This window comes from Paenibacillus sp. VCA1 (assembly GCF_031583795.1).
In the GTDB taxonomy this organism is placed as follows: domain Bacteria; phylum Bacillota; class Bacilli; order Paenibacillales; family Paenibacillaceae; genus Paenibacillus_AQ; species Paenibacillus_AQ albilobatus.
Genome location: NZ_JAVLSX010000001.1, coordinates 2,501 through 60,171, shown reverse-complemented (window position 1 = coordinate 60,171; position 57,671 = coordinate 2,501). Strand labels below are relative to the sequence as shown.

Sequence of the window (57,671 nt, the reverse complement as noted above, 5' to 3'; positions counted from 1 at the left end):
GAACTCCGCCGCGAGGCCAAAATGGCCCGACATGTCGGCATCGTATTTCGCCTGCTTCATCGACCGCAGCATCATCGTGCTGATGACGGTCTGCTCTTTCGTATCTTTAATTTCCTCCAAGAGCGTCTGCAGCGCACGCGGATGAACGGAATTGCCCCGGCCCTTCACGTGGTACCCGAGATTTTCGGCAAAAGCGAGGAAGTTTTGCATTTTTTCCGGATCCGGATTATCGTGCACCCGGTAAATGAACGGCACCTTCAGCCAGTGGAAATGCTCCGCCACGGTTTCGTTGGCCGCCAGCATAAACTCCTCGATGATTTGTTCGGCGATCGAGCGTTCCCGTTTCACGATATCGACCGGCTTGCCGTTTTCGTCCACGATCACCTTCGACTCCACAAAATCGAAATCGACCGCGCCGCGGTTCATCCGTCGTGAACGAAGCTTTAAGGCCAGCTCCTTCATCAACCGGAAATCGTCTACAAGATCCTTGTAGCGTTCCATCAGCTCGGGATCCTCTTCCTCGAGGATTTTGCGCACATTGTTGTAGGTCATCCGTTCTTTCGTCTTAATGACGCTGGTGAACACGTCATGTTTGACGACCTTCATATGCTCGTCGAATTCCATTTCGCAAGACAGGGTCAGACGGTCCACCTTCGGATTCAAGCTGCAAATCCCGTTCGAAAGGCGGTGCGGCAGCATCGGAATGACGCGGTCCACGAGATAAACGCTGCAGCCTCTGTTATAGGCTTCCTTGTCCAACTCGGACTTCTCCCGCACATAATAGCCGACATCCGCGATGTGGACGCCCAAGCGGTAATGTCCGTTTTCCAAACGCTCCACGTTGACGGCATCGTCAAGGTCTTTGGCGTCCTCGCCGTCGATGGTGACGATGTTTTTGCCGCGCAAATCGCGCCGCCCCTGCTTCAGAATCTCTTCTTCGGTGATCGAATCCGGGGCGTTTTCCGCTTCGGCCATGACCTCCTCCGGAAAAGCCTCCGGCAGCTGATGCTTGCGGATGATGGACAAAATGTCCACACCAGGATCGTCTTTATGCCCAAGCACCTCGACGACTTCCCCTTCGGCGGCAGTACGGCCCTCGGGGTAGCTTACGATGCTCACGACAACCTTGTCGCCGTCCACCGCGCCTTTCATCGCTTCCTTCGGGATGAAAATATCCCGGACGATCCGCTTATCATCCGGCAGCACGAAACCGTACGCTTCATGGCCCTGGAACACGCCCACGACCTGATTCACCGCGCGGTTGACGATTTTGACGACCTCGCCTTCGAGCTTGCCTCCGGCCGGTCCGCGGGTCGTGATGCGTACCAGTACCGTATCGCCGTTCATGCCGCTTGAAAGGTCATGCGCCCCGATGTAAACATCCGGATGTTCTTTATCCTCAGGAATCAGGAACGCAAAGCCTTTGGCGTGTACCTGAAGCCGTCCGCGCAGAAAATCCAGCCGTTCCGGCAGGCCGTAGCGCTCCGAACGCGTCATCATAATTCGGCCTTCCTGTTCCAGCTTGTTCAGCATCTTGAGGAATTCCCTGAATTCGGCGCTGTCCGTAATGCCAAAATGCTTTTCCAGCTCCTGATAGGTCATCGGTTTATAGTCAGGGTCCTGCATCAATTCCAATATCGTTTGTTCCGTTATCATCGATTATCTCCTCGGTTCGCCTGCAGGAAGGCGTTCCTTCCGCAAGCCTCTGTATGTAATCATTTCAAATCATTTTCCGTATTTATATACACATACCCTAGTATACACGGAATTAATCGTTTGCATCCCTGGGCGGCCATGATATATACGCGCGAATCAAGCCTTGGGAAACTTTCGTTCCGGAAAACATTCCCATGGTTCGGGGATATTAAAAAACCCCCGCTCTTCTTCTGAAAGAGCGAAGGGTTTCCAAAGTCCGGCTATATCATTTCGCGAATATCGCCACAAGAATGGCCAAGATCATGAAGCACGCCGCCACGACGACCGTCACGCGCTGCAGGATCAAGTCCATGCCGCGGGCTTTCGTTTTTCCGAAAAGATGTTCTGCGCCACCGGAGATGGCACCGGCCAGTCCTGCGCTTTTCCCTTTTTGCAAAAGAACGATTGCGATCAAAGCGATCGAGAAAATGACGAGCAGTACCTTCAACAAAGTTTCCATTCGATCCACCTCCCAGTGAGCTAAACATCATAAACATCATTCTATATAGGGTGCTGCAAATTTGCTTCTCAAACATTAATTATCGTTCATAAAACAGCATTTTTATTGTACCATAGCCCATTTCCTAAAACAAGGACTCGTATTAAATCAGCTATAATCTAACTTAAAGGGTAGTGGAATCAAAATATAACTGAGGGGATGTGTAGTGAAAATGTCATTACAAAGCCGTTAAGAATACATGCAAGCTATGCAGCAACGGTACCGCGAAGCGAAGAAACGCGAGGAAAAGTCAATGATGATTGTTGAGATTGTCAGCGTCAGCGTCACTTCGTTTAACCGCAAGTACGTGTTGCAGCAGCTCAATGGCATTGTACGGCCGCCGAAAGCGAAACTTGACAAGGGAGCCGCGGCACAAGTACCAAGAGGCCGCAGCCGCGATTCAGATTGTCTAGCGAGCGCTCGACACCCTCTGCTTACCGGCGGATTTTAATGACACTCATTCTAAATCATATCCCCTCTGATGGCTTTTTGATAGTTATGAAGAAGCCGGCTATCATCAATGGATCCATGGTGATGAACTTGCCTCCAACCGCCCTTGGAGTCGATATATTGAAAACAACGGGTAGTACGAATATTCAGCGGATATATATTTGTACCGATCCGGTAGGTCCCTCTTTCGCGACCGGCAAATACGGCATACTCGAAGGACGAATATAGAACGATGTCGTGAAACTCGACCTCCACAAACACATTGCCTTGGAAGACTTTTCTATACAACTCTTCTATATCTCCTGCCCCCCTCATTATACCGCCTAACGGATTATTAAGCTGAATCAAAGGATGGTCAAGCCACACTTGGGTAAACAAACTTAGATTACGAGTATTAAACGCATGGTAAAATGTCTCCAGTACCGCCTTAGCGCCTTCTATCGAAGGAATGTTTCCTTCATCTAGGCGATTTCGGCTTCCGGCAAACACGATAGAATCTAAAGACTCAATATGGAAAGCAGACATGGTTATAACCTCCGTTCCATGAACTCAATCATTGACAGTATTCCACTTGTGGCAATTTCCATCTGTTTAGGATCATTCAGTGCCCTGGAAAGAACGTATCCTCCTTGTACAGCAGCCGAAATCGCTGCTGCCAGTTGTGTTGCATCCGCCTCAAGCGGAAACACTCCTTCCTGCTGAGCACATTGCAGCAACAAGGCCAGTTCTTGTTGTAAACGGGCGAAGTATTCGGAGATAGGAGGCAACAAAGAATTCTGAGGTACCGATACCTCTTGCACGAGTTTACCAATACGGCAACCGCGAAGCGCTTCTCTCGGCTGCTTTAAATAATCCTTAACGCGTTCGAGCGGGGGCTTATCTGTCTCAAACACGGCACTCAGCGTATTTTGCATGTCGTCTGATATTTCGCGTACTGCTTGAGCTGCCAAGCTTTCTTTACTTTCAAAATGGTGATAAAAACTCCCTTGCCCAACGTCGGCTTTCTTCTGAATATCTTTCGGACTCGTCTTCTCATACCCATAGTCCCACAGCAAATCCTTGGCAGCCGATAACAGGCGTTCCTTTGCGGTCATGAATCATTCCTCCTTTTTTTGATTATACATACTAGTAGGTACAATTTCAAGCCCTCACTCTGGACACAAGCTTGGAATTCCTCTTTGCATAATCGTGATAATAATGTCTCTCCATCTTGGGTAATCCGGTTGATCCCCAACCTCCAAACAATCATTACTGAAACCGATCAATTGAATCGGAATCTCGTGATTGTTGGTTCGCGGAGCGAAAGGTACACTTTGGATGTAAGGGTTCAACACTTATTTATTATAGTAGGAGGCGTTTCAACCATGGCTAATTCGATTATTACAACCGGAAAAGTTTTGCATCAGATCGTGATCGGGCAGCTCCAGGGAATTTCGGAGGATCAATTCGATATTCAAGCGAATGGCTTTAATAACACGATTCGCTGGAATGTCGGTCATATCGTGTACTGGATGGATCGATACTCCACGTTATCTTTCGGACTCCCGACCGCAATTCCGCCTGTATACGAAACGTTGTTCGGCACCGGAACGAAACCGTCGGAATGGACGATTGCTCCGCCTTCAAAGGCAGAACTGACCGAACTGTTAATGGCGCAGCTTTCCCGTATTTCCGAGCTGACGCCCGAAATGTTGAACATGAATTTGCATTCGCCGTTTATCATGGGCCCGTTCGAATTCGTTACCTCCGGCGAGCTATTCAACTTCGCTTTGATGCACGAAGCCATACACCTTGGTATCTTTACGAGCCAGCATAAAACCATGCAATTATAGTGGAGAGGAGATCGATGCTATATGAAACCGGATCAAGTGCTGCTTCAATACTTTCACAGTTTAGGGGATATGGATAAGGCCCTCGGTTATATACACAGAGATGCCAAATTTATCGCGGCATTCGAGAAGGAGTCTGACAGACACCACTTTTACGGGACTTATTACGGAATAGAGGGCGTAAGGACGCTACTGACCAAGTTCCAGAAAGATCTCGAAACCCAAGAATTCGAGATCTTTAATATACTTGCTGATGAAACAAAAGCTTTCGCTTGGGGAAGATTTAAGCATCGGATTCGGCCTACCGGTAACATGTTCGAAAGCTACTGGGCGGTGGTTTGCGAAGTGGAAGACGGCAAGATTAAGTATTTCCGGGGCTTTGAAGATACAGGTGCCCTGGAGGCCGCTTTCAGGTGACCGCGGAGCCTACGACGAGGTGCTTCAGGAATAAAGTTTATGTGCATGTCTGGTGCGCTTCGGCAGTCCGTTTGCCCGGCTGAAGGGCAGATAACCCGAGCGGGAACTTGTTTAAGGACGGTTCTGCCCTTATGCTACCGCTTACTTTAGCCAAACGGGCCGGCCCCCAGACAATAATCAAGCAGAGTCCGACCAGTACCCATAACGATTCGCAGAAGGCCAGGGCGTCGTCATGGTTTAGGTGTTAAGTACGCACATTTCTGTAGTTCAGGATACATTTGTATAATATTGGGGGAAACCGATGGGCAAAAAGTACCCGGATCCTCATGTAATTCAACCGGACTATATCCGCGGCTGTTCCATCGAAGTAGCGCTTACGGTCATTGGGGGCAAGTGGAAAGGCATGATTCTGTACGCGCGAGTCATACCAAACGATTCGGATAGATGCGTAAAATTATTCCGAGCGTAACGCTAGCTACGTCTTTACATAATCAAATTTTTTCACCAGTTAACCCACCGCATCCACTAGACATATTTCCTTGTTATCCCAAGATACTGTCCCTCGAAGATTGGATTCGTTTTTAAGATGTTCGAATCGAACCAGATCGTTCCGTGTTTCCGAAAGTTCTTGTGAAATGATCTTAACCTAGCGGGCTGACTTTGTTATCATTTCGCCCTTTTCGATCTGCACGACAGCAACACGTTCTCTCCTCTTTAGCAAGTTCATTAATCCTAATCCTGACTAATTTAATTCGTTTCCCGTGAAAAATCGGACAAAAAGAAAGGGAATTCAGGGACTCAAATGGAAATTGTTATTGTCGAGATAACAACCCAAAATGAGGGGACTGAATTCCGTAGGTTATGAATTCGGCGTCGCCCCTCGAAATCATTTTGAGGTGAACTTGGATACGAAACGCTCGTGCAAAACGAGTTTAGCTGCGTGTCGCTGCCGGCTTCAAGACCGACGGTATTAGGTTAAGAATAAGAGCCCTATACGGAGAGTTCCATGCTGCCTGGAACCATTTCCGTCCAAGGAACGCATGGTTTGAAATGATCGCATCGAGGTGAGTTCTATGATAATTCGGGAGCAGTGTACCTGCCCATTAGAGGTTGTTCATGACATTATAAAAGGCAAATGGAAAACAATGATTATCTTTCAATTGAAAGATGGGAATACGTCCTTAGCTCAACTGGAGCGGGATATCGACCAGATCACCCAAAAGATGTTGCTACAGCATTTAAGAGAACTACAATCTTGCGGTATCGTGGATAAAGTCAAAACGGAAGGTTATCCGCTGCATGTAGAATACTTTCTTACTGAACGTGGGAGAAAGCTGCTAGACGCGGTACTGATCATGCAAGAGATAGGCATCGAATACATGGTGGAATGGGGTCAAACTGAACTTCTTGACCGAAAAGGCATCAGATACAAAATTTGAGTTCAATGCACCCATACCCACAAAAAAGTGGGTAATTCACGGCGCCATTACATCGAGACTACAATACTTTTAGAAACTCATTAACTGCATGTAAAAGGAGCCGTGTATCATGAATACAGCGTTACTATTGGTAGACATTCAAAAAGATTATTTCCAGGGAGGCAGAAATGAATTAGTCGATACCGAACAAGCGGCAATCCATGCTCAAGAAGCATTGGCACTGTTCCGGGATAAAAGGTTGCCTATCGTTCATATTCAGTGCATTCTTTTGGAAAAAAACGCAACGTTTTTTCTTCCCGATACGGAAGGGATTATAATTCATGAACGGGTAAAACCCCAATCTGACGAAAAAGTTATCGTTAAACATACTCCGGATAGCTTTTTTCAAACTGAATTGCATCAGCATTTTGAATCTATTAAAGTGTCGCGACTTGTCATTTGCGGGATGATGAGCCACATATGTATCGATTCGACTGTGCGAACTGCGCACCGCTTGGGCTATGAAGTCATATTGCTCGACGATGCGTGTACCACCAGGGATTTGGTATGGAACGATACGGTGATTTCTGCAAAAACCGTCCATGACACTTTTATGGCATCATTGCAAGGTACCTTTGCTCAAGTAACGAACGCCGGCAGCCTTCACAAGATGATTTAATTTTTTCATTGAAGTAACTCTGGCAGCAACTGATAAGAGGCTGCCTCGTATGAACGGGTACCCACAGTCTGAACACTTTAAAAGGTGCGGGCTATGGGTACCTTTTGTATACCGGGGAACGCAACGGAAGAATGCATAACTCAGCCGTATGATGAATGCTCGTCGACCGCCGCCCCCTCGGGGGCAGGGACATGTCTAAAAGGTTAGATTTTTTAATGAGTGTTCCATCCATCTTCGGTTAGATTTTTATTTGAGTTGACACGGGTTCCCTTGACCTTTGTATTAAAAAAACCGCCCCGGCAGGATGCCGGGACGGCTTTCGTGCAGCTGGAAAAGCTGCTTCTTATCTATTCAGGTTGTAGAAGGACTTCAGTCCGTTGTATTGAGCCATTTCGCTCAGTTCGTCCTCGATGCGGAGCAATTGGTTGTACTTCGCGATTCGGTCGGTACGGGAAGGTGCGCCCGTTTTGATCTGGCCGGCATTCGTTGCAACCGCGATATCCGCGATCGTGCTGTCTTCGGACTCGCCGGAACGGTGGGAAACAACCGCAGTATATCCTGCGCGTTTTGCCATTTCGATGGCGTCGAAGGTTTCAGTCAGCGTACCGATTTGGTTCACTTTGATCAGGATCGAGTTGCCGATGCCTTCTTTGATGCCTTTTTCAAGACGTTCGGTGTTGGTTACGAACAAGTCGTCGCCAACGAGCTGGATCTTGTCGCCGAGTTTCTCGGTAAGGAGTTTCCAACCTTCCCAGTCGTCTTCGGAGCAGCCGTCTTCGATCGTGATGATCGGATATTTGTCAACCCAAGAAGCGAGCAAATCAACGAATTCTGCGGATGTGAAGGATTTGCCTTCGCCTTCGAGATGGTATTTGCCGTCTTTAAAGAACTCCGTGGAAGCAACGTCCATGCCGAGGAATACGTCTACGCCCGGTTTGTAGCCGGCTTTTTCGATAGCTTCCATGATGGAGGACAATGCGTCTTCGTTGGAAGTGAAGTTAGGAGCAAAGCCGCCTTCGTCGCCTACTGCCGTATTCAGGCCTTTGCCTTTCAATACGGATTTCAGGCTGTGGAAGATTTCAGCGCCTGTGCGAAGGGCTTCCTTGAAGGAAGGAGCGCCTACAGGCAGGATCATGAACTCTTGCACGTCGACGTTGTTGTCGGCATGAGCGCCGCCGTTCACGATGTTCATCATCGGTACAGGCAGTTGTTTTGCGTTGAATCCGCCAAGGTATACATACAGAGGCAGGTCCAAAGCGTCGGCTGCTGCGCGTGCCGTAGCCATGGAAACGGCCAGAATGGCGTTTGCGCCCAGCTTGCCTTTGTTAGGCGTGCCGTCCAGTTTGATCATCAGCTTGTCGATGCCGAGCTGGTCGAGCGCGTCCATGCCGATCACTTCAGGAGCGATAATTTCGTTTACGTTTTTAACGGCGTTGAGAACGCCTTTGCCGAGGTAACGGTCTTTGTCGCCGTCGCGAAGCTCAACGGCTTCGTGAGCGCCGGTGGAAGCGCCGGATGGAACGATGGCGCGGCCCATAGCGCCGGATTCGAGGTAAACTTCAACTTCAACAGTCGGGTTGCCGCGGGAGTCGAGGACTTCGCGAGCGTACACGTCAGAAATAATAGTCATTGTACTTGTTCTCCTTTGCGGTGTATTTAATCCAGAATAGATACCATCTCTATCATTATACCGTTTATTTGCGGCTTGCAATCATCGATTCTCCGGTCATTTCAGCCGGCTTAGGCAGCTGCATCAGGTCGAGAATCGTTGGAGCCACATCGGCCAAAATGCCGCCGTCACGCAGCGTCACGTCTTCGGATGTCAAAATAAACGGAACCGGGTTCGTCGTATGCGCGGTAAATGGTCTTCCCTGCTCGTCAAACACCATGTCGGCGTTTCCGTGGTCGGCGATGATGATCGCTACCCCGCCTTTGGCAATGACGGCATCAACGACTTTGCCCATGCACTCATCCGTCACTTCAACCGCTTTGATCGTCGGCTCCAGCATGCCGGAGTGTCCGACCATGTCCGGGTTGGCGAAGTTGAGGATAATGGCATCGTGTTTTTCGGCTTCGATTTCTTTCACGCAAGCGTCCGCCACTTCGTAGGCGCTCATCTCAGGCTTCAGGTCATACGTGGCAACCTTCGGCGAGTTGATGAGAATCCGGGTTTCCCCTGGAAGCTCTACGTCGCGGCCGCCGCTGAAGAAAAACGTCACGTGCGGATACTTCTCGGTTTCGGCAATGCGGAGCTGCTTTTTCCCCTGCTGCACAAGCACTTCACCCAGCGTGTTGTCCAGGTTTTTCGGCTCGTAAGCCACATATCCTCCAACCGTTTCGCTGAAGAGCGTCAGGCAGACGAAATGAAGGTTCTCAGGGAACTTCGGCCCGCGGTCGAATCCGCGGAAGTCCTTGTTCGTGAATACCTGGGACAGCTGAATGGCGCGGTCCGGACGGAAGTTCAGGAACACGACGGAATCGCCGCTTTCCACGAGCGATACCGGCTGGCCGTTTTCGTCCACGATCACCGTAGGCTCGACGAACTCGTCGAATACCGATTTGTTGTAGGATTCCGTTACGGCTTCAAGCGGATCGGTGTATTTCGGTCCGTCCCCGTATACGATCGCGCGGTAGGATTTCTCTACGCGTTCCCAGCGCTTGTCGCGGTCCATCGCATAATAGCGGCCTTGAACGGTCGCGATTTTGCCGATGCCCACTTCTTTGATTTTTGCTTGCAGATCCTGAATGAACTTCTTGCCGGAGTCCGGAGCTACGTCGCGGCCGTCCAGGAAAGCATGGATATAAACTTCATGCATATCCTCTTTTTTGGCAAGGTCCAACATGGCGAACATATGCTCAATGTGGCTATGTACGCCCCCATCCGACAGCAAGCCGTATAAATGCAGCTTTTTGCCGTTATTTTTTGCCGCGCGAACCGCTTCGACCAACGTCGGGTTATCGAAAAATTCGCCTTCGCGGATCGATTTCGAAATGCGGGTCAAATCCTGGTACACGATGCGTCCTGCGCCGATGTTCAAATGGCCTACTTCGGAGTTGCCCATTTGTCCTTCCGGCAGACCTACCGCTTCGCCGGAAGCGGTCAGCGTCGTATGTGGGTATTTGGCCATCAGGCGGTCGTAGTTCGGTTTCTTGGCCTGAGCCACCGCGTTGCCTTCGTTCGTGCTGCGCAGACCGAATCCGTCCATAATAATCAATGCTACAGGTCTAGGTGCGGTCATCTTACTTCGCCCCCTGAACGAGCTGGATATAGGAAGCCGGCTGCAAGCTGGCGCCGCCGACAAGCGCGCCGTCAATGTCGCTTTGTCCCATGTACTCGGCCACGTTTTCAGGTTTAACGCTACCGCCGTATTGAATGCGGACTTTGCTCGCAACGTCTTCTCCGTACAAACCTTTGACCAGGTCGCGGATATAGGAGATAACTTCGTTTGCATCCTGCGCAGTCGAAGATTTTCCTGTTCCGATCGCCCAGATCGGTTCATATGCAATCACGGCTTGAGCCGCTTGATCGGCGGACAGTCCTTGGAATGCCGCTTCGGTTTGCACCTTGCAGACATCCTTCGTTTGGCCGGCTTCGCGCTCTTCGAGCTTCTCGCCCACGCAAACGATCGGCGTCAAGCCGTGGCGGAATGCCGCGTGCATTTTTTTGTTCACGGTCTCGTCGGTTTCCGCAAAATAAGCGCGGCGTTCGGAGTGGCCGATGATGACATAATCCACGCCAAGCTCCTTCAGCATTTCGCCGCTGATTTCGCCGGTAAATGCGCCGTTGTCTTCAAAATGCAGGTTTTGGGCGCCGATTTTGATGGACGTGCCTTTAGCGGCTTCAACCAATGCCGGAAGGTTGGTGAACGGAGCGCAGATGACGCTTTCCACGCCTTCCACTTCCGCTTTGCCCTTCACTTCTTCGATGAATGCTTTGGCTTCCGGAACGGTCTTGAACATTTTCCAGTTGCCCGCAATGATTGGTGTTCTCACTTGCTTCAACTCCTTCTTCGGAAATCCTTACGGCTGTACCCGCCCGGATTATTTATCGTTCAGAGCCACGACGCCTGGGAGCGCCTTGCCTTCCATGAATTCCAGCGAAGCGCCGCCGCCTGTGGAGATGTGGTCCATTTTGTCCGCCAGATGGAATTTCTCCGCCGCTGCCGCTGAATCGCCGCCGCCGATGATCGTGTAACCTTCGGTTTGGGCGCAAGCTTCGGCCACTTCACGCGTACCATTGGAGAATGGATCGATTTCGAATACGCCCATCGGTCCGTTCCATACGACAAGCTTGGAGTTTTTAATGATTTCGGCATACTTAGCGCGCGTTTTCGGTCCGATGTCCACGCCTTCCCATTTTTCAGGGATGTTGCCCACTTCCACGATATTCACGTTCGCGTTTGCGCTGAAATCGTCCGCGATGACGATATCGACCGGAAGCAGGAAGTTTTTGCCGAGATCCTTCGCTTTTTGGATAAATCCGAGCGCCACATCCAGTTTCTCATTATCGCACAAAGACATGCCGATTTCATACCCTTGCGCTTTCATGAAGGTATAGGACAGGCCCCCGCCGATCAGCACGTTGTCCGCGATGTTCAGCAGGTTGTTGATGACGTCGATTTTGTCTTTGACCTTCGATCCGCCGATGATGGCCGTGAAAGGACGCTCAGGGTTGGACAAAGCCTTGCCGAGAACGTTCAATTCTTTCTCCATAAGCAGGCCGGATACGGCCGGCAGGTAATGCGCGATGCCTTCTGTGGAAGCATGGGCCCGGTGAGCGGCGCCAAACGCGTCGTTGACGTACAGGTCCGCAAGCTCGGCGAATTGCTTCGCCAGTTCCGGATCGTTTTTCTCTTCCCCAGGGTAGAAACGCACATTTTCGAGCAGTAGCACGTCTCCGTCGTTCATTTTGGCGATTTTGGCTTTAACCGCTTCGCCCACGGCCTCGTCCGCTTTAGCGACCGGTTTGCCGAGAAGCTCAGACAAACGCTCTGCCGCCGGCGTCAAACGCAGGGAATCGACGAACTCTCCTTTCGGACGGCCCAGATGGCTCGCCAGGATGACCTTCGCGCCGCGCTCGATCAAATATTTGATCGTTGGCAGCGTTTCGCGGATCCGCGTGTCGTCCGTAATTTTTCCGTCTTCCAAAGGCACATTGAAGTCCACGCGCACGAATACGCGTTTGCCGGTTACTTCCACATCACGTACAGATTTTTTGTTCATGGTTCGTTCCTCCGTACCCATTTTTTGTTTGTATTCAGGAATTACAGGGGACAAGCTCGTTCGTTTCGGGATTTTTTCAATCCTCTTGTTTTTATCTATCCAAACTCTCCGTCGTCTCTATCCAAATCGTTTTACTTCGTTTATGGGCATGACGCGAAAATCCGAAAGTCGGCTTCCTTCCGGATTTGCCGCATGCAATTTACAAAGAGCGGAAACAAAGGTTCTGTTTCCGCTCCATATATTCCGCTTGACCGGCCGGTCTTACTTAGCCAGTTTTGCGAAGTATGCCAATGTGCGAACCAATTGAGCCGTGTAGGACATTTCGTTGTCGTACCAAGCAACGGTTTTCACCAGTTGTTGGTCGCCTACTGTCAGCACTTTGGTTTGAGTTGCGTCGAAGAGCGAACCGAACGTGATGCCTTTGATATCGGAAGATACGATTTCGTCTTCGGTGTAACCGAAAGTTTCTGGGTCGGACGCTTCTTTCATAGCTGCGTTGACTTCGTCAGCCGTTACTTTTTTGTTCAGAACGGTAACGAGCTCGGTCAGGGAACCTGTTGGTACAGGCACGCGTTGAGCGGCTCCGTCCAGTTTGCCTTGCAGTTCCGGAAGAACCAGACCGATTGCTTTTGCAGCGCCAGTGGAGTTTGGAATGATGTTCTCGGCAGCGGCGCGCGCACGGCGGAAGTCGCCTTTTGGATGCGGAGCGTCCAGGGTGTTTTGGTCGCCGGTGTAAGCATGGATCGTAGTCATCAGACCGGATGCGATGCCGAACTTGTCGTTGAGCGTTTTAGCCATTGGAGCCAGGCAGTTCGTTGTGCAGGAAGCGCCGGAGATGACGGTTTCGGATCCGTCCAGCGTTTCATGGTTGACGTTGTAAACGATCGTTTTCATGTCGCCTGTAGCAGGAGCGGAGATCACGACTTTTTTCGCTCCGCCTTTCAGGTGAAGCTCAGCTTTTTCTTTCGTCGTGAAGAAGCCTGTGCACTCCAGAACGATGTCAACGCCAAGCTCGCCCCAAGGAAGCTCTTCAGGGTTGCGGTTCGCGAGAACTTTAACTTCTTTGCCGTTTACTTTGAAGAAGCCGTCATGAACTTCGATGTCTCCGTCGAATTTGCCTTGCGTCGTGTCATATTTAAGCAAATGAGCCAACATTTTAGCATCAGTCAAGTCGTTGATTGCCACAACTTCGATGCCTTCCACATTTTGAATGCGGCGGAAAGCGAGTCGTCCGATACGTCCAAAACCGTTAATGCCTACTTTTACACTCATTGAATAGTCCTCCCAAAGTTCTTATTTTGTGAATGTTTGCAGGTCGGCCGCAGCCGTCCGAAACATTCATTATTTATTCAAAACAGGCGGGCTTGCGCCTGTGTTGATAACGAAACAATGCCGAGCTTACGATTGCTCATCGATCTGCCTGCAAATCTCGACGGCCGCCGCTTCGTCCGTCACGAGAATATCCTCATGCCCGAACTTCAGCACGGAATGAATGGCGGTCGCCTTGTCTTTCCCGCCGGCAATCCCGATCACGATCTCCGTCCGGATGATGTCCTCCAGCCGGAGGCCCAGCGTAATCATGCGGTGAACAACTTCGCCTTGCTCGTTAAAATAATAGCCGAAAGACTCCGCTACCGCGCCTTCGCGCTGAATCTCCTGCGCCGCGGCCGGATCCAGCCTCCTGCGCCGGGTCATCTCCATCGCGTCGCCGATGCCGTGCACAATGATGCGGCATCGCCGGATGACGTCCACGATTTCCTGAATATTGCGGTCCTGCACCAGCGATTGATATGCGTCATCGCTAAGCAGATCGGGGACATGCAGCAGCCGGTATTGGGCGCCTACGCGTTTGGCCATCGTAGAAGCGATCGTGTTCGCCTGGAATTCCAAGCTTTCGCCAAGTCCGCCCCTAGCCGGAACGAACCAGCTGTTCTTCATCGACGCGGAAGCATGCGGATTGAGCTCTTCCGCTACCGCGGCCAACGTGGAACCTCCCGTGACGGCAACCGTGTCCTCCTGATTCATGACGCCGAGCAGCGCCTTCGCCCCTTCGCGCCCGAGATCGCGCTTCGTCAGCGGCGATGCTTCGCAATCCCCCGGCACGACGACAACCTTTCTCAGGCCGTATGTACGGCGGATTTTCTCGCTCAGCTCATTCAGTCCGAACAGTTCCTCGGCCATCGGGCCCATCTCGTCCAGCAGCTTTCGCCCGGCTTCGCTGATCTTCATGCCGGAGCTTTCAATTTCGATAAGCCCTTGGGCTTTCAATAGATCCGTCTCCGCGCGCAGCACCCGCTCGGTCATATGCAGCGAGGCCGCCAGCGTTCGCCGGCCAATCAGCTCCGAGAGCATGATCTGATGGAGGATGGTGTACCTTGTCTTGAGCACGTCCATGAGATCAGGCAGAAGCTGCTTTTGTATCTCTAATATTCTCCGCATTTGCTCTCCACTCCCGCAACTTCAACTTCCTTCTCTCCTGCCCCTGGCCTTAAAACGTCCCACGGTAACGATTTAAGTCCCACTTATATTCTACTCAATTTCACCCCTTGTTGCAAGTAGTCCACCGTCTATCCTTCACATTATTCTTTCCTCTTATACGGCTTATACGGCGGCGGCAGGCGGCTATCCGACGTTTCAAAATGCCTCTTGCATTTCTGCGCGGCTTATCGTATAATAACACTTGCTGTACGGAATGTACGAGGGATAACCCGCCGCAGTCCGACTGAAGCATGTTTGACATATGCGCCCGTGGTCCAATGGATATGACGCAGGCCTCCGGAGCCTGAGATCGAGGTTCAATTCCTCGCGGGCGCGCCATATTATTAATGAAGCATCTACCATATGTTTAACCTTTAAGACCAAAGCCAATCAACGGCTATTTTTTTTACCCTCGAGTTTGACTTTCTTTGACTTTTTGTTTGAAATTGTTTATCATGGGGTTATTACGGTAACAGTAAGTATAGAATAGTTGCAATTAATCCATTAAATAGGGAGGTTTTCCACGTGAGTTATATACCTATGGTCGTTGAACAAAGCAACCGCGGCGAACGCGCCTACGACATTTATTCCAGACTGTTGAAAGACCGCATTATTTTTCTGGGATCCGATGTCAACGACGTCGTAGCCAATTCGATCATTGCCCAGCTGCTCTTCCTGGCTGCGGAAGATCCCGATAAGGACATCCACCTCTACATCAACAGCCCCGGCGGCTCCATTACGGCCGGCATGGCGATTTTTGATACGATGCAATACATTAAGCCGGATGTGTCCACCATCTGCGTGGGTCTCGCCGCTTCCATGGGCGCGTTCCTGCTGAACGCCGGCGCGAAAGGCAAACGCTACGCGCTGCCGAACAGCGAAATTATGATTCACCAGCCTCTCGGCGGTGCTCAAGGACAAGCAACGGATATCGAAATCCGCGCCCGCCGCATCCTGAAAATGCGCGACACGCTGAACCGCATTCTTGCCGAACGCACGGGACAGCCGCTGGAACGCATCGAACGGGATACCGACCGCGACTACTTCATGAGCGCGCAGGATGCAGCTGAATATGGCATTATCGATAAAGTGCTCGAGCATCCTCCGGTTCAAGGCGTCTAACCACCATATCTAGATATAGCAGCTTCAGGGGCTCCTAAAAGATCTTTTTTGGATCTTTCGGGAGCCCCTTTTTGCCGCGTCACGCCGCCGATTCTACGTACTCTAGCACAACCTTTCTCATAGGCAAATCCTCATTTGTCCATTGACGAACCCAAGATATTGATGTAAAATTCAATTTATCAACTACATATTGATCCAAAACATCATAAATAGCCTATTACGACTTGCATTCATTAAGGTTGCAGCGTCGTTTTTTTTGCAAAGAATCGGTAGGAGTGATAGAGTATGCTGGTTGTCTACGATTCCAAAACGGGGAACGTCAGACGTTTCATAAACAAGCTGAATATGCGGAGCGTTTCGATCGCGGAGAAGGAAGAGATCAACGAGCCTTACGTGCTCGTGACCTATACGACCGGGTTCGGCCAGGTTCCCGAGAAGGTGAAGTCCTTCCTGACCCGCAACAGCAACATGCTGCGCGGCGTATCGGCAAGCGGCAACCGCAACTGGGGTCCCCGTTTTGCCAAAAGCGCGGACACGATCTCCGAGATGTACGATGTTCCGGTCCTCACGAAATTCGAGCTGTCGGGAACAACGCAGGATATAGAAACTTTTGTTGAAAGGGTGCGGAGCATTGAAACATATTGAATTGAACAACGAATTGATGCAGCGGGGGGCTGACGGTTATTTTCAGCTTTCCAAAGACAAAGAAGCGGTCGCAGCCTTTATGGAGGAAGTCGAAAAGGACACGATGAAGTTCGGTTCCCTCCGGGAAAAGCTCGATTACCTGATCGACAACGACTACTACGAAAACGTGTTTGAAAAATACACCTACGAAGAAGTCGAGGCCGTATTTAACCTCACGGCAAGCAGCGACTTCCAGTTCCAGTCCTACATGGCGATTTCGAAGTTCTACAAGGACTACGCGATGAAGACGAACGACAAAACGAAATATCTCGAGCAGTATCCGGACCGGGTCGCCATCGTCGCCCTGCACCTTGGGGACGGGGACAGCGGGAAAGCGCTCCGGATCGCCGAAGCGATGATCGACCAGCGCCTGCAGCCGGCGACGCCGACTTTCCTGAACGCGGGCAAGAGCCGCCGCGGCGAGCTGGTATCCTGTTTCCTTCTGGAAATGGACGATTCCCTCAACTCGATCAACTACGTGCTCGGAACCTGCATGCAGCTGTCCAAAATCGGCGGCGGCGTGGCGGTGAACCTGTCGAAGCTTCGCGGACGCGGAGAGCCGATCAAAGGGGTAGCCGGAGCGGCTAAAGGCATCATGCCCGTGCTCAAACTCATGGAGGATGCCTTTTCTTATGCCGACCAAATGGGTCAGCGCAAAGGATCCGGCGCGGGATACTACAACATTTTCGGCTGGGACGTCATTGAATTCCTGGATTCGAAAAAAATCAACGCCGACGAAAAACTGAGAATCAAAACGTTGTCCATCGGACTCATCATTCCGAACAAATTTTACGAGCTTGCCGCTCAAAACAAGCCGCTTGTCGTATTCGGGCCTTATTCCGTTTACAAGGCCTACGGCAAACACCTGGACGACCTTGATATGGACACGATGTACGACGAGCTCCTCGCCAATGACCAGATCACTAAAAAGACGGTCATGAGCGCGCGCGACATGCTGACGAAGATCGCTTCCACCCAGCTTGAATCCGGTTATCCTTACATCGTGAACAAAACGAACGCCAACCGGGCGCATGCGCTGAAAGATATCGGCCAGATCAAAATGTCGAACCTGTGCACGGAAATCTTCCAGCTGCAGGAGACGTCGGAAATCAACGACTACGGCATCGAAGACGTCATCCGCCGCGACATCAGCTGCAACCTGGCTTCGCTGAACATCGTCAACGTCATGGAGCAGGGAAAAGTGAAGGATTCCGTCCATGTCGGCATCGAAGCGTTGACCGTGGTCAGCGACTTGTCCAAAATCGAAAACGCCCCGGGCGTACAACGCGCCAACCGCGAGCTGCACTCCGTCGGACTTGGGGCCATGAATTTGAACGGTTACTTGGCGAAAAACAAAATCGCCTACGAAAGCGCCGAAGCGAGAGAGTTCGCCAGCACGTTTTTCATGATGATGAACTTCTACTCCATCGAAAAAAGCATGGAAATCGCCCGCGACCGCGGCGAGACATTCAAAGATTTCGAAAAATCCGAATACGCGAAAGGCACTTATTTCGATAAGTACCTCGAGACGGACTTCCGTCCGACGTCTGAACGGGTTCAGCAGCTGTTTGAAGGCATCGAAATCCCGACGCCGGAGGATTGGGCCCGCCTGAAGGAGCAAGTGCAGAAATACGGCTTGTACCATGCCTACCGTTTGGCGATCGCGCCGACGCAAAGCATTTCGTACATCCAGAACGCAACCTCCAGCGTCATGCCGATCGTCGAGCACATCGAAACGCGTACATACGCAAACTCGACGACGTATTATCCGATGCCGTTCTTGAGCGCGGAAACGCAGTGGTATTACAAATCCGCCTATAACATCGACCAGTTCCGCCTGATCGACATGATCGCCGCGATTCAGCAGCACGTGGACCAAGGCATTTCCACCGTCCTGCATGTCAACAGCACCGTGTCGACCCGCGAACTGTCCCGTTTTTACGTATACGCCGCCCAAAAGGGCCTCAAATCGCTTTATTACACCCGGACGAAAAAGCTGTCCATCGAAGAGTGCACAAGCTGCGCTGTCTAAAAATTGATCATACGGCAAGGCAATCGCAGGGACCTCGGGTCCCTCGTTGCCTTCTTAATATAAAGGAGCTATCGCCTAATGAAAGCAGTAAACTGGAACCGGCCGGACGACGATTTTACGTTGATGTTCTGGCAGCAAAACATTATGCAGTTCTGGACCGACGACGAAATCCCGCTGTCCGACGACAAAATGGACTGGATCAAAATGACGGACGACGAGCGCACGGTCTACAAACATGTCCTCGGCGGCTTGACACTGCTTGACACGCTGCAGGGCGGCGTCGGCATGCCGAAGATCCTGGAGCATGTGGAAGGGCTGCAGCGCAAGGCTGTGCTCGGCTTCATGTCGATGATGGAGCAGATCCACGCCAAATCTTACAGCAGCATCTTCACGACGCTCGCTTCGACGGAGGAAATCGACGCGATTTTCCGCTGGGTTGAAGAAAACGAGCAGCTGCAGTTCAAAGCCAAACAAATCGAGTCTTGGTACAAAAACATCAACTCCGCTCAGGACCTGTACCGGGCGATGGCCGCCTCGGTATTCCTGGAGAGTTACCTGTTCTATAGCGGCTTCTTCTATCCGCTCTACCTCGCAGGCCAAGGCAAAATGACAAGCAGCGGCGAAATCATCGACCTCATTATCCGGGACGAGAGCATCCACGGCCTGTACGTCGGCTTGCTCGCTCAAGAGCTGTTCCAGACGTTCACCCCTGAAGAACAAGCTCAGCTGCAAAAAGAGCTGTATGAGCTGCTGGAGACGCTGTATCAGAACGAGGTGGTCTATACGGACGCCTTGTACGCTCCGATCGGATTGCAGGAAGAGGTCAAAACCTATGTCCGTTATAACGCCAATAAAGCGCTGATGAACCTCGGCTTCGAGCCTCATTTTCCGGAAGAGCCGATCAACCCGATCGTGTTCAACGGCATCAGCACGCATACGAAGCAGCACGACTTTTTCTCGAAAAAAGGCAACGGCTACGTTCGTGCGATCAACATCGAGCCGCTGTCGGATGAGGACTTCATTTTTAACGTATAATTCCTATAACAAAGCCCGCCATGCAATGCATGGCGGGCTGTTTTAATATATAAGAGTTAACTTTCACGACGATCACACGGATGCAAAAAAGCGGCAAGGAAGATCCCCTATACCGCCTTTCCCGAGACTTTAAGCCGTTATTTGAACGCCGCAAACGGGTCGGTTCCTTTTGGAAGCACCTCGCCGAAGCTGAAGGCATACGTCGGAATGCCCGCCGCGTAAGGCGCGATTTCGTACTGCTGGTAGAAGATCGCAAAACCGCCTTCTTTCAGATAGAAATCCGGCTTTTCGTTCAGCCCTGCCGTCACGTCGTTGAATTTGACTTCCTTCGTTTTTTGCTTCAGCATGCTGTCGAGCTTCTGCTTGTAATCCGGCGCCGCCTTCAGCACATCGCCGAGGCTGAGCTGCTTGCCGTCCTTCAGGGAGAAGGTCAGGCCTTCGCGCACCGTGCTGCCATGGGCTCCGCCCGTGTAGCCGTATTGGTCGATGACGACGCTCAGCACGCCATCGCGGTTAAACGTCACAACGAAACTTTGCACGAAATCGTACACGTTTTCGATTTTGCCGTCCCGATGGCTTGCCTTCTCTTCGCTGTCTTTCGCAAATTGCTCGGCTTTTTCCTTGAATACGGCATTGATCTTCTGCTGCACGTCCTCGGCAAGGCCGCTCACCTTCGGATAATGGATGACGATGCCGGCATTTTTATTCGTTTTCGTAATCGTTTCGCTTGAAATGCTAATATCGTTCATGGCCTGCTTGCCAAGCTCCAGCGACTTCAAGGAAGGGTTCCACACCCCTTTAATGCCCATATAGTCATTCAGCAGCTTGAACGGCACGTATAAATGTCCGTTCAGGTTTTTGGCTTCATACTGATCGCTGTTGATGCTATCGTAAACGTAATAGCCGTTCAGGTTCGAGATGACGCCGTAATCGGACAATTCCAGATTCAGCTTCATGATCCCGCTGCCGATGCTGTACGTTTTTGTTCCCGGATTATAACTGAGCGGCAGTCCCAATGCGTCGTGAAGAACGGTAATCGGTATCATCGTGTTCCCGTTGACGATTTTCCCCTGCTGCGTTAATGTCTTGCCGTTTGCTTTAAGCACAATCACGGGTTGTACGTCCTGCTTCGCCGCCGTTTTGGCTGCCGCCGCATGAACGCTCGTGCCTACTGTCACGCCAGCTCCTCCAAACAATACGCCGGCTGCAAGTACGGCCGCTCCCCACTTCATTCCTTTATTCATCCCTGAATCCCCTCTCTCCAAACATTGCTGCATATGCTAGTCATATGAAAGTTTACTGTATTTTACCCATGCGATTATTATATAAAACCCGGCATGCCAATAGATGACAAACACGGTTACAGTATTGTCGCATACCCGAGGAAAAGGGTTTAAATTTGTTCATTTCTGTTCCCTTTAGGGAGAGGAAGCCGGGCAATAAATGGAGCGGCATTAGCTCCCCTGGTTGTTATCTCGCCCGCGGACGTCTGTTGTAGCCTTTCTCATCGTAAGGTTGAAGCTTCTCCAGCCATTCTTTTTCCATCTTCTCGACCTTATCCTTGTACACCTTCTGCTGCTGCAGATCATTGGGAGCCTGCGGATCCGGGCGAAGCTCCTCCAATATTTCGAAGGCAAAAGCGCCTTCGCCGAGTTCTTTCCAATCCTTTTGCAGCTCGGGGCTGACATGGTAATCGGATGCAAGCTTCGCCTTTTGGCCGTTCATCGCTCCCGGCATATTCGTGCTGCTGGTCACGTAGATTTTGCCGTTCTGCTTGTTGCGGATTTGAAACACCCCCATCGGGCGCGGCGTGTTCATATACTGTTCGACCAATTCTTTTCTTCGCTGGTTTTTCATGTTTTGTGTCCCCTTTCCTTTCGTTTCCGGTTGTTTTGCCCAATACTCGCTCCCGTCCGGCACGCGGTCCAAAAAGCCGTATTCGACCAAATAACGCCGCAAGGTGACATAATCCCCATATCGTGCCTCCAGCAGCTCGTTTATTTCCTTCTCGTTATACGTGCGGCCCTCTTCAAAATCCCCTGCAATGTGGCGCAAAACGGCCACTCTGCGTTTCTCCTGCTTCGGCAATGAAGTCAGTCGGCCCCCCGGCCCCTCCGCAAAATATTTGCGTACAATCCGCTCATGTTCTTCTTCCGAAATGTTGAGCCGCTCGCCCAGCTTTCCCGGTAATGGAGGTTCGGCCTGCTTCGCTGCGGCTGCCGCGGAAGAGCGGCCTGCATGTTTCCCGCCTTCTTCCATCAGCTCCATGACGGTCAAAAACAACTTGGCCTGCTTCATCTTCTCGCGGAGCATAAAGCGGTGATTGCGGATCGTGGAAGTGCTTCCCCCGTCCAGCTCGGCAATGATGTCGTGATCGCTTAACCCCTGGTGGAAAAAACCGATCAGTTTGCGCTGCAAATCGGTAAGTCCGGTCACTTTTTTATCCAGGCTGAGCAAGTAATCGAGCATGGAATGATGTTCATGCTGAATATGCCTGCGCATCGATTTCTCCGCTTCATAAAACACGCCGCCCTCCTGATAGACAATTCCTTTTTCCGTTTGATGTCCACAGACAAGGCATCGATACGTATCAAGCAGCGCATCCTCCGTGTATCCACGTTTGAGATCATGAATATCGGCATTCAGCAATTCATCCGGAACGCTTTCCATTAACAAACAACCCCTCAAAATATTTATTTATATATTAGACATTTTATAATACCGTCTATATTTTTTCAAATCCTTCTTTTGTTCATGCACACAAAAACCCCCTTTCCATGATGGAAAGGGGGCACATTTTAAAGCCTCGCAAGTTGAAGCGTTACTCCCGCCCGCTTTTCAGTTCGGTCCAATAACGGTCGTACACTTGAAGGGTTGAGCCAACGTCGCCGAGCCACTCGGTACGTTTCAGCTCGTCTTCGGTCAGATTGATCATATGGTTGTTGCGGTATTTTTCACTGTGGTAAGGCATCGCCTTGGCGTTCGGATCGCTGTACCCGATCGACTCGTAGTTTTTGGCGCTGACCTGCGGATCAAGCATGTAGTTGATGAACTTTTCGGCCAGCTCCTTGTTTTTGGCGCCTTTCGGGATTGCGTAGTTGTCGGCGAAAATGGTTGCTCCTTCCTTCGGAACAACGTATTCGATATCCGGATTATCCTTCACGATAAAAGCCGCGTCGCCGGACCAAACCGTGCCGATCCAGCCTTCCTCCTGAATCATCTTTTGCTTGATCGTATCCGTATCGAACGCCAGCACGTTCGGCAGCAGCGTCTTCAGATCGTCCACCGCGGACTTGATCTCGCCTTCATCCGTCGAGCTATTGGAGTGGCCCTGTTTTTTCAGCGCCATGCCGATCACCTCGCGGTTGTCGTCCAGCAGCAGCACCTTGCCTTTGTAAGCAGGGTTCCACAGGTCTTCCCAGCTGTCGATTTTGTCCTTTACGTATTTCTTGTTGTAAGCAATGCCGGTTACGCCGGACATATAGACGATCGAATATTTGTTGCCCGGGTCAAACACCGGATTTTTCAGGGATTCCTGGATGTTGGCGAAGTTCGGGATGTTTTTCATGTCGAGCGGCTCAAGCAGCTGGTTTTTGATCATCGTGGCCACCATGTAATCGGATGGTTGGATCAGATCATAGCCGCCTCCGCCTGCTTTGATTTTGGCCAGCAGGTCCTCATTGTTTGCATACGTGTCGTACGTAATATCGACGTTGTACTTGTTTTCGAAATCCTTCAGCACATCCTCGTCGAAATTGTCCGCCCAGCTGTAAATATGAAGCGTCTCCTTGGAGGTGCAGCCCCCCAAAGGCGTTAGTGACAATGCAGCAATAGCCCCTGCCAGCAGCAAGCCGGCGATACCCTTTCTTTTCACAGTTACATATCTCCTCTCTTTCCGTTACTCCGTTTTTTGTTGAAATGACAAAGAAATTCTCCGATGACGAAGCATCCTTATCCCGTTGGTAATGTTTTCTGTTCGATGCGGTCTGTCTATTGAGAAAGTGCGCCGATGGGCGTTTTTCTTATCAATGCAATATACGTTTCCATAACGATGGCGGTCTCCGCCGTACCCGCTTAAATCGGCAGCATTTTGTGCTTTTTCTGCCCTTTGCCGCGGTTCAAAATAAACTGCGCGAGCAGGATCAGCACGACACTGACCAAAATCAGCAGCGTGCACAGCGCGTTGATCTCAGGCGAGATTCCCCGCTTGACTTGGCCGTAAATATAGATCGGCAGCGTCGTTGAACTCGGACCCGCCACGAAAAAGCTGACCATAAAATCGTCAAGCGACATCGTAAAGGCGATCAGTGCGCCCGATATGATGCCCGGCATCATTTGCGGCAGCGTCACGTAGCGGAAGGTCTTCCAGCCGGTCGCTCCAAGGTCGGCGGCAGCTTCCTCAAGCTGGCGGCCCATGCCTGCGAGCCGCGCGGTCACGACCACGTACACGTAAGACATGCTGAACGTAATATGGGCGATGATGACCGTCGCCTTGCCGAGCGGTATATGCATTTGGCTGAACAGCACCAGAAGCGACAAGCCCATGATAATGTCGGGAATGACGACGGGCAGGTACATCAGGCCGTTCATGCCGCCTTTCCAGCGTTTGCCCACGTTCCGGAGCGACAGAGCCGCCAGCGTCCCGAGCAGCGTCGCCGCGATCGTCGAAATGACGGCAACCGTCAAGCTGTTCGTGAGCGCCTCCATGACATGCCGGTTCTCCAGCAGCGAAGTATACCACTCAAAGGTAAATCCTTTCCAGTCCCCGCTCAATCTCGTATTGTTAAAGGAATACACGATAATGAGCAGAATCGGCACATAAATAAAAATCATCAGCAGCAGCGAATGAAGCCCCAAGAGGGGATGGCTTTTCTTTTTCATGCGCTCCCCTCCTTTGCGCGATCCGCCCTGGACTGCATGGCCCGGTTAAACAACAGGATCAAAATCAGCGACGTGATCACGAAAATAATGGACAAAGCCGAACCGAACGGCCAGTTCCGCGCCCCTAAATACTGCGACTGGATGATGTTGCTGATCATCATCGATTTGGCGCCGCCCAAAATGTCCGTTACGACGAACATCCCCGACGTAGAGACGAATACGAGCACGCAGCCCGTCATGATGCCCGATTTGCTTTGGGGCAGCGTAATATGGCGGAACGCCCTCCAGCGCGTCGCCCCGAGGTCGCTGGCGGCGTCCAGCAGCCGCTTGTCCATCTGCTCGAGCGCCACGTAAATCGGCAGCACCATAAACGGAATGAAGTTGTACACCATGCCGAGCAGCACCGCTCCTTTGGTATACAGCATCTGCAGCGGCTCGTGGATCCAGCCGAAATGCAGCAGCAGCGAATTGACGATGCCCTGCGTCCGCAACAGGAGCACCCATGCGTAGGTGCGGATCAGGAAATTGATCCAAAACGGTATCGTGATCAGGACAAGTCCCCACGTTTGAATTTTAGGCGCTGCATTCGCAATGTAATAAGCCAGCGGATAGCTGACCAGCAGGCAGATGACCGTCGTAACGACGGACAGGGCGAGCGTGTCCCAATAAATGCCGAGATACAGCGAGTCGAAAAAGGTTTTGTATCCCGTCAGGCTGAATTGAAAGACAACATTGCCCAGCGTGTCGCGGCTTAAAAACGAAACGACCACCACGATCAGCATCGGAACCAGCAAAAACAACGCTGCCCAAAGCAGTACGGGTATCATCAAAAATTTCGATTTGTTCATGCCCCGATGATCACCTCGTCCTTCGGACTCCAGTTCACCCCGATCCGATCGCCGATCTGCCACGGCCTTTCATCGGTAAAATCAAGCGCGATCGTCACCGTCATCGGCTCCTGGTCCAGATGAACCGTCAGCTTATGCACGTTGCCGAGGTACAGGACGTCCTGAATGACACCTGTCACGCGCGCGCCTTCCGTCTCCCGTACAGGGCGGAGCTTCTCGGGACGCACGGCAAAAAGCCCTTCACTCGAAGAAAAGATGTTATTTTCCCCTACAAAGGTTGCGGCAAACAACGTTTTTGGCGTTGCGTAAATTTCTCTTGGCGTTCCGACCTGCTCGACCCGTCCGCCGTTCATGATGACGATCCGGTCGGACAGCATCATCGCTTCCTCTTGGTCATGCGTCACATAAACAAACGTGATGCCCAGCGAACGCTGCAAATGTTTCAGCTCGGACTGCAGGTTTTTGCGAAGCTGCAGGTCAAGCGCACCAAGCGGCTCGTCCAGCAGCAGCACCTTCGGCTTGTTGGCGATGGCGCGCGCGATGGCGACCCGCTGCTGCTGTCCGCCCGAAAGCTGGTGCGGATAACGCGAAGTCAGCGCCGTCAGCTGCGTCATCGCCACCGCTTCCTGAATCCGTTTCTTCTGTTCGTCTTTCGGTATTTTTTTCATTTTCAGTCCGAAAGCAATATTCTCTTCAACCGTCATGTGCGGAAACAGCGCGTAGTGCTGGAATACAAGATTCAAATCCCGCTGGTTCGGCGGAAGATTGGTTACATTCTGGCCTGCCAAAACGACGTCGCCATGGGTCGGTTGCTCGAAACCCGCAATCATGCGAAGAATGGTCGTCTTGCCGCAGCCGCTGGGACCGAGCAGAGTCAGGAACTCTCCCTCCTCGATCTTCAGTGACAGCGGATGCACAACGATTTGTCCGTCAAAGTGCTTTTCTATCTGGACAAGGTCAATCAAAGTGCATTACCCCCTATCTTATGCTTCAGGATTCCTGGAATCCGGCTTTTTTGCAAAAATAACGAAAACAATACACACTAAGAAAAAAAAGCCATATCCATGGGTATGGCTTACCAGGCTTAAACGATTCATGTCATGGAGTTTGCCGGATCTTCCGGCAGTATCCCTGCGAAGTACAGAAATTCGCATATTCACTATACCGTTTTTTCCTCTTGGGTACAACACTTTTCTATAGGATTCGACAGGAAAAAGCTACATATGTGCATTTCACGCAAAAACCGCCCGATTCCGGGCGGGCCGTTCGGGCTCCTTCGGAATCGGGCGGCTGGTTTCTGGAAAGCCGCTTTTATTTCAGTTCGTATTGCACGCTGAGCTGCGTCGACACCTTCACTTCGCCTGGGGAGACGGATGTGGAGTTGCCTGCATCAGCTGTCGCAAGGGAATCCAATTTGGCATTCGTGAAGACGACCGGATTGCCTACATCCCCTTGGCTGACAACAAGCACCATGCCGAGCTGACGTTTGGCTGCTTTGGCAATGGCGCCGGCTTTCAGATCAGCATTGGCCATCGCTTTTTGAATGACCTGCTCTTCAAACTGGTCACGGTTTTCGACCGAGAAAGTGACATTATCGATGTTGTTCGCTCCGGCGTTCGAAGCATCGTCCAGCAGCTTGCCCACCTTGGACAGATCGCGGTAAGAAACTTGAAGCGTATGATGCGCCGTGTATCCTTTTACTTTCTGGCCATCCTTGTCGTTGTAAACGTAGTTCGGCTGCACGTAGAAAGACACGCTTTGGATGTCCTTGTCCGCGATTTTCCACGTGTTTTTCAGCAGGTCGGTAATTTTCTGGATTTTTTCGGCGTTCGCCTTTTGCGCGCTTTGGGCCGTTTCCGCCTGGGTGTCTACGCCAATCGATAAATACGCGATATCCGGCTTAACCGAAATTTCGCCTTTACCGACAACGTTGACGACGTTGCGCTGCACATCCTGATCCGCATAAGCGGTGGAAACTCCCGTGATGCCGGTCACGCCGGCCCCTCCTACGAGCAAAGCTCCTGCAATCAGCACCGAACCTACAGGTTTGATCCATTTTTTCATTTTCGTTGACCTCCTCGTCATAATCGAACAGTATTCCCAGGCGACGCCCGATGTTTCCGTTCACCTGATTTGACTTCTAGACGAGCGAAGGGGTGGAAAATGTTGCAGGTAGTCAATCACTTTTTTTTAGATTTTTGCGGATTTATAAAAACGCTTTTCCCAGCAAACTACCGCCCGCCAAATAAGGCCTTAAACAAGCTCCTTCAGGCTGCCCTGCGCTTTCTTGATGTTTTCCAGGCTGTTTTCATTGTTGCTGAGCAGCGATTGAAGCGTCGCCGTCAGTTCTTCCATAGCTGCGGAGGTCTGTTCGTTTACGGAGGCCAAATGCGTCGTGGACTCGTCGATCGAACCGGAAAATGCGGCAATTTCGCGGATGTTTCCGCGGTACCCGTTCGAAACCTTCAGGAGTCCCGCCACCGACTGCTCGATGGACCGGAAGGCTTCCAGCGTCTCTTCCGTCAGAACGCTGCTTTTTTGCATCCGCTCCGCGACTTGTCCCATGCGACCGATCGTTTCGGTCATCAGTACGGAGAAGCCGCCCATTTCCGACTGGATTTTCTCCGCCGAGCCCGATGCCACTTCGGCCAGCTTGCGGATCTCTTTAGCCACCACGGCAAAACCCGCCCCGTGCTCGCCCGCCCGGGCGGCTTCGATGCTGGCGTTCAAGGACAGCAGGTTCGTTTGATTTGCGATTTCCGAAATGGTATGGCTGAATTCCGATGTCCGGTGTACCCGTTCCGTCAAGCTTTGAATGTCGGCGGACATGGCGTCGATCTGCTGCTTGAAGTCCATGATCGCCTCATGAAGCAGCTCGACCTTGTCTTTGCCGAACTCCGACAGCCGGTTCGTTTCGTCCGTCTGCGCAAGCAGCGTTTCGGTGGAGTCTGTCATTTGCTTGACCATCATGTCCATCTGCTTCACCGATTCGTTGATGGCATAAGTCGAGTCGGCCTGTCCCGAAGCGCCGCTTGAAATTTCCTGGAATGCAACGTTCATCTCTTCGAAAGAAGCCATATTGTCTTCCACGCCATGCGTAATTTCGGCCATGTTGCCCGTAACCAGCGTCACATGCTCCATCAGCCGCTCCCTTTGTTCCTTCTGCTCGCCCAGCAATCGTTCGCTTTGCTCCCGCGCATCCCTTGTTTTTTTCACCAGCGTGTTATTCAGGCGCAGCAAAAGAAAGACCATAACCGATACGATGGCCATCATCATAATCGCGGATTGTCCGTCCCGGGTCGGCATTTCGATGCCGGTGTCGGCAGTTACCAAATAGATCGTAACGATAAGCGAAAATAGGATGGAAATTGAAGTGATGACGAGCCGAAGCGTGATGAGTGCGAGAATGATCAGGTAATACGCAGCGAAAAGGGTTGCGAGCGTAGGCAATACAAACGTCTGAATGGCGATGTTCACGGCCATGCCGAGTACGCTTAGATAGGCGATGTGGCGAATGTGTTTTTTTCGAAAATGAAAATAAGCAAAAGCGACGAGCGACAGGATGTTGATCAATAATCCCAGATTCGGCCAGCTGAATATGCGGCTTCCATCCATCGTCGTGAACGCAAAAAAAGCCGAAATCGCAGCCGCCACCAGCAAAACGCGGTTCCTGTCATGAATGTCTTTTTCTTCGAACGACTTGGCTTTGGTTAAGTCCGGGCCCTCTCCTGAAACGGTTAGCCCTTGTTGATTTCTCCATTTCCCCATACCTTCGGTGACTCCTTTATCTCGATATTTGCCAAAAGAGCGCGCTTCATCCTGAAAGTGCAGCTATAGTATGATATCGGCTGGGATGTCACTATTTGTAAGGGGAATTGGAAAATATGAATTTTTTCTGAAAATGCAAAACAGCCTTCTCTTCAAAACTGAAGAAAGGGCTGTGCTTTTAGGGAAACATCCGCAGACGGATCTCCCTAACCGTTATGAATCAATCGTTTTATTGGTTTTCGAGTTCTTCCTTGCCGACAAGGCTGACTAAAGCGTTTACAGCCTGATCTGCGTCCGCGCCTTCGGCACTGATGATAATTTCCGTACCCGAACTGATTGCAAGGCTCATAATTCCCATGATACTCTTGGCATTCACTTTTTTATCATCTTTTTCCACGAAAATTTCGGACGAGTATTTATTCGCTTCTTGGACGAACAATGCTGCCGGCCTTGCATGTAGACCCGTTTTCAGGCGGACGACTACCGGATGCTTTGTCATGGAAACCTTACCCCCTTTAGAAATCTGCATAGTTCTCATAACATATTTGGTAACATTATAACATTATAACATGAACGACACTAGAAGAAAAAAACTAGCCGTTCCGAATCTTCTCAGCCATCTCGTCGATCTTCCGCAGCCGGTGGTTGACCCCCGATTTGCTGACCGTTCCCTTCAGCAGCTCCCCGACTTCCTTCAGATTCATGTCCGGATGCGCGAGGCGGATTTCGGCCACCTCCCGCAGTTTATCGGGCAGGTTTTCAAGGCCCACTTCCTTCTGCAGAAGCTTAATGTTGTCGATTTGCCGGACGGCGGCCCCGATCGTTTTGTTCAAATTAGCCGTTTCGCAGTTGACGATCCGGTTGACCGAATTGCGCATGTCGCGCATGATCCGGACGTCCTCAAATTTGAACAGCGCTTGATGCGCCCCGATCAGGCTTAAAAATTCGATGATTTTTTCGCCTTCCTTAATGTACAGGACGAATCCCTTCTTGCGTTCGATGAAACGGGCATTCAGCTGAAATTCATTCGCCAGATCCACCAGCGCCCCGCAATGCTCTTCGTACATAGAGGAAATCTCCAGGTGGTAGGAGGAGCCCTCCGGATTATTCACCGAACCCCCGGCCATAAACGCTCCGCGCAGATACGCGCGCTTGCAGCAGTTTTTTTTGACCAGATCGGGGTCGATGTCCGTGCGGAACAAAAAACCCTCCGAAACAATCCTCAGCTCTTTCAGTATTTCCTGAACGCGGGCCGGAATACGGACAATGTACACATTATTTTTTTTCAAGCGCATTTTTTTGCGGACAAGCAGCTCGGTATGGGCCTGAAAATGCTTTTTGATCAGCGTGTAGATCCGTCTGGCAATCGCCGCATTTTCGGTCGAGATATCCAGAATGACCTTCTTGTTCGAAAGCTGAACAGCCCCGTTCATGCGGATTAATGCCGACAACTCGGCCTTTTCGCAGCAGGCGTCTGCTTCGATCATGGTCAATTCTTTTTTCGTCAGCGCCGCAAACGACACGGGTCTCACCTCTTTCGTAAAATCCAGTCCTGTACCAGTTGGAAAATATGCCGGCTCAGCTTGTCGGCGTCATGCCGAAGATACGTCCGGAACAGCACCAGCGTATCGGCAATGACCTTGTACCCGAGGCTTGTGACCTCGTCGTAGTCCAGTTCGACCGGCTTGGCGCCCTTTTCGGCGTATTTATCCTGAACCTGCGGAGGAATGTCTCCGCTATTAACAATAACATAATCGAATAAGTGCTTGCCAACATGGTCATAAATCGCCTGAAGATGGTCGCTGACGGTATAGCCGTCGGTTTCTCCGGGCTGGGTCATGACGTTGCACACGAAAATTTTGATGGCTTCCGACGCCATCACGGCCTCCGCCAGCTTGGGAACCAACAGGTTCGGCAGAATGCTGGTGTACAAGCTGCCCGGACCGATCAAAATGGCATCCGCCTCTTCGATCGCCGCTACCGCCTCCGGCAGCGGTTCGACCTCCGAAGGTTCAAGAAACACCCGCTTGATCCGTCCTCCCGCTTCGGGAATCTTCGATTCCCCGGTGACGATTATGCCGTCTTCCATTTCCGCCGACAGCACCACCGCTTCATCCGCTGCAGGCAGCACGCGCCCGCGCACGGCAAATACGCGGCTCAGTTCCCGCACTGCCGTGACAAAGTCTCCGCTGATGTCCGTCATCGCGGCCAGAATCAGGTTGCCGAGGCTGTGCCCGGCAAGTCCCGAGCCGCTGCTAAACCGGTATCTCATCATTTCCGACATGAGCGGCTCGACATCGGCCAACGCCGTCAATACGTTGCGGATATCTCCCGGCGGCGGCATCTGCAGCTCGCTGCGGAGAATGCCGGAACTGCCCCCGTCATCCGCCACGGTGACGATGGCCGTGATGTCCAGCGGCATTTCCTTCAAGCCTCGCAGCATTACGGACAAGCCGGTTCCCCCGCCCATGACGACGATCCGCGGACGCTCTCTTTTTTGTACAGCCACGCTCATCACTTCCACTCTCATTAATTCCGGTCACGTTCAGAATCCCGGTGGCTGACCGAAACCGACTCCGTTTCGCTGGTCCCCAGCATTTTGCCCAAATACTCGGCAATAGCTACCGAACGGTGTTTCCCGCCGGTGCATCCGATGCCGATAATCACCTGGCTTTTGCCTTCCTTCCGGTACTGCGGGATCAAAAAATGGAGCATATCCAAAAGCTTCGTCAGAAACGCCTGGGTCTCAGGCCATTTCATCACGTAATCATATACTTCGCTGTCCTGCCCGGTCCGCGGCCGCAAATTTTCCACGTAGTGGGGATTCGGGAGGAAGCGGACGTCGAACACCAAATCGGCGTCGATCGGAATGCCGTATTTGAAGCCGAACGAAGTGATGTTCACGGAAAGCGTGTTGCCCTCCAGATGGGAGAATCGCGAAATGATTTTTTCCTTCAGCTGGCCCGGCTTCATGGTGCTCGTATCAAGCACGACGGTGGCCGAGCTTTTCAGCTCCTCCAGCATCTTGCGTTCCAGACGGATGCCGTCGAGCGGCATGCCTTCCGGGGCAAGCGGATGCCGGCGCCGGCTTTCCTTATAGCGCTGCACAAGCACCGAGTCGGTCGCTTCGAGAAACAATATTTCGCAATGGATCGTAAAATGGTCCTTGATATAATTCAAGGATTCGGATAATGCCGTAAAAAATTCGCGCCCGCGCAGGTCGATGACCAGCGCCACCTTGGCGATTTTTCCTTTGGATTGTTCGATCAATTCGGCGAATTTCGGGATCAGCACGGGAGGCAGATTGTCGACGCAAAAAAATCCGAGATCCTCCATGCTGCGTACCGCCAGCGTCTTTCCGGCGCCCGACATGCCCGTGACAATGATCAGGGTGGCCATGCCAGTTGCGTTATTTTCACCCTCGAGCATCAGCTTTCCCTCCCTTGGTTTGGTACTTGCGGACAGCGGGAAACGGGCTGTCTCCACGCAGACCCTGCCTCGGGTTCAATACCCGCTTTCCTTACGCTTCCTTTCGAAATCGGTCCGTGATCCTACGAGCGGAGCAGTAGCCCGGCCGCACCTACGACGCCCGCATCATTGCCAAGCTGCGCAGGGATAATCGATACGCCCTTCTGCAGCGGTTCAGGCGTCAATTTGGCGAATACCTCGCGCACTTCGTTGAACAGAATATCTCCCGCTTTCGATACGCCGCCGCCTACGATGAACACTTCCGGATTGAGCGTAGCCGCAACGGCCGCCATCGCTTTGCCCAGATAGAAGGCTGCACGCTTCACGATGCGCAGCGCCACCTCGTCTCCGGCTTTGGCCGCATCGAATACTTCCTTCGCTGCGATTTTCGTCTCCAGCGCCAAGGACGTGCGGTCCCCGCGTTCGACGGCATCCTTGGCCATGCGGATAATGCCCGTCGCCGAAGATACGGTCTCCAGGCATCCCATCTTGCCGCAGCCGCATTGAATGGCTTCCAGGTCCGGAACGACGGAAATGTGACCCAGCTCGCCGGCCAGACCGGAAAAGCCCTGATAGATTTTACCGTTGATAATGATGCCGCCGCCTACGCCGGTACCGAGCGTATAGCACACGCAGTTGTCGACTCCCCGTCCCGCGCCGCTCCACGCTTCCCCGAGCGCGGCAACGTTGGCGTCGTTGTCTATTTTGATAGGCTTGCCGATTTTTTCTTCCAGAATAGCACGAATCGGCACATCGCGGAAACCTACGTTTGGTGCAAAGATGATGATCCCTTCACGGACATTGGTAAAGCCGGCAACCCCCGCGCCTACACCCGCAAGCTGGTCCCAGCTGTATGGGGACTGGTCAACAATATGACGCACATATTTCTCGATATTACCGATGACAACATCTACGCCTTTTTCCGTTTCTGTAGGTCCTTCATACGTTTGAATTAGCTGTCCTGATTGATTGCAGATGCCGACCTTAATGGCGGTTCCTCCTAAATCGACACCAACGTAGATTTGCTCAGACATGTTACAAGCCACCTTTTTTCCTTGAATAATAGTTTGCTCCTACTGTACCCACTATAATTGAAGCCTACCTATCGGTCAAGAGATGTGAGAACTGTCACAAACAGCCCGGAGTGCCCGTTTTTCGGGCAAAGTCGGCCATTCGAACCGTCCCTCTGCCCTATGTTGCCCCTCCTTCGACATGACATCTGTCACATGCTTTTGATGACAGCATACACTAACCGGCCCGGCCTTGTGACGATAGAATGGAAGCAAGAGGAAATTTGGTCCGAAAGGAACAAAGCAAAATGGAGGGTATGATGGAAAATATAGCCGAACTCAAACGCGTTACGAAAACATACGGCGGCAAAACCGCCGTCGACGACGTCTCTTTCGATATTCCACGCGGCTCGGTGACCGCGGTTCTCGGTCCCAACGGGGCCGGCAAAACGACGGTCCTTTCGATGATGCTCGGGCTGCGCGAGCCCAGCCGGGGCACTGTCGAGCTATTCGGCCGATCCCCCAAAGACGTGCAGGTCAAAAGGCGCATCGGCGCGATGCTGCAGGAGGTAAGCGTCATTGACGGGCTGAAGGTCCGGGAGGTTATGGCCATGATCCGAACCTACTACCCTGAACCTCTCTCGCTGTCGGAGATGGCCGACATTGCCGGATTTTCACCGGAAGAGATGAACCAGCGGGCCAGCAAGCTGTCCGGCGGGCAGAAGCGCAGGCTCGGATTTGCGCTCGCGATGGCCGGGAACCCGGACCTGCTGTTTTTCGATGAGCCGACGGTCGGCCTCGACTCCACGTCGCGGCGGGCATTTTGGCAGCAGACGCAGGCACTGGCCCGGAAAGGAAAAACGATATTGTTCTCCACGCATTATTTGCAGGAGGCCGAAGACGCAGCAGACCGGATTCTGCTGTTTAATAAAGGAAAAATCGCGGCGGACGGCACCCCTGGCGAGATTGTTTCCAGGCTGACCAGCCGCTCCGTTTCTTTTCTCGCGGATTTGGGAGGAAACGTCGCCGCTTCGGACATGGTTATTCAGCTTCTTTCCGTACCCGGCGTCAAGGAATGCAAAGAGCAGGACGGAAGATGGGTCGTCACGGCCGAAAATACGGACACGGTGCTCGCGGCTATATTCAGGTACGAAATCCCTGCGAGAGATATCCGTACCGGCCAGGGAAGGCTGGACGACGCTTTTGAACTGATGTTGTCCGAAGACGGAAGCGAGGAGGCGGTCTCATGATCAACATGTTATTCATGCAGTGCAAGGTTGAAATGCTGCGGATTGTCCGCAACCCTTATTACGTGTTCTGGTCGCTGCTGATGCCCATCGTGTTTTATTTTATTTTCACCAAGATCGTGAACACCGGCGTCGACAATGCCAAAGCCTGGCAGGCGCATTATTTGATGTCGATGACCACCTTCAGCGTGATGGGATCGGCGATCATGACCGTCGGCATCCGCATGGTTCAGGAGCAGACGCACGGATGGTCGGTGTATATGCGGATCACACCGCTGCCCGGAAGCATTTATTTTCTGTCCAAAATGTTCGGCCAAACGGTCATGCACCTGTTTTCGATCATCGTCATTTTTACTGCCGGTTTTGTCATCAACGGAGTGCGAATGTCCTTTGCCCAATGGGCAGGCTGCGGCTTGTGGATCCTGGTCGCCTCCATCCCTTTTCTTGCGCTCGGCACCATGTTCGGTTCGATGAAAAGGGTGGATACGGCGAGCGGCGTAAGCAACGTCGTATACATGCTCATGGCCATTCTGGGCGGCATGTGGTTTCCGATGGACACCCTTCCTTCCATGCTGCAGGCGATCGGCAAATGGCTTCCTTCTTACAACTACGGCAGCGGCGTCTGGGCCATTGCCGCGGGAGAGGCGCCCGAACCGAAGGCGATGTTCATTCTTGCCGGATATTTACTCCTGTTTATGGTACTATCCATATATATCCGAAAAAAACAGGAAGCGGTGTAGGCGTTGAAGCGTTCCCGATTTGAGCTTTTTCCGAGCGACATGGGTTCCTTCCCTTATGTATGGCTGGTTTATATTTCCATCCCCATTTATTACATCAGCCATGAGGATGGGCTTCGAATGGCGGCGGGTTATCTGCTCATTGCTTTGTTCGTGCTAACCTACCGCCAGCTTTTTTTCGCCCGAAAATCGTTTGTGTTTTGGCATGGTCTGCAGATGCTGCTGTTATTTACGCTGTCTTTGGCGTACAGCCCCTACATGCTGTTTATGGGATTCTACATTTCCAGCTTTATCCCGTACTACAAGGATTGGCGAAAGTTTTACGCCGTTTTGTTTTGCTTCTACGCCGTGCTGATCCTGCCGCTTTTGTTTTATCTTCCCGGTCTTGCCGCGCAAGACCTTTATGTCGTGCTGCCCTTCCTTGTCGTTATGATGATGTCCCCGTTCGGGATGCGTTCCTTGTACAGGCAGCGTCAGCTGGAGACGGATCTGAACGAAGCGAACGAACGGATCGCCGAATTGGTGAAACGGGAAGAGCGGCTCCGCATTTCGAGGGATCTGCATGATACGCTCGGCCACACGCTGTCGCTTATTACGCTAAAAAGCCAGCTTGTGACGCGATTGATCGACCGGGACCCGGACAAAGCGCTGCTGGAAGCGCGGGAGATCGAGCAGACGTCCAGAGCCGCCCTGCGTCAAGTACGGGAGCTTGTAAGCGGAATGCGTACGCTGACTTTGACGGAGGAACTTCAAGCGTCCAGGCGGATGCTGGAGAGCGCAGGGATACGGCTTGAAGCTGAAGGCGATTTCGGCGACAAAGAGATTTCCGGGCTGGTGCAGAACATTCTCGGCATGTGTCTGAAAGAAGCCGTCACCAATATCGTGAAACATAGCCGGGCGGATCGATGTACCATCGCCATGAAACGAACCGAAAGCGACATCCGGCTCGTGGTCAGCGATAACGGCATCGGTTTGGAAGGCCGGATTCAATCCGACGGCAACGGTTTGAAAGGGATGAAGGAACGGCTGTCCCTGATTGACGGATCGCTTGAGCTGCGTTCATCGGACGGGTTGACGATCCTAATCCGCGTGCCGGTGGTGGTCCGAAAAACATCCGACGACGGAGTTCCGCAGGCGGCGGACGGCGCATAGCTTTTCCAAGCCCCTTCCCTATCCCAGCAAAAACCGCTGCATGGATCTAACGTTGTACCTGAATACGAAGAAAAGGCAAGGAGTGAAGATGTATGATCCGAATCTTGATCGCCGAAGACCAGAGGCTTTTGCGCGGCGCTCTTGCCTCTTTGCTTGACCTGGAGGACGACCTGGAGGTCGTTGGCCAGGCAGGGGACGGGCAGGAGGCGTTGTCCATGATTTTGAAGATGAAACCCGACGTCTGCCTGCTCGACATCGAGATGCCGGTCCAATCCGGCATTGAAGTGGCGGAACGGCTGAAGCTGGAGGGCTCGCCCTGCCGGGTCATTATGCTGACGACCTTTGCGCGGCCGGGTTATTTTGAGCGGGCGGTCAAGGCGGGGGTAAGCGGTTATCTGCTCAAAGACGAGCCAAGCGATCGGCTGGCCGAATCGATCCGGCGGGTGATGCAGGGACACCGCGAAATTTCACCCGAGTTGATTTTCGATTCCGCAGCCCGGAAAAATCCGCTGACCGCAAGGGAATGCGAAATTCTGCAGCTGATCGCCGCCGGCAAATCCGCAAGCGAAATCGCTCGCTCCCTCCATCTTTCCCACGGCACCGTACGCAATTACATATCGGAAATCCTGAACAAGCTGGACGTCAAAAATCGGATCGAAGCGATCAGTCTGGCGGAAGGAAACGGGTGGATTTAACTGGAATAAATTCCATTATTTGAAAAAGCAAGGGGTATCCCTCAGCCGCATTCGGCTTAAGGGATACCCCTATATCATGCATTATATGTTACAGCGTGCCGCTCCAGTCATGAACCATGCTGCCTTCGAGGAACTTCTCGCAGTCCATCGCCGCCATGCAGCCGGTTCCGGCTGCGGAGACGGCTTGGCGGTAGCGCACGTCCTGAACGTCGCCGCAGGCGAACACGCCCGGGACATTCGTTTCCGTCGTACCCGGCTTGACCCGAATGTAACCGATCTCGTCCGTATCGATCTGGTTCTCCAGGAACTTCGTGTTCGGCGTATGTCCGATCGCCACGAAGACGCCGTCCGCCTCGAGCAGTTCCTCCTGCCCGGTTTCGTTGTTGAGCACCTTCAGCCCTTTTACCCCATTATCGCCGGCAACGATTTCAAGCGGCACCCGATTCAGCGCCCATTGGATTTTTTCGTTGGCGCGGGCGCGGTCCTGCATGATTTTCGATGCGCGCAGCTCTTCCCTGCGGTGCACGAGCGTCACGCTGGAGCCGAAACGGCTCAGGAAGTTCGCTTCCTCCATGGCGGAGTCTCCGCCGCCGACCACGAGGATCTTTTTGCCGCGGAAGAAAAACCCGTCGCAGGTCGCGCATGTGCTGACGCCGCGCCCGACGTTTTCCTGCTCGCCGGGAATCCCGAGGTATTTGGCCGAAGCGCCCGTGGAAATAATGACGGTTTCGGTCTCGATCTCGCCCATCCCCTCGACGAAAAGCTTAAACGGGCGTTTCGAGAAGTCCACCTTGTTGACCCACCCGGTTTTGAATTCGGCCCCGAAACGTTCGGCCTGCTTGCGCATATTGTCCATCAGCTCCGGACCCATAATCCCGTCCGGGAAACCCGGGAAGTTTTCGACTTCCGTCGTTGTCGTCAGCTGGCCCCCCGGCTGCATGCCTTCGATCACAAGCGGCTTCAAATTGGCGCGGGCCAGGTAAATGGCTGCCGTCAGTCCGGCAGGCCCGGTTCCGATGATGATTGATTTGTACATTCCGATAGCCTCCTTTAAGAAAGAATCAGCGACTCAAATCATGTAAGGTATGTTTCGGCAAGCGCATCTATACATTTTCTGTAAAAGGACGGAAAACATCATCCTTTTCATCCTGGGGCGAACAGACGCTGTCGATGCGTTTCGCGTACCGGCTTACCGTCGACACCGAGACGCCGTACCGCTGCGCCACTTCCTGATAGGTCAGCGAGCTGCCGCGTTGTTTTGCGGTCAAATACTCGAGCGCGGCCGACCATCCTTCCGTATGGCGGATCAGCGGCTTGTCGGGATACAGCTTGCCCAGGAATTGAAACCATAAGTTTTGCAAATGCCGCCGTTTCTCGCGGTCGGTTCCCTCGTCCATGTGCCGCCAAGCTTGGTCGACCACGGCTTGCAGCGTATCGCCGGCCCCGTCGTAATCGTAGGATGCTTCAATCTCCGCAACCTGCGGCTCCGAAGCGGCGCCGGCCTCGAGAATAGCCTGCGCGGTATCCTGCGGCCCCATCTCGGCCAGCACCTGCAGGGCCTCCTTTTTAAGCTCCGGCGATTCATCCGGCTCTTTCAGAAAAGCCGTCAACGTTTCCCGGACCTCTGCGTCGGCGATCCATCCCAGCGCGCGGATCACCTGAAGTTTGGTTCCATGATCGCCGTACCGGAGCGCCCAGAAAAACGAGGACCGGATCAGCGGATTGCTTTTGACTTCCTCGCAAAGCTCGCTTTCATTCTGCTCCCATCGTTTCAACTGTTCCTCGAACGGCAGATGGTAATGATAGCTGAGCTCGTACCGCTGCCCGTCAGCCGGACGCAGCTCCTCCATTTGATCCAGGTAAAACCGCGGAATATCCGAGGCGGGGTCAAGCTTTTGCGCTTGCTGCCAGTGCCGGCGCGCTTCCCCGTACAACCCGCTGTTAAACGCGGCAACCGCCGCGTAATGATAGAGGCTCGGGTCCCCGAGAAGCTCTCCGTCCTTCAAAAGCCGGCGGAAATGGCCGTACGCGGAATCATGTCTTCCCAAAATGCCCATCGTCGTCGCCAGTTTAAACACATGCTCCTGATGGAACGGAACCATCACCGACAATGTTTCAAGAAGAGGGTTCAATGAAGCAGTATTCCCTTCATGCTGGTAAAATATTGCCAGGTTGCACAAACCGTGAATATTGCCCTGCTCCTGCTCCAACACCTCAAATATGGTCGCTTTGGCTTTGCGGAACAAACCCATGTAATAATATGCCAAAGCCAGATTGTTTCTTGCGGCAAGAAAGTCCGGCTGCTCCTGAACGATCCCTTCCAGCACCTCGGCGGCTTGGGCAAACTTCCCTTCTTCCATCAGCGCCCGCGCCTCTTCGTGCTCCACCACGCCTTCGCGGCTGCGGATCCGGGCCGGCTTCACCGGCCGCCCCAGCTCATACTGGAAAAGCTCCATCATTTCTTCGGCTTCTTCAAGAAACTGCCCCGCCGGGTCTTGCTCCAAATATTGAAGCAGCGCGCGTTCGGCCTCTTCAAATTGCTCCATATTGGCGTAGTTGTTGGCCATATAGAAATAACATTCCGTCATGGAAGCATCGACATGCTCCAATATATCGGAAAGGACGGCGTTTGAACCTTCAAAATCGCCCATCTCTGATAATATACCCGCTACATTGCAATGATTCACCGGATTTTCCGGCTCATATTCAACAGCTTTGCGAAAATATTTCAATGCCTTCTCGTAATGAAGGCGGTCCAGCGAACGGACAGCACGTTCAAAAAAGAAGTTGGCATCCATATGAATGGGTATGACTTTATGTTGTAGGTCCTCCGCCCGTAGATGATGATCCTCCATGTAAGCAAGGCACCTCCCTTAAGTTGCGTATATCCGTTTACCCGCGCAAAAATGCTAGATTCATCTATCCAGAACAGTATACCATAACTTTAAAGATGCGAGCGCAGCCAATATCTATTAAAAGAAAATTGTACTTTCGCCCTCGCCGACCCTTATTTTATCGGCATGAAGCGAGCATGAAATTGGAGATCGAATAAACAAAAAAGCCCCAAGAGGGGGCCTGTGTCTTCGAAGCCGATTCGGGTACTCTGCAGGGGCCCCGGAAATGAAAAAAAAAGCTGGAGCTATACTCCAGCGTCTCTAAACAGGTTGGCGAGCGAGCCGCCTTCCAGGATGATCCGTACGGCGGTGGAAAGGATCGGCGCAACGGACAATACCTTCAGCCATTCCGGCGGAGGATCCTGGATCGCTATGGAATTGGTGACAACCACGTTTTGGATATGGGGATGGGCCATCCGCTTCAGCCCGTCACCGGAAAACAACCCGTGCGTGGCGCATATGATGGCCGGGGACGCCCCACGCTCCTTCAGGCTTTCGACGACATTGACGATCGTGTTCCCCGAGTCGATGATATCCTCGATAATAATCGGGGTCCTCCCATGCACATCGCCGATCACGTGCGTGATGACCGATTCGTTATGGGCCGGACGTTTTTTGAACATGATGGCAAACGGGTAATCAAGATGGTTCGCCAGCTTCTCCGCCGTTTTAGCCCTTCCCGCGTCGGGCGACACGATAACGGGATTGGGCAGGTTAAGCGTCTTCAAATGTTCGCTGATCAGGTCGAGCGCAGTCAGATGATCCACGGGAATATTAAAAAATCCCTGGATCGCAGGCGCATGCAAATCAATCGTGATGACGCGGCTGGCTCCGGCTGTCGTCAACACATCCGCTACCATTTTGGCGGAGATGGGTTCACGTGGCGCCGATTTCCGTTCCTGCCGGGCATAGCCGTAATAAGGCATCACGATGTTGATCGTCCGCGCCGAAGCCCGTTTCGCCGCATCGATCATGACCAGGAGCTCCACGAACAGCTCGTTAATCGGATGCGAAAGCGACTGCACGATAAACACGTCGCAGTTGCGGATGCTTTCCTCGTAATTCACATAGATCTCGCCGCTTTTAAAACGGGATAACGTAACGCTGCCCAGTTCTGCCCCAAGCATCTCGCAGATGCTTTCCGCCAACAACGGATTCGACGATCCGGAAAAAATACGCACCCTGTGCTGCATTTGCGCCTCCTGATACCGTAATTAGATTTCCAATGGAACCATGGTTCTCCGCCGCTTTTCGAACACTGCCAACTGGCGGAAGCCCGCTTGATGAAGCGCCAGCCTTGCGCGGTCCAAATTCTCCCCGAGCTTCTTCGGATCATGGGCATCGGATCCCAGCGTCATCGGTATTCCCAGCCGGCATGCTTCCTGCAGCATCCTCTCGGACGGAAACATCTCGGCGCAAGGCTTGGACAAGCCCGACGCGTTCAGCTCCATCGCAACCCCGCCGGCAGCCACGGCGGCGAGAGCGGCGTTTTCCAGCGCCTCGACTTCCGCGGCCGCTTCCGGTCCCGGATGGAAGCCGAACCGTTTGATGACGTCCAAATGGCCCATAATATCGTAAAAGCCGGTTGCGGCAGCCTTTTGTACCGCTTCGTAATAGGTTCGGTAGACTTCAAGCTTGTCGCGGCCTTCCCAGCCGTGGATCTGCCGATGATCGGTAATGTCCCATTCGCCGAGGAAATGGACGGAGCCGATGACATAGTCCCATGGATAAGCTTGGACGATCTTCCCGATCGCCTCTTCCCAGCCTTCGATATAATCGCCTTCCAGACCTACTCGTATATCAATCTGTCCTTTATACTTCTCCTTCAGGCTTAGACACTCCTCCACGTAACGTGGAAGTTCTTCCATCGCCATCGCCATTTCCGGGTAATATTCGGCAGGATTCACATGAAGCAGCGGCATATGATCGGACAGCCCGATGTGGTCCAGCCCGATTTCGATGCCGCGGCGCACGTAGTCTTCCAGTTCACCGACCGCATGGCCGCAGCGGACATGGTGCGTATGGTAATCGATCAACATGCCTCCCACTCACTCCCTTTCTAGTCCCTGCGCGGACGCTCGTGGCGGCGTTCCAGCTCGGCCATAATGTCGTCAAGCGGCAGCTTGCGTTCCTGAAGCAGAACAAGCAGGTGATAGATCAAATCGCTGACTTCAAGGCGCAGCTCGGCATTATCCTTGTTTTTGGCGGCGATAATCGTTTCCGCCGTCTCCTCGCCGACCTTTTTCAGGATTTTGTCGATGCCTTTGTCAAAAAGATACGTCGTATAAGCGCCTTCCGGCCGCTCCTTTTCCCGCACGGCGATGATTTGCTCCAGCTCCTCCAGAACCGCGAAACGAGATCCGCCGGAAGCCTCGTCAGTTCCCGACTCCGCCGAAGCGAGTGCAGGAGACGCAAACCCGCGGTAGAAGCAGGTCGTCTCGCCGGTATGGCACGCCGGTCCCGCGGGTTTTACCAGAAACAACAAGGTATCGCCGTCGCAATCATAACGCGCGGAGACGATTTTTTGCGTGTTGCCCGAGGTTCCGCCCTTATGCCACAGCTCTCCGCGCGACCGGCTCCAAAACCAAGTTTCGCCGCTTTCCATCGAGCGTTTCAGCGATTCCCCGTTCATGTAAGCCATCATCAGCACGTCTTTGGTTGCGGCATCCTGCACGATGGCCGGGACAAGCCCGTCCTTATCAAATTTGATTTGCTCCTGCACCAGCTCCCAGGATTGCGTTTGCAGCTCATTCGTCATCTGATCTCAACTCCTTTTTGCTTCAAATCCTGCTTAAGCTCCGGTATCGAAATTTCCTTATAGTGAAAGATGGTGGCTGCAAGCCCCGCATCCGCTTTTCCTTTCGTAAACACGTCGACGAAGTCGTCCTTCGTGCCCGCTCCGCCCGAAGCGATGACGGGAATCCGAACGGCGTCAGAGACGGCGGCCGTCAGGGGAAGGTCGAAGCCGTCCTTCGTGCCGTCGGCATCCATGCTGGTCAGCAAAATTTCGCCCGCTCCCAGCTTCTCCGCTTGTTTCACCCACTCAAGGGCCCGAATTGCCGAGGCTTTGCGGCCGCCGTGCGTGTAAACTTCCCATTCGCCCCAGGCCTCGTTGTATTTGGCATCCACGGCCACGACGATGCACTGCGAGCCAAAGCGCCGCGCACCGTCCGCGATCAGCTGCGGATTCGTCACCGCCGCCGTGTTGATGCCGATTTTGTCGGCGCCTGCCCGCAGGATGCGGGTCATATCATCGACACTCGAAATCCCTCCGCCGACCGTAAACGGAATGGCGATTTCGCCGGCCGTTTGGCGAACGACCTCCACCATCGTCTGCCTTCCTTCCACGGAGGCCGAAATATCCAGGAATACGAGCTCGTCGGCGCCCTCGCGGTCATATAATGCCGCAAGTTCGACCGGATCGCCCGCATCGCGCAAATTTTCGAAATTGACCCCTTTAACCACCCGACCGTCTTTCACGTCCAGACATGGAATGATGCGTTTTGCCAGCATGGTTTTGTCCCCCCCTCATCAATCGGCGCGATCAAATGCGTAACCTTTGACGTCACGTATCGTACGCTTCTATTTTAATGCCTCTACCGCTTCCGCAAGGTCAATGCTGCCCGTATACAAGGCTTTGCCGACGATGGCGCCGCCCACGCCGTTGCTGGCGTGTTCGTTCAAGCGCACCAAGTCGTCAAGGACGCTGACGCCGCCGGAGGCGATGACGGTCCGACCGCTGCTTTTCGCCAACGATACGATGGCGTCCACGTTTGGCCCCTGCATCATGCCGTCCCTGGAAATGTCGGTAAAAATGAACGTTTCGGCCCCTTTGGCAGCCAGCTCCTTCGCGAGTTCCTCCGCTTTGACCTCCGACGTTTCCAGCCAGCCGCGGGTCGCCACGTAGCCGTTCCGGGCATCGATCCCGATCGCCACCTTGTCGCCGTAGGTCCCGAGCACCTCTTCCGTAAACGCCCGGTCTTCGATCGCAGCGGTGCCGATAATGACGCGGCTTACGCCGAGGGAAAGCAGGCGTTTGACGTGGCTCACCGTCCTGAGCCCGCCTCCGACCTGAACCGGCACGTTTACGCCCGCCGCGATTTGGCCGATCACCTCGTCGTTGACCGGGTGCCCGGCTTTCGCTCCGTCCAGATCCACCAGATGAATGTAAGCACCGCCTTGCGCTTCCCATGCTTTGGCCGCAGCCAGCGGACTGTCGTTATAAACGGTTTCTTGATTGTAATCCCCTTGAATCAGGCGGACGCATTTGCCTCCGCGGATATCAATGGCCGGATAGATGATGAATGACATCGAATAACTCCCCGCTTTCCCTTTTTCGTGAAACGCCTGAATCACCCATGATTTAAGGTTTTGGTCAAGATCCGGACATCAAGCCTGCCGTTCTCCCCCGCAATCGATGCCGACGAAACGGCACGCCCCCGTGCTGTGCGCCACCTTAGTTCCGAACGCCCGCGCCGCAAAGCGAAAGGAAACGTCCCAGCAGCTCCATGCCGAGCTCCCCGCTTTTTTCCGGATGGAACTGCATGCCGTACACGCTGCCGCGGCCGACGATGGCCGTTACCGGCTGTCCGTAATCCGTCACCGCCAACAGATCCGTCTTTACCTCCGGAAGAACATGATACGAATGCACGAAATAGACATGCCCTTCCGCAAGCCCCGCCAGCAGCGGGTTATTCTTCTGGAGAAACTCCAGCCGGTTCCATCCCATATGCGGCACTTTATAGTTCCCTTCCGCAAAACGGATGACCCGGCCAGGCAAAAGGCCGAGCCCTTCATGACGGCCATGCTCTTCGCTGCTGCTGAACAGCAGCTGCATGCCGAGGCAAATCCCGAGCAGCGGTTTGCCTGCGGCAGCCGCCTCCTTCATGACGCCGTCAAGTCCGCTATCCCGCAAATGCTCCATCGCGTCGCCGAACGCGCCCACGCCGGGCAAAATGATGCCGTCCGCATCCATGATGGCTGCGCGGTCGCCAGTCACAAGCGCCTCGGCGCCGAGACGTTCCACGGCTTTGCTCACGCTGTGCAGATTGCCCATGCCGTAATCCACGATCGCGATCGCCACTTACAGCACTCCTTTCGTGGATGGAACCCCTGTCACGCGCGGATCAATGCCCGTGGCTTCATCCAACGCGCGGCCAAGCGCCTTAAACACCGCTTCGATCATGTGGTGCGTGTTTTGCCCGTAATGCACGATCACATGGAGCGTTATACGCGCTTCCAGCGCAAGCTTCCACAAAAACTCATGCACAAGCTCCGTCGAAAAGCTGCCGACCTGCGAAGAAGGATATTCCGCACGGTATTCGAAATGCGGCCGGTTGCTGATGTCGATCACGACCTGGGCAAGCGCTTCGTCCATCGGCACGAAGACGCTGGCATAACGCTTGAGGCCTTTTTTGTCGCCGAGCGCCTCACGAAGTGTCTGGCCGAGGCAAATGCCGATGTCCTCTACCGTATGATGATCGTCGATCTCAATGTCCCCGCGCGCCTGCACTTTCAAGTCGAATTGTCCGTGCTTGGCGAACAGGTCCAGCATATGGTTCAAAAACGGCACATCCGTTTCCAGCTCCGATACGCCCGTGCCGTCGACGGAAAATGCCAGCTTGATGTCCGTTTCGTTCGTTTTGCGGCTGATGCTTGCGCTTCTTTCGCCGTTTGCCTGATTAAATTCCATGGTTTTCTCCTGCCTTTCCTTCCCGTTTTAACCGGACCTCGATAGCCCGGGCATGCGCCTCCAGCCCTTCGCCGCGCGCCAGCTCCATAATCGCCGCCCCGTTCGCAAGCAGGGCTTCCTTGCTGTAGTAAATCATGCTCGATTTCTTGATAAAATCGTCCACGTCCACCGGCGAGGAAAATCTCGCGGTGCCGTTCGTCGGAATGATGTGGTTCGGACCCGCGAAGTAATCCCCGACAGGCTCCGAGCTGTAAGCGCCGAGGAAAATGGCCCCTGCATTTTCGATCAGGCCGACATGCGCCATCGGATCCGCGACCATCAGCTCCAAATGCTCCGGCGCCAAACGGTTTACGACCGATATTCCCTCCTGCAGCGACCTGGTCACGATGATCGCCCCGTATTGTTCCACCGATGCCGCCGCAATGGCCCGTCTCGGCAACAGCTCGAGCTGGCGCCCGACTTCGGCGGCAACAAGGTCGGCCAGCTTGCGGGACGGCGTCACGAGAATGGCCGACGCCATCTCGTCGTGCTCCGCCTGCGATAGCAGGTCGGCCGCCACAAACTCGGGATCCGCCGACTCGTCGGCAAGCACGACGATCTCGCTCGGCCCGGCAATGCTGTCGATATCGACGGCGCCGTATACCTCTCGTTTCGCCAGCGCTACGTAGATGTTGCCCGGGCCGCATATTTTATCGACCGGGGCGATCGTTTCCGTGCCGTAAGCGAGTGCCGCGATGGCCTGCGCGCCGCCGACGCGGTAGATTTCGTGAACGCCCGCTTCCGCGGCCGCCACCAGAATGTACGGATTAATCCCTTCTTCTCCGCCGGTCGAAGGCGGCGTGACCATCACGATTTCGGGAACGCCCGCAACCTGCGCCGGGATGACATTCATCAGCACCGAAGAAGGGTACGCCGCCTTCCCACCCGGAACGTATACGCCGACGCGCTTCAGCGGCCGGATGATTTGCCCCAGAATGCTGCCGTCGGGCTGAAGATCCATCCACGAATTGCGTTTCTCCCGCATATGGAATTCACGGATGTTTCGGGCGGCAGCCGAGATGGCTTGAACAAAAGAATCATCGACCTGTTCGTACGCCGCATCCAGCTCGGCTTGAGTCACCCGCAGCATGCCCGCGGTAAGCTCCGCATGATCCAGCTCTTTCGTATAGCGAAGCAGCGCTGCGTCCCCTCCGGTTTTGACGTCATGAACGATCTTCTTTACGGTTTCGTTTTGCTCCGGCGTTCCGTAATCGACTTCCCTGCGCAGATCGAATTGTTCAACAGACACCACTTTCATTTCCCATCTCTCCTCGCTCTCGTCATCCGTGTAGTCCTGCCTGAAGGCAGCTTTATGCTTCAGAGGCAATCGCCTTTTGCAGACGGTCGCATAACGATTGAATTTGCGCATTTTTCATCCGGTAGCTTACCCGGTTGGCGATCAGGCGGCTGGTGATGTCAAAAATCCGGCTCATTTCGACCAGCCCGTTTTCTTTCAGCGTCTGCCCGGTCTCCACCATATCCACGATGCGGTCGGCAAGACCGATCAGCGGCGCAAGTTCGATGGAACCGTTCAGCTTGATGACTTCGACCTGCTGCCCCTGCTCGCGAAAATATTGGGATGCCACGTTCGGATATTTCGTTGCTACCCGCTGCTGTATCCCCGGCTGCCAGTTCGGCAGTCCGATGACCGACATGCGGCATTTGGCGATGCCTAAATCCAGCAGCTCGTATACGTCCCTGTTTTCTTCCATCAAGACGTCTTTGCCGACGATGCCGATATCCGCCGCGCCGTATTCCACGTATGTCGGCACATCCACCGGTTTGGCCAAAATGAATTCCATGCCGAGCTCCGGCAAATCGATGACCAGCTTACGGGTTTCATCCACCTCCGCCTCGATCGGCAAACCGGCTTTGCGGAACAGCTCCGCCGCTTTTTTGTATATCCGTCCTTTCGGCATCGCTACCTTTAATGTCTCAGCCAACATTCTCCCTCCTTTTTGGTTGTTTTCACCGTTCGGTTCATATTCGTTTCTCTTTACGAGAAGGTCTCCACTGCGGCATAAAGCTTTTCGTTTCCCGTCCGATTTTCGTTCCCGTCCTGGATCAGCTGCGTCACAACCGCCCGGCTCTGCTTTCTGAGCTCTCCCGCACGCGCGAGACCCCGATGGCGATTTGCCGCTGTATACCTGATAAGTATGGGCTGCTGCGCTTCTTCCACGCTGCCGTGTACGCCGTCGAGAATCCGGTTGGTCTTGAGCGCAAAGCCGGTTGCCGGCACATCCCTTCCGAACTGGCGCAGCAAATTGTCGTACCTTCCTCCGCTGCACACCGGAAAACCGATTTCGGCCGCATAACCTTCAAACGTCATGCCCGTATAATAAGAAAAATCGCCGATCATCGTCAGATCGATCAGAACATGCTCGGATACGCCGTAGGCCTCCAATACCTCCCACACCTTGCACAGATGGCTGATCGAGGTCCGCGCAAGCTCATGCTCACTCAGCGCCAACGCCTCATCGCAAATTTCCTTTCCGCCGCGCAGGCGCAGGATGGCCTCGAGCTTTTCCCGCTGCGAATCGGACATGGACAACTCCCGGATCGCTTGACGGAAGCCGACGTAATTGCGGTCAAGCAAATGCTGCTTAAGCGTCTGCTGCGCCTGATCTTCGCCGGCCAGCACCTCCTCGAACAGCCCATTCAGAAAGCCGACGTGGCCCATGGCGATCCTAAAGGTAGAGACCCCCGCCGCTTTGAGCGATTCGATCGCCAGCGCCACCACTTCGGCATCCGCCTCCGGCGAATCGTCTCCGACCAGCTCCACCCCGGTTTGGAAAAACTCGGCTTCGCGTCCCGCCTCCTCCTCAAACGCCCGAAACACGTTGGCATGATACGACAGGCGGATCGGCAGCGGCTCTTCTTTCAGCAGGGAAGAAACCACCCGCGCAATGGGAGAAGTCATATCCGAACGGAGCACCAGCGTCGTGCCGCGGTTGTTCAGCAGCTTGAACAGCTTCTGGTCGGACGTCGAGCTGGCCACGCCCACGGTATCGTAAAATTCCATCGTCGGCGTCATGATCTGCCGATATCCCCAGCGGCTCATGCAGTCGAGCACATTGCGCTCGATCGTGCGCAGCTTATCCACGGCATACGGCAAGTAGTCGCGAACACCGACCGGTTTTTCAAAACCTTTTGGTTTCGTCACGAAGGTTCACCTCAATAATTTCAGGTTATTTATGTTTAATTTCTTCATTACGTTAAAGTGCTACCATACTACCAAATTAAAGAATAATGGATATATTAACATGAAATGTCGTTTCCGTCAACGATGCCCGACCGGATATTCCCGGTTTACAAACCTTTTTAGATTCCACTTGCTGTTACCGACATTTTACCAATCAATTACCCCGCTTGTCAGGCATATAAAAACCGCCCGGCATAACCGGACGGCTTCATCATTACATCATTACATCATTACATCATTACATCATTACATCATTACATATTGAGTTTGACGGTTTGGTCTTCCATTTGTTTTTGCGGACGTTTCGGCGCCGTTCCGAAGAAAATCCAGGACCAGCTCACGTAACGGAAGGCAATATAGACGACCAGCCACGACACCCCCAGGGCGATGATCCATCCTCCCGCAATCCGCGCGGCATATTCCAGCGTGCCTCCATGGGCAGGAATTTTGCGGTACAAAAACAACAGCGCCGGATGCAGCAGGAAAATGCCGAATGAGCATGCTCCCATAGACGTCAATGCTCCGCTGAGCCATCTCCAGCCATGCCGGTAAATCAAATAGGAGACCTGCATCAGCACGATGCAAGACAACAAGCAATGCACGTCCCACACGAGCTCATACCATAAAGTGTTGATTTTGATGCCTAGATAATAGAGATTCACATTCAGGATCCCCACGGCAAGCCAGGCCGCCCAGATCACAATCCAGACGATGCCTTTTCCGCTTTTGAAGCCCCCCCAGGTCATTATCAGCCATTCTTTCAGCTGCGAATAGTGGGCTGCAATCAACGCGCCGAATAAATAGAAGGACATATAGGAAAACGCGATACTTCCTTTGGGAAGCGGCAGTTTGATGCCTTGCCCATAGACTCCGGCTTGAGGCATATGAAAACCGTATTTATTCAGATAGGTATACAGCCATTGAATGGCAAAACCGATCAACGCCACCCACGGCAAAATGGACCGTTGTTTTTGGAACCACCATAGAAAAAGCGGAAACAATATGTACAGCTGCAGCATGATGATCACATAATACAGATGGGTGTGGGCGGTCCCTTTTAACAACTGGAGGCCAAAATCATGCCCGAGCTGCGTAAGTGGAAGGCCAAGCTTTCCCTTGGCGTACGTATTCAGAATAAAATAGCAAAATGAGACTAAAATATACGGGACTAATATGTATAGCAATCGTTTGGTATAAAAAGTTTTCAGCATCGATTTATTCAGCGGCTTGTCCAAATAATTGTAAAATAACACGAACCCGCTCAAAAAAATAAAGACAGGCACGGCGAATTTGCTGAAAGTATTGATGAACAAAAACGGATAATAGGACGAGGTTCCTTTCGTCGTCACCAGCGTCGTGGATGTAGCATGAATAAACAATACGGCCATGATGGCAAAAGAGCGGAAAATGTCCAGCTCCATAATGCGTTCTTTTTTCTTTAACATGCAAACTCTCCCGTATTCATTGATTTCCCCTGCGCGTTACGGTCTAGTTGTCTCTAGCGAACTCCCCAAAAAAATCCTCTCTATCTAAAAATACTATACTTTCTACCAAATGCGCCAGAAAAAAAGAAAATACGACGATACTGTAACCATTGCGTAAAAAGTCCGGATATCTAAAAACCGTCATCTATCATGCCTTTTAATAGAACCAAGGCAGCATATAACGAGAAGAAAAACGTCTTCTGACGTACTTTCATGAAACTTCTTGTATCACAAAAAACACCCAAAGCTGCTGAGGATGCTCTAGCTTGCTTTGGATGTTTTGAGTCTTTACCATGAATCAAGGTACACGCTTATCCGTCCGGCCACCGCGATCCCACCGCTACCGGCTCGTCCTCTGCGTCGATGTCGCTGCTGCGTTTTAAATCCCGAAGCGGATTGCCGCCGACGAACGCCCCCGGAGCCACATCCTTATGTACGACGGCCCCGGCCGCAACGACCGCCCTGTCCCCGATCGTCACGCCCGGAAGAATGGTGGTGTTCGCCCCGATGAGGACATGATCCCCGATCACAACTTCTCCGAGCCGGTATTCGTCAATCAAATATTCATGCGCCAAAATGGTAGAGTTATAGCCGATAATCGAGTTTTTGCCGATGCGGATCTTTTCGGGAAAAAACACGTCGACCATCACCATCAGCCCAAACGCCGTGTGCTCGCCGACCTGCATGCCGATCAGATGCCGGTAAATCCAGTTTTTGAGCGGAAGGATCGGGCAGTACCGCGCCGCCTGAATGCAGATGAAATTTTTGACCCCTTTCCAGGGGCTGACGGTCTTGTAGATTTGCCAAAGCGCGTTTGGCCCTTCCACCGGATACCGCGTCACTTTTCTCACAATGCTCTACTCCTGTTCTACCAGCGAAAATAGATCATGCATGTCCTTCAGTATGTAATCCGGCTTATACTCCAACAGCGTTTTTTCGCCTTTTAAGGACCAAGCCACTCCCGCCGCCAATACGCCCGCGGCTTTAGCCGACTGGATGTCCATCGGACTGTCTCCGACCATCAACGTGCGGGCAGGATCCGAACCCAGCAGCTGGACCGCCTTCAGCACAGGCTCGGGATGCGGTTTCGGATGCTCGACGTCGTTCAGCGTAATTACCGCGTCCATATATTTTTGCAGGCCGAACATGTCCAAGACCCGGATCGTTCCGGGTTTATTTTTCGTCGTTACAACGCCCAGGCGTATTCCTTTCCCATGAAGCCCACGCACGACTTCCTCCACATGGGGAAAAAGCTCTACCATCGCGTCATGATGCTCATCGTTGTAGCTCCGGTACGTCTTGTGGAGCGCCGTAATATCCCCGAGGCCGGAAAAATGATGAAGCTGCTGTTCCAGCGTAGCCCCCATTTTCGGAATCATTTCTTCCCGCGTCAGCGGCGCAAGCCCGTGCTTTTCCAACACATGCATAAATGAGCTGATAATCAATTCGTTCGTGTCCACGATCGTTCCGTCCAAATCGAACAATACGGTGTCTATCATGCTGCAATTACTCCTTTTTGTCCTCCGTGTTCTCTTCCGATTGATTGTCTTTTACGGCTTCTGCAGGCGGTTCGTCGCGTTCTGCGCCGGTTTCCTCACCCGCTGCATCAGGAACATGGTCATGGGATGCTTTGGTGGAATAAATCGGATCCAGGTAACGAACCTCCGCTTTGCCCGTTGCACGACGCACGATAATAATGATGACGGCCGCAACAACGATGAAAATGGCCAGCAGCTGCGAGATCCTTACGTTGCCGTAAGCAGGATCCAGCGCTCCATGCTCGAAACCGAACCATTCCATCGGCTTCCACAGCCCGTTTACAAACGACGCCAGCCAGTTCGGCCCGATAAAGGCCAGCGAGTCGGTACGAAGCCCCTCGATAAAAAAGCGTCCGATCGAATACCAGATGAAATAACTCAAAAACAGCTCGGCAGCCCGCAAAAATCTTTGGCGGCGGAGAACGAATAAAATAATAATGCCCACGAGGCTCCATAACGATTCATACAAAAATGTCGGGTGATGGTATACGCCCTGCACATTCATTTGGTCCACGATAAAGTTCGGAAGGTGGAGCCGATCCCGCAGAAACGATTCCTCGACCGGTCCGCCGTAGGCTTCCTGGTTGACGTAGTTGCCCCAGCGCCCGATCATTTGCCCCGTCAACAACGCGGGAGCGCAAATGTCCGCAATCCGCCAGAAATTATAACCTCTGTACCGGAAATAGATGACCGCGCAAATGATGGCGCCGATCAGGGCACCGTAAATGGCGATCCCGCCGTTCCATATTTTGAAGACATCGACCAGATGATCCTTATAATCATCCCATTTAAACGCGACAAAATAAATCCGCGCGCCGATAATGGCCGAAGGCACGCCAAGCAGCAGCAAATCCATAAAAAATTCCGGCTGAATGCCGAACCTTTTGCCTTCGCGGATGGCAATCAGAAGCCCTGCCAGCGCACCGAAGCCTAATATTAGGCCGTACCAGTGGACGGACAAGGAACCAATCGAAAAAGCGATTGGATTGAGCAGCAATGTGGCCATATTTTCACTCTCCTAATCCATATCTTCCATGTCTTCCGCAATCGTTGCGGTCAGCTTGTTCGTGAATTGCAGGGCCGCGTTCAGACCCATCTGCTTCAGGCGATAGTTCATCGCCGCGACCTCGATGATGACGGCCAGGTTTCGGCCAGGGCGAACCGGAATCGTCACGAGCGGAATATCGGTATCCAGAATCCGTGTCGTTTCTTCATCCAGGCCAAGGCGGTCGTACTGCTTATCCTGCTGCCAAGCTTCCAGTTTCACGACAAGCGTAATGCGTTTATTGTTGCGGATGGCTCCGGCGCCAAACAGCGTCATGACATTAATGATGCCGACGCCGCGGATTTCCAACAGGTGACGGATGAGCTCAGGAGCCGTGCCGTGCAATTGGCTGTCCGACGTTTGGCGGATTTCGACCGCATCGTCGGCGATCAGCCGGTGGCCCCTTTTGACAAGCTCCAGCGCCGTTTCGCTTTTTCCGATGCCGCTGCTGCCCGTGATCAGCATCCCCACGCCGTACACGTCGCACAATACGCCGTGAATGGTCGTCGTCGGCGCAAGCCTTCTTTCCAAAAATCCCGTAATGCGGCTGGATAAAATGGTCGTCGCCATGCTGCTCCGCAGTACGGGAACATGTTTTTCCTGGCTCATTTGAACAAGCTCTTCCGGCACGTCGAGTCCCCTCGTAACCACGATGCAGGGAGTGACTTCACCGCACAGGCGCTCCATGCGATCTTTCCGTTCTTCCGGCTTAAGCATGCTAAAAAAGGCCAGCTCCGTTCTTCCGAGCAGCTGAACCCGTTCTTGCGGATGATACTCAAAATAACCGGCCATTTCCAGGCCCGGACGATTCAAGTCATCGGTTGTTATGACCCGTTTTAATCCTTGCTCACCGGATATCACTTCCAGCTGAAATTGCTGTACCAATTCTGCTACTTTCACTTTTTTGGCCATGTCAGATCTTCCTTTCTGTCCGATTGGCTCAGAATTCAGCCCCTTTGCTGTTCTTGGGCGATTCCAACGAATCTAATGTACTCATCGTATCGGAAATTTCCAATGAATGCAATGCCGGCCAACTGGAGCGGAACCGGGCAGCCGCTGCCGGTGAGCCAACGTGTCTTTTACCGTTTTAACCAATATAAAAAGCCGCCCATATGGGCGGCCTTTCGGTTTCAGGCATACCGCCTGGATTAGTCCGTCAACAATACGTTCAATTCAGTTTCTTTGTCGAAGATATGAATTTTGTTCATATCTACGGCAAGACGAACGCTGCTTCCTTCGCGAGTGTTGGAACGTCCGTCGACGCGGGCGATTACCGTGTCGCTGCCAACGCCGCTCAGGTAGAGGAGCATTTCGTGACCCAGGTTTTCCGTAACATCTACATGGGAAGTAAAGATCGTGTTTGGAGAAGCTTCCATGAATACAGGCTCTTCGTGGATATCTTCCGGACGAACGCCCATAACAACCTCTTTACCGATATAACCTTTGCTTTTCAGAAGCTGAGCTTTTCCGCCCGGAACTTCAACGTCCAGACCTTCGGCGCGGAAACGTACGGCTCCATTGGATTCGCTCAGTGTACCGTTGATGAAGTTCATCGTAGGGGAACCGATGAATCCGGCAACGAACAGGTTTTGAGGGCTGTTGTACAGTACTTCCGGAGAAGCAGCCTGTTGAATGATGCCGTCTTGCATAACGACGATACGGTCACCCATGGTCATGGCTTCTGTTTGGTCGTGCGTTACGTAGATACATGTGGTTTCAAGACGTTTAACCAGTTTCGTGATTTCCGCGCGCATCTGACCGCGAAGTTTAGCGTCCAAGTTGGAAAGCGGTTCGTCCATAAGGAAGACTTGCGGATCACGCACGATCGCGCGGCCCAAGGCAACACGTTGACGCTGACCGCCGGAGAGAGCCTTCGGTTTGCGATCAAGCAAATGCTCGATGTCGAGGATTTTTGCTGCTTCACGTACACGTTTGTCAATTTCGTCTTTCTTCACTTTACGCAGCTTCAGGCCAAATGCCATGTTTTGATATACGTTCATGTGAGGATACAAAGCGTAAGATTGGAATACCATCGCGATATCGCGGTCTTTAGGAGCGACGTCGTTCACGACGCGGTCGCCGATGTAAAGCTTTCCTTCCGAAATCTCTTCCAAACCGGCGATCATACGAAGGGTAGTGGATTTACCGCAACCGGAAGGTCCTACCAGTACCAAAAACTCCTTGTCCTGAATATCAAGGCTGATATCCTTAACCGTCGCTTTGTCGGAACCCGGATATTTTTTGAAAATATGCTCTAAACGTACACCTGCCATGAGATTTGCCCCCTTAAGTGTATATTATGAAATCGAATACATTTTTATAGTATTATAATAACCTAACCCCTACAGACTGGCTATACACAAACTGCACAAAAAACCTATTTTCTTTTCGTTACTTTATACAATAACATCGTCAGCTTCACCAACACCGCGTCTCCGAAGCTTCTGACGTCCAGTCCGGTCTCTTGTTTGATCTTATCCAGACGGTATAAAAGCGTATTCCGGTGAATATATAACCGTTTGGCCGTCTCGCTGACGTTGCAATCAAGCTGAAAAAAGGTTTCGAGCGTCGATAACGTTTCGTTGTCGGAAAACAACACCCCGTAATCCCCCGCCTGCTCCAAAAACAGCCTGCGTTGATCCAGAGGGATGCTGTATATAAGCCTCTCCAGCAGCAGCTCCCACGGGAAATGGACATGCTTCGCGACATGGAACGTCCGCCCTAAAAATATCGTCTCCCTGAGAAGACTCACCGTAGAAGGCAAAGTCTTGGCCGGCATAAAGGAAGGCGTCACGGACAAATGGAAGGTCCCGACCCATTCGTTTGCGATCAATTCGTACAGCCCCAGGCAAAAAGCCGAAAGCATGTCCGTCTCGGATTCGGCGTTTTCTTCGTCTTTATCCTCTCCGGCGCCAATGACCAGCTCCTTTTTCGCCAAAATCAGCCATTCATGGCTGCGAAGAGGCACAAGCACCACTTCCCCGTCAAAATAGCTTTTCAGCAGCTTCTTCAGCTGCATCCGATGAACCTCGACGGCATGAACGCTTTCTGATGTCAAGAGAAACGGGATCATTTCGCCGCTCAAACGGCGTTTGATTTCCAAGTCATCCGGAATATCGCTATCGCCGCGTTCCTGGTCCAGCTGTTCCATCAGCCATGCGCTGAATCGAAGAACCTCCCGTTCTTCTTCGGCTTGAACCGCGGTAGGTTCATCGTTTTGCGGTCTGACTTGGGATACAAGCAGCTCAATGAGCTGCATTGCTTCGCGGCTAATTTCGTGCATGGGAGCCTCTAATACATGAATATGCCCGTTTTTTGCATAAAGAGGATACCAAACGCTTTCATCCACGACGACGGAATCCCTTAGCTTGCGCTTTCGTCCGCTGCCTGTTGTATGTCCCTTGGATGTTGTACCCTGATCCTGATGTTCGGTTTGATCGAATACGATCTCTGATTGCTGCTTGGTCAACTGCTTGATGCGCAAAGGCGCCCCGACGATTTGCTCCAACTTGGTACGTAATGTTTCCATCTCCACCATCGATGTCTCCACCACTTTGCCATTTTTGTTTCTTATTTTATCATATTGCGGAGCAAATTCCGAAAAACGGGTTCGTTTGAAAGGAATAGCTTTTGGGGGATTTCAACACGGAGCTGATCGGCTAGCGTTTTTTCTAAAAAACATTTGCGAAAAACAAAAAGACCACCAACCGAAACGGTTAATGGTCTTTGGATGAGCCATGAAGGACTCGAACCTTCGACACCCTGATTAAAAGTCAGGTGCTCTACCAACTGAGCTAATGGCTCATAAAACTGGTGGAGGCTGATGGATTCGAACCACCGAACTCGTACGAGAACAGATTTACAGTCTGCTGCGTTTGGCCACTTCGCTAAGCCTCCATATAAGGTGGCTCGGGACGGAATCGAACCGCCGACACGAGGATTTTCAGTCCTCTGCTCTACCGACTGAGCTACCGAGCCTTACAAACAAAATAAAGTGGTTGATATTCATCTTCCCACTTTCCTTTGTGGAAATCCGTATGAAATTGAATGGCGGAACCGACGGGATTCGAACCCGCGATCTCCTGCGTGACAGGCAGGCATGTTAGGCCTCTACACCACGGTTCCGCATTATTCAGATGGTGCCGGCGAGAGGACTTGAACCCCCAACCTACTGATTACAAGTCAGTTGCTCTACCAATTGAGCTACACCGGCATACATGGTGGAGACTGAGGGGATCGAACCCCCGACCCTCTGCTTGTAAGGCAGATGCTCTCCCAGCTGAGCTAAGTCTCCAAATATGTATGGTAGCGGCGGAGGGGATCGAACCCCCGACCTCACGGGTATGAACCGTACGCTCTAGCCAGCTGAGCTACGCCGCCATATTTATCATATCGCTTCTGTAATATACA

55 protein-coding genes and 8 tRNA genes (1 of these 63 cut by a window edge) are annotated in these 57,671 nt (G+C 52.6%); 14 read left to right on the top strand and 49 right to left on the bottom strand.

All coding sequences use genetic code 11. From position 1 onward, the window contains the following. From rnr to RJP21_RS00310, 4 genes are all read right to left on the bottom strand, one after another. On the bottom strand, positions 1–1,656 hold the 5' portion of the coding sequence (rnr, locus tag RJP21_RS00325; protein ID WP_310857598.1) for a ribonuclease R. 969 nt of this gene lie to the left of the window's left edge; 1,656 of the gene's 2,625 nt are visible here — the first part of the coding sequence; it begins with the start codon at positions 1,654–1,656; its stop codon lies beyond the left edge, outside the window. Between the two features lie 265 nt (positions 1,657–1,921). Further along, positions 1,922–2,155 (bottom strand): preprotein translocase subunit SecG, encoded by a 234-nt coding sequence (secG, locus tag RJP21_RS00320; protein ID WP_160039688.1) that lies wholly within the window; start codon positions 2,153–2,155, stop codon positions 1,922–1,924. 501 nt (positions 2,156–2,656) lie between these two features. After that, the gene (locus tag RJP21_RS00315) at positions 2,657–3,169 is read right to left on the bottom strand and encodes a YybH family protein (protein ID WP_160039690.1); all 513 of its coding nucleotides are present in this window, start codon (positions 3,167–3,169) and stop codon (positions 2,657–2,659) included. Positions 3,170–3,171: 2 nt separating this feature from the next. Next, positions 3,172–3,738, bottom strand: coding sequence for a TetR/AcrR family transcriptional regulator (locus RJP21_RS00310; RefSeq protein ID WP_310857597.1), 567 nt, complete (start codon positions 3,736–3,738; stop codon positions 3,172–3,174). A gap of 270 nt (positions 3,739–4,008) precedes the next feature. On the opposite strand from RJP21_RS00310, the gene RJP21_RS00305 reads away from it, so the two are divergent. The 4 genes from RJP21_RS00305 (at position 4,009) to RJP21_RS00290 (ending at position 6,987) form a co-directional block, all read left to right on the top strand. After that, positions 4,009–4,476 (top strand): DinB family protein, encoded by a 468-nt coding sequence (locus tag RJP21_RS00305; RefSeq protein ID WP_310857596.1) that lies wholly within the window; start codon positions 4,009–4,011, stop codon positions 4,474–4,476. Between the two features lie 21 nt (positions 4,477–4,497). Next, positions 4,498–4,890, top strand: a complete 393-nt coding sequence (locus RJP21_RS00300) for a nuclear transport factor 2 family protein (RefSeq protein ID WP_310857595.1) — start codon at positions 4,498–4,500, stop codon at positions 4,888–4,890. Positions 4,891–5,963: 1,073 nt separating this feature from the next. Beyond that, on the top strand, positions 5,964–6,329 hold the full coding sequence (locus RJP21_RS00295; protein WP_160039698.1) for a winged helix-turn-helix transcriptional regulator: 366 nt from the start codon (positions 5,964–5,966) through the stop codon (positions 6,327–6,329). Positions 6,330–6,438: 109 nt separating this feature from the next. Beyond that, a complete protein-coding gene (locus RJP21_RS00290; protein ID WP_310857594.1) occupies positions 6,439–6,987 on the top strand; it encodes a cysteine hydrolase family protein in 549 nt (182 codons plus the stop codon). Between the two features lie 343 nt (positions 6,988–7,330). Here RJP21_RS00290 and eno read toward each other — a convergent pair whose 3' ends face one another. The 6 genes from eno to RJP21_RS00260 all read right to left on the bottom strand — a co-directional run bounded on the left by eno (position 7,331) and on the right by RJP21_RS00260 (position 14,649). Next, on the bottom strand, positions 7,331–8,617 hold the full coding sequence (eno, locus tag RJP21_RS00285; protein ID WP_160039702.1) for a phosphopyruvate hydratase: 1,287 nt from the start codon (positions 8,615–8,617) through the stop codon (positions 7,331–7,333). A gap of 64 nt (positions 8,618–8,681) precedes the next feature. After that, positions 8,682–10,226 carry a 2,3-bisphosphoglycerate-independent phosphoglycerate mutase gene (gpmI, locus tag RJP21_RS00280; protein WP_310857593.1) on the bottom strand — a complete coding sequence of 515 codons (1,545 nt, stop codon included), beginning with the start codon at positions 10,224–10,226 and terminating at the stop codon, positions 8,682–8,684. 1 nt (position 10,227) lies between these two features. Beyond that, positions 10,228–10,980, bottom strand: a complete 753-nt coding sequence (tpiA, locus tag RJP21_RS00275) for a triose-phosphate isomerase (RefSeq protein WP_310857592.1) — start codon at positions 10,978–10,980, stop codon at positions 10,228–10,230. A gap of 48 nt (positions 10,981–11,028) precedes the next feature. After that, complete coding sequence (locus tag RJP21_RS00270; RefSeq protein WP_310857591.1) at positions 11,029–12,210, bottom strand: phosphoglycerate kinase; 1,182 nt, start codon at positions 12,208–12,210, stop codon at positions 11,029–11,031. Between the two features lie 261 nt (positions 12,211–12,471). Next, complete coding sequence (gap, locus tag RJP21_RS00265; protein ID WP_160039710.1) at positions 12,472–13,482, bottom strand: type I glyceraldehyde-3-phosphate dehydrogenase; 1,011 nt, start codon at positions 13,480–13,482, stop codon at positions 12,472–12,474. 126 nt (positions 13,483–13,608) lie between these two features. Continuing rightward, positions 13,609–14,649 carry a sugar-binding transcriptional regulator gene (locus tag RJP21_RS00260; protein ID WP_160039712.1) on the bottom strand — a complete coding sequence of 347 codons (1,041 nt, stop codon included), beginning with the start codon at positions 14,647–14,649 and terminating at the stop codon, positions 13,609–13,611. 303 nt (positions 14,650–14,952) lie between these two features. Here RJP21_RS00260 and RJP21_RS00255 point away from each other — a divergent pair. From RJP21_RS00255 to nrdF, 5 genes are all read left to right on the top strand, one after another. Continuing rightward, a tRNA-Arg gene (locus tag RJP21_RS00255) sits at positions 14,953–15,027 on the top strand. Between the two features lie 186 nt (positions 15,028–15,213). Next, positions 15,214–15,810 carry an ATP-dependent Clp endopeptidase proteolytic subunit ClpP gene (gene clpP, locus RJP21_RS00250; protein ID WP_160039714.1) on the top strand — a complete coding sequence of 199 codons (597 nt, stop codon included), beginning with the start codon at positions 15,214–15,216 and terminating at the stop codon, positions 15,808–15,810. Positions 15,811–16,095: 285 nt separating this feature from the next. Beyond that, positions 16,096–16,455 (top strand): class Ib ribonucleoside-diphosphate reductase assembly flavoprotein NrdI, encoded by a 360-nt coding sequence (nrdI, locus tag RJP21_RS00245; RefSeq protein WP_310857590.1) that lies wholly within the window; start codon positions 16,096–16,098, stop codon positions 16,453–16,455. Further along, positions 16,442–18,526 carry a class 1b ribonucleoside-diphosphate reductase subunit alpha gene (nrdE, locus tag RJP21_RS00240; protein WP_160039718.1) on the top strand — a complete coding sequence of 695 codons (2,085 nt, stop codon included), beginning with the start codon at positions 16,442–16,444 and terminating at the stop codon, positions 18,524–18,526. The genes nrdI and nrdE overlap by 14 nt, the downstream gene beginning before the upstream one ends. Before the next feature lie 78 nt (positions 18,527–18,604). Further along, on the top strand, positions 18,605–19,561 hold the full coding sequence (gene nrdF, locus RJP21_RS00235; RefSeq protein WP_160039720.1) for a class 1b ribonucleoside-diphosphate reductase subunit beta: 957 nt from the start codon (positions 18,605–18,607) through the stop codon (positions 19,559–19,561). Between the two features lie 137 nt (positions 19,562–19,698). Here nrdF and RJP21_RS00230 read toward each other — a convergent pair whose 3' ends face one another. The 13 genes from RJP21_RS00230 to RJP21_RS00170 all read right to left on the bottom strand — a co-directional run bounded on the left by RJP21_RS00230 (position 19,699) and on the right by RJP21_RS00170 (position 33,560). Further along, positions 19,699–20,805, bottom strand: coding sequence for a PdaC/SigV domain-containing protein (locus tag RJP21_RS00230; protein WP_310857589.1), 1,107 nt, complete (start codon positions 20,803–20,805; stop codon positions 19,699–19,701). A gap of 226 nt (positions 20,806–21,031) precedes the next feature. Next, positions 21,032–22,231: a DUF2087 domain-containing protein gene (locus RJP21_RS00225; RefSeq protein WP_310857588.1), complete on the bottom strand. Its 1,200-nt coding sequence runs from the start codon at positions 22,229–22,231 to the stop codon at positions 21,032–21,034. Between the two features lie 151 nt (positions 22,232–22,382). Then, on the bottom strand, positions 22,383–23,420 hold the full coding sequence (locus RJP21_RS00220; protein ID WP_397386162.1) for a polyamine ABC transporter substrate-binding protein: 1,038 nt from the start codon (positions 23,418–23,420) through the stop codon (positions 22,383–22,385). 215 nt (positions 23,421–23,635) lie between these two features. Then, positions 23,636–24,442 carry an ABC transporter permease gene (locus RJP21_RS00215; RefSeq protein ID WP_310857586.1) on the bottom strand — a complete coding sequence of 269 codons (807 nt, stop codon included), beginning with the start codon at positions 24,440–24,442 and terminating at the stop codon, positions 23,636–23,638. Continuing rightward, positions 24,439–25,290, bottom strand: a complete 852-nt coding sequence (locus RJP21_RS00210; protein WP_310857585.1) for an ABC transporter permease — start codon at positions 25,288–25,290, stop codon at positions 24,439–24,441. Before RJP21_RS00210 ends, RJP21_RS00215 begins: the two co-directional genes overlap by 4 nt. Next, entirely contained in the window at positions 25,287–26,255 is a 969-nt protein-coding gene (locus tag RJP21_RS00205) for an ABC transporter ATP-binding protein (RefSeq protein ID WP_160039732.1), read from the bottom strand. Before RJP21_RS00205 ends, RJP21_RS00210 begins: the two co-directional genes overlap by 4 nt. A 346-nt stretch (positions 26,256–26,601) precedes the next feature. Continuing rightward, positions 26,602–27,354 (bottom strand): SIMPL domain-containing protein, encoded by a 753-nt coding sequence (locus tag RJP21_RS00200; RefSeq protein ID WP_310857584.1) that lies wholly within the window; start codon positions 27,352–27,354, stop codon positions 26,602–26,604. A 189-nt stretch (positions 27,355–27,543) separates the two neighbouring features. Further along, positions 27,544–29,058, bottom strand: a complete 1,515-nt coding sequence (locus tag RJP21_RS00195; protein WP_310857583.1) for a methyl-accepting chemotaxis protein — start codon at positions 29,056–29,058, stop codon at positions 27,544–27,546. Between the two features lie 229 nt (positions 29,059–29,287). Continuing rightward, positions 29,288–29,557 (bottom strand): HPr family phosphocarrier protein, encoded by a 270-nt coding sequence (locus RJP21_RS00190; protein WP_036711002.1) that lies wholly within the window; start codon positions 29,555–29,557, stop codon positions 29,288–29,290. 94 nt (positions 29,558–29,651) lie between these two features. Next, complete coding sequence (gene whiA, locus RJP21_RS00185) at positions 29,652–30,581, bottom strand: DNA-binding protein WhiA (protein WP_160039738.1); 930 nt, start codon at positions 30,579–30,581, stop codon at positions 29,652–29,654. 5 nt (positions 30,582–30,586) lie between these two features. After that, positions 30,587–31,573, bottom strand: a complete 987-nt coding sequence (locus RJP21_RS00180) for a gluconeogenesis factor YvcK family protein (protein ID WP_310857582.1) — start codon at positions 31,571–31,573, stop codon at positions 30,587–30,589. Between the two features lie 14 nt (positions 31,574–31,587). Beyond that, a complete protein-coding gene (gene rapZ, locus RJP21_RS00175) occupies positions 31,588–32,487 on the bottom strand; it encodes an RNase adapter RapZ (RefSeq protein WP_160039742.1) in 900 nt (299 codons plus the stop codon). A gap of 122 nt (positions 32,488–32,609) precedes the next feature. Further along, entirely contained in the window at positions 32,610–33,560 is a 951-nt protein-coding gene (locus tag RJP21_RS00170) for an ROK family glucokinase (RefSeq protein WP_160039744.1), read from the bottom strand. Between the two features lie 293 nt (positions 33,561–33,853). Here RJP21_RS00170 and RJP21_RS00165 point away from each other — a divergent pair, with 293 nt between their 5' ends. The 4 genes from RJP21_RS00165 (at position 33,854) to RJP21_RS00150 (ending at position 37,367) form a co-directional block, all read left to right on the top strand. Then, complete coding sequence (locus RJP21_RS00165; RefSeq protein ID WP_310857581.1) at positions 33,854–34,786, top strand: ABC transporter ATP-binding protein; 933 nt, start codon at positions 33,854–33,856, stop codon at positions 34,784–34,786. After that, positions 34,783–35,523: an ABC transporter permease gene (locus RJP21_RS00160; RefSeq protein WP_310857580.1), complete on the top strand. Its 741-nt coding sequence runs from the start codon at positions 34,783–34,785 to the stop codon at positions 35,521–35,523. Before RJP21_RS00165 ends, RJP21_RS00160 begins: the two co-directional genes overlap by 4 nt. Before the next feature lie 3 nt (positions 35,524–35,526). After that, on the top strand, positions 35,527–36,672 hold the full coding sequence (locus RJP21_RS00155) for a sensor histidine kinase (RefSeq protein ID WP_310857579.1): 1,146 nt from the start codon (positions 35,527–35,529) through the stop codon (positions 36,670–36,672). A gap of 92 nt (positions 36,673–36,764) precedes the next feature. Further along, a complete protein-coding gene (locus RJP21_RS00150) occupies positions 36,765–37,367 on the top strand; it encodes a response regulator transcription factor (RefSeq protein ID WP_310857578.1) in 603 nt (200 codons plus the stop codon). Positions 37,368–37,455: 88 nt separating this feature from the next. Here RJP21_RS00150 and trxB read toward each other — a convergent pair whose 3' ends face one another. From trxB to hprK, 17 genes are all read right to left on the bottom strand, one after another. Further along, complete coding sequence (gene trxB / locus RJP21_RS00145) at positions 37,456–38,403, bottom strand: thioredoxin-disulfide reductase (protein WP_310857577.1); 948 nt, start codon at positions 38,401–38,403, stop codon at positions 37,456–37,458. Between the two features lie 67 nt (positions 38,404–38,470). Next, complete coding sequence (locus tag RJP21_RS00140) at positions 38,471–40,222, bottom strand: tetratricopeptide repeat protein (RefSeq protein WP_310857576.1); 1,752 nt, start codon at positions 40,220–40,222, stop codon at positions 38,471–38,473. A gap of 284 nt (positions 40,223–40,506) precedes the next feature. After that, the gene (locus tag RJP21_RS00135) at positions 40,507–41,454 is read right to left on the bottom strand and encodes a ribose-phosphate diphosphokinase (RefSeq protein WP_310857575.1); all 948 of its coding nucleotides are present in this window, start codon (positions 41,452–41,454) and stop codon (positions 40,507–40,509) included. Between the two features lie 21 nt (positions 41,455–41,475). After that, complete coding sequence (hisJ, locus tag RJP21_RS00130; RefSeq protein WP_310857574.1) at positions 41,476–42,300, bottom strand: histidinol-phosphatase HisJ; 825 nt, start codon at positions 42,298–42,300, stop codon at positions 41,476–41,478. Positions 42,301–42,320: 20 nt separating this feature from the next. Continuing rightward, positions 42,321–43,019, bottom strand: a complete 699-nt coding sequence (gene hisIE, locus RJP21_RS00125; protein WP_310857573.1) for a bifunctional phosphoribosyl-AMP cyclohydrolase/phosphoribosyl-ATP diphosphatase HisIE — start codon at positions 43,017–43,019, stop codon at positions 42,321–42,323. Further along, complete coding sequence (hisF, locus tag RJP21_RS00120) at positions 43,016–43,774, bottom strand: imidazole glycerol phosphate synthase subunit HisF (protein WP_310857572.1); 759 nt, start codon at positions 43,772–43,774, stop codon at positions 43,016–43,018. Before hisF ends, hisIE begins: the two co-directional genes overlap by 4 nt. 69 nt (positions 43,775–43,843) lie before the next feature. Then, entirely contained in the window at positions 43,844–44,572 is a 729-nt protein-coding gene (gene hisA / locus RJP21_RS00115; protein ID WP_310857571.1) for a 1-(5-phosphoribosyl)-5-[(5-phosphoribosylamino)methylideneamino]imidazole-4-carboxamide isomerase, read from the bottom strand. A gap of 145 nt (positions 44,573–44,717) precedes the next feature. Beyond that, positions 44,718–45,344: an imidazole glycerol phosphate synthase subunit HisH gene (gene hisH / locus RJP21_RS00110; RefSeq protein ID WP_310857570.1), complete on the bottom strand. Its 627-nt coding sequence runs from the start codon at positions 45,342–45,344 to the stop codon at positions 44,718–44,720. Next, on the bottom strand, positions 45,345–45,953 hold the full coding sequence (gene hisB, locus RJP21_RS00105; RefSeq protein WP_310857569.1) for an imidazoleglycerol-phosphate dehydratase HisB: 609 nt from the start codon (positions 45,951–45,953) through the stop codon (positions 45,345–45,347). It abuts the gene before it with no gap. After that, positions 45,943–47,250: a histidinol dehydrogenase gene (hisD, locus tag RJP21_RS00100; protein WP_160039761.1), complete on the bottom strand. Its 1,308-nt coding sequence runs from the start codon at positions 47,248–47,250 to the stop codon at positions 45,943–45,945. The genes hisB and hisD overlap by 11 nt, the downstream gene beginning before the upstream one ends. Positions 47,251–47,302: 52 nt before the next feature. Then, positions 47,303–47,935, bottom strand: coding sequence for an ATP phosphoribosyltransferase (gene hisG, locus RJP21_RS00095; RefSeq protein WP_310857568.1), 633 nt, complete (start codon positions 47,933–47,935; stop codon positions 47,303–47,305). A gap of 53 nt (positions 47,936–47,988) precedes the next feature. Next, the gene (locus tag RJP21_RS00090) at positions 47,989–49,155 is read right to left on the bottom strand and encodes an ATP phosphoribosyltransferase regulatory subunit (RefSeq protein WP_310857567.1); all 1,167 of its coding nucleotides are present in this window, start codon (positions 49,153–49,155) and stop codon (positions 47,989–47,991) included. Positions 49,156–49,448: 293 nt separating this feature from the next. After that, positions 49,449–50,639 (bottom strand): acyltransferase, encoded by a 1,191-nt coding sequence (locus RJP21_RS00085; protein WP_310857566.1) that lies wholly within the window; start codon positions 50,637–50,639, stop codon positions 49,449–49,451. A gap of 350 nt (positions 50,640–50,989) precedes the next feature. Then, positions 50,990–51,529, bottom strand: coding sequence for an acyltransferase (locus RJP21_RS00080; RefSeq protein ID WP_310857565.1), 540 nt, complete (start codon positions 51,527–51,529; stop codon positions 50,990–50,992). A gap of 6 nt (positions 51,530–51,535) precedes the next feature. Further along, a complete protein-coding gene (gene ppaX, locus RJP21_RS00075) occupies positions 51,536–52,177 on the bottom strand; it encodes a pyrophosphatase PpaX (protein ID WP_310857564.1) in 642 nt (213 codons plus the stop codon). A gap of 7 nt (positions 52,178–52,184) precedes the next feature. Next, the gene (gene lgt / locus RJP21_RS00070) at positions 52,185–53,222 is read right to left on the bottom strand and encodes a prolipoprotein diacylglyceryl transferase (RefSeq protein ID WP_310857563.1); all 1,038 of its coding nucleotides are present in this window, start codon (positions 53,220–53,222) and stop codon (positions 52,185–52,187) included. Positions 53,223–53,234: 12 nt separating this feature from the next. Beyond that, complete coding sequence (gene hprK / locus RJP21_RS00065) at positions 53,235–54,173, bottom strand: HPr(Ser) kinase/phosphatase (protein WP_160039767.1); 939 nt, start codon at positions 54,171–54,173, stop codon at positions 53,235–53,237. A 102-nt stretch (positions 54,174–54,275) separates the two neighbouring features. Here hprK and RJP21_RS00060 point away from each other — a divergent pair, with 102 nt between their 5' ends. Next, on the top strand, positions 54,276–54,413 hold the full coding sequence (locus RJP21_RS00060) for a hypothetical protein (RefSeq protein WP_310857562.1): 138 nt from the start codon (positions 54,276–54,278) through the stop codon (positions 54,411–54,413). On the opposite strand, the gene RJP21_RS00055 is transcribed toward RJP21_RS00060, so the two are convergent. The 9 genes from RJP21_RS00055 to RJP21_RS00015 all read right to left on the bottom strand — a co-directional run bounded on the left by RJP21_RS00055 (position 54,410) and on the right by RJP21_RS00015 (position 57,641). Then, complete coding sequence (locus tag RJP21_RS00055; RefSeq protein WP_160039769.1) at positions 54,410–55,534, bottom strand: ABC transporter ATP-binding protein; 1,125 nt, start codon at positions 55,532–55,534, stop codon at positions 54,410–54,412. The two genes, RJP21_RS00060 and RJP21_RS00055, sit on opposite strands and share 4 nt — an antisense overlap. Before the next feature lie 104 nt (positions 55,535–55,638). Next, positions 55,639–56,799, bottom strand: a complete 1,161-nt coding sequence (locus RJP21_RS00050; protein WP_310857561.1) for a PucR family transcriptional regulator — start codon at positions 56,797–56,799, stop codon at positions 55,639–55,641. A 193-nt stretch (positions 56,800–56,992) separates the two neighbouring features. Next, a tRNA-Lys gene (locus RJP21_RS00045) sits at positions 56,993–57,065 on the bottom strand. 7 nt (positions 57,066–57,072) lie between these two features. Next, a tRNA-Tyr gene (locus RJP21_RS00040) sits at positions 57,073–57,158 on the bottom strand. An 8-nt stretch (positions 57,159–57,166) separates the two neighbouring features. Next, positions 57,167–57,239: transfer RNA gene (locus RJP21_RS00035), tRNA-Phe, on the bottom strand. Between the two features lie 70 nt (positions 57,240–57,309). Further along, positions 57,310–57,386 (bottom strand) — tRNA-Asp (locus tag RJP21_RS00030). Between the two features lie 12 nt (positions 57,387–57,398). Next, a tRNA-Thr gene (locus RJP21_RS00025) sits at positions 57,399–57,474 on the bottom strand. 5 nt (positions 57,475–57,479) lie between these two features. After that, positions 57,480–57,555 (bottom strand) — tRNA-Val (locus RJP21_RS00020). 9 nt (positions 57,556–57,564) lie between these two features. Further along, positions 57,565–57,641: transfer RNA gene (locus RJP21_RS00015), tRNA-Met, on the bottom strand. Positions 57,642–57,671 lie beyond the last annotated feature (30 nt).

Bases quoted from the DNA above. Each gene is read 5' to 3' on its own strand.
- trxB (WP_310857577.1), bottom strand. From the start codon at position 38,403: ATGTACAAATCAATCATCATCGGAACCGGGCCTGCCGGACTGACGGCA.
- RJP21_RS00060 (WP_310857562.1), top strand. From the start codon at position 54,276: ATGAATGCAATGCCGGCCAACTGGAGCGGAACCGGGCAGCCGCTGCCG.
- RJP21_RS00215 (WP_310857586.1), bottom strand. From the start codon at position 24,442: ATGAAAAAGAAAAGCCATCCCCTCTTGGGGCTTCATTCGCTGCTGCTG.
- RJP21_RS00050 (WP_310857561.1), bottom strand. From the start codon at position 56,799: ATGGTGGAGATGGAAACATTACGTACCAAGTTGGAGCAAATCGTCGGG.
- gpmI (WP_310857593.1), bottom strand. From the start codon at position 10,226: ATGACCGCACCTAGACCTGTAGCATTGATTATTATGGACGGATTCGGT.
- lgt (WP_310857563.1), bottom strand. From the start codon at position 53,222: ATGGCCACATTGCTGCTCAATCCAATCGCTTTTTCGATTGGTTCCTTG.
- RJP21_RS00210 (WP_310857585.1), bottom strand. From the start codon at position 25,290: ATGAACAAATCGAAATTTTTGATGATACCCGTACTGCTTTGGGCAGCG.
- RJP21_RS00305 (WP_310857596.1), top strand. From the start codon at position 4,009: ATGGCTAATTCGATTATTACAACCGGAAAAGTTTTGCATCAGATCGTG.
- RJP21_RS00315 (WP_160039690.1), bottom strand. From the start codon at position 3,169: ATGTCTGCTTTCCATATTGAGTCTTTAGATTCTATCGTGTTTGCCGGA.
- RJP21_RS00190 (WP_036711002.1), bottom strand. From the start codon at position 29,557: ATGACAAAGCATCCGGTAGTCGTCCGCCTGAAAACGGGTCTACATGCA.
- RJP21_RS00225 (WP_310857588.1), bottom strand. From the start codon at position 22,231: ATGGAAAGCGTTCCGGATGAATTGCTGAATGCCGATATTCATGATCTC.
- RJP21_RS00160 (WP_310857580.1), top strand. From the start codon at position 34,783: ATGATCAACATGTTATTCATGCAGTGCAAGGTTGAAATGCTGCGGATT.
- hisIE (WP_310857573.1), bottom strand. From the start codon at position 43,019: ATGACGAATGAGCTGCAAACGCAATCCTGGGAGCTGGTGCAGGAGCAA.
- RJP21_RS00055 (WP_160039769.1), bottom strand. From the start codon at position 55,534: ATGGCAGGTGTACGTTTAGAGCATATTTTCAAAAAATATCCGGGTTCC.
- RJP21_RS00270 (WP_310857591.1), bottom strand. From the start codon at position 12,210: ATGAACAAAAAATCTGTACGTGATGTGGAAGTAACCGGCAAACGCGTA.
- RJP21_RS00200 (WP_310857584.1), bottom strand. From the start codon at position 27,354: ATGAAAAAATGGATCAAACCTGTAGGTTCGGTGCTGATTGCAGGAGCT.
- RJP21_RS00085 (WP_310857566.1), bottom strand. From the start codon at position 50,639: ATGTTAAAGAAAAAAGAACGCATTATGGAGCTGGACATTTTCCGCTCT.
- gap (WP_160039710.1), bottom strand. From the start codon at position 13,482: ATGAGTGTAAAAGTAGGCATTAACGGTTTTGGACGTATCGGACGACTC.
- nrdF (WP_160039720.1), top strand. From the start codon at position 18,605: ATGAAAGCAGTAAACTGGAACCGGCCGGACGACGATTTTACGTTGATG.
- RJP21_RS00150 (WP_310857578.1), top strand. From the start codon at position 36,765: ATGATCCGAATCTTGATCGCCGAAGACCAGAGGCTTTTGCGCGGCGCT.
- RJP21_RS00290 (WP_310857594.1), top strand. From the start codon at position 6,439: ATGAATACAGCGTTACTATTGGTAGACATTCAAAAAGATTATTTCCAG.
- hisJ (WP_310857574.1), bottom strand. From the start codon at position 42,300: ATGTTGATCGATTACCATACGCACCATGTCCGCTGCGGCCATGCGGTC.
- hisB (WP_310857569.1), bottom strand. From the start codon at position 45,953: ATGGAATTTAATCAGGCAAACGGCGAAAGAAGCGCAAGCATCAGCCGC.
- RJP21_RS00170 (WP_160039744.1), bottom strand. From the start codon at position 33,560: ATGTCTGAGCAAATCTACGTTGGTGTCGATTTAGGAGGAACCGCCATT.
- RJP21_RS00260 (WP_160039712.1), bottom strand. From the start codon at position 14,649: ATGCGGAGAATATTAGAGATACAAAAGCAGCTTCTGCCTGATCTCATG.
- RJP21_RS00300 (WP_310857595.1), top strand. From the start codon at position 4,498: ATGAAACCGGATCAAGTGCTGCTTCAATACTTTCACAGTTTAGGGGAT.
- secG (WP_160039688.1), bottom strand. From the start codon at position 2,155: ATGGAAACTTTGTTGAAGGTACTGCTCGTCATTTTCTCGATCGCTTTG.
- RJP21_RS00195 (WP_310857583.1), bottom strand. From the start codon at position 29,058: ATGGGGAAATGGAGAAATCAACAAGGGCTAACCGTTTCAGGAGAGGGC.
- hprK (WP_160039767.1), bottom strand. From the start codon at position 54,173: ATGGCCAAAAAAGTGAAAGTAGCAGAATTGGTACAGCAATTTCAGCTG.
- hisA (WP_310857571.1), bottom strand. From the start codon at position 44,572: ATGTCATTCATCATCTATCCGGCCATTGATATCCGCGGAGGCAAATGC.
- RJP21_RS00180 (WP_310857582.1), bottom strand. From the start codon at position 31,573: ATGAGCGTGGCTGTACAAAAAAGAGAGCGTCCGCGGATCGTCGTCATG.
- RJP21_RS00140 (WP_310857576.1), bottom strand. From the start codon at position 40,222: ATGGAGGATCATCATCTACGGGCGGAGGACCTACAACATAAAGTCATA.
- RJP21_RS00295 (WP_160039698.1), top strand. From the start codon at position 5,964: ATGATAATTCGGGAGCAGTGTACCTGCCCATTAGAGGTTGTTCATGAC.
- nrdI (WP_310857590.1), top strand. From the start codon at position 16,096: ATGCTGGTTGTCTACGATTCCAAAACGGGGAACGTCAGACGTTTCATA.
- eno (WP_160039702.1), bottom strand. From the start codon at position 8,617: ATGACTATTATTTCTGACGTGTACGCTCGCGAAGTCCTCGACTCCCGC.
- hisD (WP_160039761.1), bottom strand. From the start codon at position 47,250: ATGAAAGTGGTGTCTGTTGAACAATTCGATCTGCGCAGGGAAGTCGAT.
- RJP21_RS00165 (WP_310857581.1), top strand. From the start codon at position 33,854: ATGATGGAAAATATAGCCGAACTCAAACGCGTTACGAAAACATACGGC.
- RJP21_RS00135 (WP_310857575.1), bottom strand. From the start codon at position 41,454: ATGCAGCACAGGGTGCGTATTTTTTCCGGATCGTCGAATCCGTTGTTG.
- rapZ (WP_160039742.1), bottom strand. From the start codon at position 32,487: ATGCTCGAGGGTGAAAATAACGCAACTGGCATGGCCACCCTGATCATT.
- RJP21_RS00310 (WP_310857597.1), bottom strand. From the start codon at position 3,738: ATGACCGCAAAGGAACGCCTGTTATCGGCTGCCAAGGATTTGCTGTGG.
- ppaX (WP_310857564.1), bottom strand. From the start codon at position 52,177: ATGATAGACACCGTATTGTTCGATTTGGACGGAACGATCGTGGACACG.
- RJP21_RS00230 (WP_310857589.1), bottom strand. From the start codon at position 20,805: ATGAATAAAGGAATGAAGTGGGGAGCGGCCGTACTTGCAGCCGGCGTA.
- hisF (WP_310857572.1), bottom strand. From the start codon at position 43,774: ATGCTGGCAAAACGCATCATTCCATGTCTGGACGTGAAAGACGGTCGG.